Source organism: Clostridium disporicum (assembly GCF_001405015.1).
In the GTDB taxonomy this organism is placed as follows: Bacteria; Bacillota; Clostridia; order Clostridiales; family Clostridiaceae; genus Clostridium; species Clostridium disporicum_B.
Genome location: NZ_CYZX01000019.1, coordinates 1 through 57671 on the forward strand (window position 1 = coordinate 1; position 57671 = coordinate 57671).

Consider the following 57671-nt stretch of genomic DNA (forward strand, 5'->3'; position numbering starts at 1 on the left):
ACTCCTGATGTACCAAGTACTCCTGATGCTCCAGTAGAAAAACCTGATGGAACTCCTGATGTACCAAGTACTCCTGATGCTCCAGTAGAAAAACCTGATGGAACTCCTGATGTACCAAGTACTCCTGATGCTCCAGCAGAAAAACCTGAATTAACCACAGTAATATCTGAAGTGCCAGAAACTACTGTGAAAAATCCTGAAGAAATACTTGATGCTCTGGTATTAGTGGAATCTTCCGAAGAAATCTCTGAAGTTAATCCAGAAATTCTAGTAACTTCTGAAGATACAAATAGTAATAATGAATCATATAATGATGAGACTAATAAAACTCTAGGAAAGTCCTTTGCAATAAGAAATGTATCATCAAACTATATAGTTATTTTATGGTCATTACTATTAGTAGCATTAGTATTAATTTTTAAAAAAATAAAATTTAAAGGTTCTAAATAAAGTATAAAAAGGAATTGGACACATAATCCAATTCCTTTTTCATACTTACGACAAACTACCATAAGTCTAAAGATTGTAGTTTAAACTCCAATAAAATTAGAATATAGGCTTGCTAGCTTTTTATATTTTTTATTTTAGCATATAATATAATAAATATGTTTTCATAACTTTTAAGGAGGAAAGTAAATGTTCAAATTTTTAACTATTTTAATTCACCTTATAAACTTTTTTACTATAGTTTATATGGTATTTAAAGAAAAACGTCCTGCTAATAGTATTATTGCCTGGACTCTAATTTTATATTTAGCACCTTTTATTGGCTTTATTGCATTTTTACTAGTAGGTAGACGATTAAATAATGCTAATATGTTTGGAGTAAAAGATTCAGAACTTAAAATATTTAACATATATAATGACTATATTAAAGAAAGAGAGTTATTTAAAAGCACTAATAAAAACTTAAAAAATTTAGATATGATTATGTCTCTAGAAGCTATTGAATTTTCTCCTTATAGAGATGATAACAATATAGAACTATTCTCAGACGGAAAAATATTTTTTGAAGAATTATTAGAAAGTTTAAAAAAGGCAAAAAAAAGTATAAATATTGAATTTTACATATTTAAAAGTGATGATATAGGTTCTAAAATTTTAAATATTTTAGAAGAAAAAGCTCGTGCTGGTGTAGAAGTGAGATTTCTTTATGATTCTGTAGGAAGTAGGTCTCTTAATAAAACTCGACTTAAACCATTAATTGATGCCGGATGTAAAATTGGTGAATTTTTCCCTTCTTGGTTAAAAATCATTAATCTAAATATGAACTTTAGAAATCACAGAAAAATAGTAGTTATAGATAACACTATCGGCTTTGTTGGCGGATTTAATGTTGGTGATGAGTATTTAGGAAAAGATAAAAAGTTTGGCTACTGGAGAGATACTCATATAAAATTTGAAGGCTCTGCAGTAAAAGATTTAAATTTAAGATTTCTAGCAGACTGGAGATATGCAACTAAAGAAGTAGTTGATTTAGAAAAGATACTTGTTTTTGATGAATCCAACTTAAAACCTGCTAATGATGGTATGCAAATACTATCAAGCGGACCTAACTTAAGTGATAATTATGAAATCAAATTAGGTTATTTAAAAATGATTCAAAAAGCAAAAGACTATATTTATATTCAATCTCCTTATTTAATCATAGATAAAAGTATTTCAGATAGTTTAAAACTTGCTGCTTTATCTGGTGTTGATGTAAGAATAATGATTCCTGGAAAAGGAGATCACCCTTTTGTTTACTGGGCAAATCTTTTTTATGCTGGTGAATTATTAGATTCTAATGTAAAAATATATCATTACGATAAAAATGCCTTTCTTCATGCAAAGACAGTGGTAATTGATGATGAGATATGCTCAGTTGGAACTGCTAACATGGATACAAGAAGCTTTGAGTTAAACTTTGAAGTTAATGCATTTATTTACTCCGAAAAAATTGCTAAAGAGCAAAAACAAGAATTTAAAAAGGACATATTAAAATCAACTCAACTAACTTTAGAAGCTTATAATAATAGAGGTAGATCTGCAAAAATTAAAGAATCTTTTTCAAAATTATTTTCATCTGTATTATAAATTTCTCTTAATATAAAAATACACTTTATTCTCTAATTACTTTTATATAAAAAACTACAATTATTATATGGACTAATTATTAATATTTAATGATTAGTCCATATTCTTATAATCTATATTTATTTGAACTATACTATATTATTAAAATTAACAGAAATTTTCTCTACTATTTCTTTACTATTATCATTCATTCCTACTATATTAACTTTAATATCGTTCTTTGTAAATTTCATTATAACTTTATCTATTGCATCTACCGCTGATTCATCATAAATATTGGCATTAGAAAAATCTATATTTACTTCTTCTACTTTTTCATGATAATCAAATTTATCTATAAAATCTGTAGTTACAGCAAAAAATAGCGGCCCTTTTACGCTATATTTAATCTTATTACATTCTACAACCTTCTCAACTTGAACGTTTGATGTTTTTGAAGTAAAAAATACAGAGCTTAATATTATTCCTACAATAACTCCATAAGCTAAATTATTTGTAAGCAAAACTATTATAACTGTAGTTATCATTACAATAGTGTCAGGTATTGGTACCTTTCCTAAGGTTCTTAATGAATTCCAATCAAACGTTGTTATAGCTACAACTACCATAACTGATGCTAATGCAACTACAGGCATTCTTATAAATAATTTATTAAACAAAATTACAAATATAAGCATAACTGTTCCGGGTGTTAAGGTAGATAGTCTTCCTCTCCCTCCATACTCTTGATTTATTATAGTTTGACCAATCATTCCACACCCTGCTATTCCGCCAAAAAATCCTGTAACTATATTCGCTACTCCTTGGCCAACACACTCCCTATTTTTATTACTTCTAGTATCAGTCATATCATCAACTAACTGAGCTGTTAATAATGATTCAACTAATCCAACTATTGATAGTGAAAATGAATATGGTAATATTATTCTTAATGTTTCTAAATTTAAAGGTACATTAGGTATAAAAAATCTAGGCAATTCTGTTGTTATCTTTCCCATATCTCCTAAAGTAGGTACATCAATTTTACTTATAAAAACGATAAGAGTTATAATGACTATTGATACTATTGGAGCTGGAATTATTTTAGTTATCCTAGGTAATAAATATATTATAGCTACCCCTATTACACCCAGTAAAACTAAAATATATGACCCTTTAAAATGTGGTAACTGAGCTTTAAGCATCATTATTCCTAAAGCATTTACAAATCCTATCATAACAGGTTTTGGAATAAATTTAAGAAGTTTTCCTATCTTTAAAAATCCAAAAACTACTTGAAATATACCTGCCAATATAGTTGCTAATAACATATATTCTACCCCATGCTCTCTAACTAAACTTGCAAGCACAAAAGCCATAGAGCCTGCCGCAGCAGATATCATTCCAGGCCTGCCTCCAAATATAGCAGTAACAATAGACATAGTAAAACATGAATATACTCCAACCATAGGATCAACCCCTGCTACAATTGTAAACCCTATTGCTTCTGGTATAAGTGCCATACAAGTTACGATCCCTGCAACTAAATCAGTCCTCAAATTACCAATCCACTCTCTCTTGTACTCCTCCATAAAAATCATCCTTTAATAATTATTTATTTGCTAATATTAGCTTTCCATCGTTACCTTAAGATATTCAAAGAATTTATTAACAAACAAAAAAAGTATAGTAATGACTTTATCACTACCATACCTTAATCAGATTCTATGCTTCTCTTGGAATTTCTATATTAAATTCAATATAGTCATCTTCTACATTTAAATATAGTTTTCCTTTATGTTTATCTAATATATTCTTAATATTTAATAATCCATATCCTCTATTGCTTCCTTTAGTTGAATATCTTTCTTTAAACATTTTTTCTACTAACTTTTTATCTATAGATTCTATTGAATTTTTCACATATATTATGTATTCTTTATCTTCTTCATATATATCAAGTTCTACATACTTTTCTTTGCATACTACACTACTCTCAATTGCATTATTTAACAAATTTGATAATAACACTGTTAACTCTGAATTATCTAGTGATATATTTTCTAAACTGCTTTCAATATTATAATCAAATTCTACCTCATAGTTTTCTGCTAATTGCACCTTACTAAAAATAATAGCCTTTATAATAGTATTTTCTATTCTTGATATTTTATTTAATTCATCCTCGCTAGAAGTTATACTTCCAACATAATCCTTTACCTTTTCCTTTAATTCACTTTCATTACATACCTGAACCATACAATAAAGCATATTCAAGTGATTTTTATACTCATGCTCTCTAGCTCTCATTTTATTCATTAGGTCATCTATTAATGGATATATATTTTTTTCTATTTCTTCCTTTTTATCTTTACGATTCTTTTTTAATACACTAATAAAATAGAAAAAATTTATCACTATTAATAAAGATATAATTATTACAATTTGAATCATTATATTAAATTCTATAATAAAATTTACTGAAAATAATTTCACTATCAAAATAACAAGAATAATATTTATTGCTAATATATTTATTTGAGGTTGCTTATTTATAATTTCTTCTAGATTTATTTTAAATGATTTTATCACTCTTCCAAATACTATTATAAAACCAAATATTATTATCATTCCTGGAATAAAAATAATATTATTATGTACATTAGTTCCCAAAATAACATATATAGCTGTTGATGATATAAACTGCAATATAATAAGTATTAAATTCGCAATACATACCTCAAAAAAAATCTTAAATTTATTTTTTTTATCAATCCAACTAACTATTATTGATAAAAAAAATATTATCAATAATATTAGTACTCCTCCATTAAAATTTGTTTCTAATATAGGGGTTACTATAAGTGATAAACTAAGAGAAATTAGTAAATACTGTTTAAAATGATAAAATATTCTCTCGTTAATTAATATATTATATATTATCAAAATGCACAGAGATTCTAGTGCTGAAATCATTGTTATCAAATCCCCTTACCCCATATAGTTTACATAATTTTACCACAAAATATCTTTTTATTCAATTTATTTCTACAATTTTTGCTATTTTTTAAATATTTTTTCAATACCAATAGTTGCATCTATATTTAATCCATTTTCCTCTATAGAAAGTTGATTTAAGTTTACTCCATTAAAATTTTCTTTATATACAACTACATTACCATTATTGAACTCTAGACTTAATCCACTATCACTTGGAAACCAATCCTTAACAAAACTATTTAATGCCAAATTAACTATCCAATCAGCAACCTTTATATCTAGAAACTTTACTTCATCAATATTAATTACAAGATCTTTATTTTCATTTAATACTGGATTAATTCTCACCTCTATCGGTGTCTTAATTACTTTATTTACTTTGTAATTAACATATACACTTATAAAATTTTCCCCTATATCTACTTTTAAATCTTCCATTTTTTCGTTATTTGTATGTTGTAGATAATAGTCTACTCCATTTGCTATAGACTCTTTTGGTACAAATAACTTTCCTTTAAATCCTACAGGATTATTTATTATTTCAATATCTATTGCTTTAACTCCTGAAATAGCACTTAAAAATTCTATAACTCCTTCTATATCATCAGTATTTGAATTATCTACTTCTTCATTTTTAATATTCTCATTTTTACTTTCTACAGACTTATTAAAATATGAACATCCAAATATACTTATAATAATTATTACTAAAATTACTATAATAATTGATACTCTTGTATTTTTCATATAACTCCTACCTTTCTAATCTATTTTATAATTAATGTTTATTTTATTAGTTACTCATAGTATCACACATAATAATAAATAATACTATTAATATATAAAAATAAAGGTATTAGAATCATCTACATACTGACTCTAATACCTTTGCTTTATCTTTTTGCCATGAAATGCAATCCTTCCGCCTTGACTCTTATCAATCTTTCATCATTGCCCCAAATTTAATTAAACTCATCTTTAAGTAAGTTATATTTCAAATTTGGCATAGCTAAAATTTTTAAATTTACAATAGTTAAATTCTAATATCCTTGAAATACAGCCATCGCTCTGACTAAACTTCCTTCAGCCTTTATTTTTAATGGTTGCGCAAAAACCGAAAAATTTTCTTCGTATATTAACTTTTCTAAGTTTGTTAAATTTTCTAATATAAAAATATTATTGTTTAAAAGTATGCTATGAACTTCATATGGACTTCTATCAGGTGAAGGCATATCAACTCCTACCATTTTCACTTTCTTTCTAACTAAAAATTCTGCCATCTCTTTAGTTATTATAGGATGATTTTCATAATATTCTTTTTGTCCATACTTTTTATCAAATCCAGTATAGAATAATACTATATGATTTTCTTTTATTAACTTAAAATATTCATCTTTTAAATTAATTTCTTGTTGCCCTCTAACATCCAGTAATACACCCTTACCAATAAAATTATCTAGTGGATAATCACAAATATACTTATCACTCTCTATCATATGCATCGGTGCGTCTATATGAGTTCCAGCATGCATAGTACCTGAATAAGTAATAGATTCATATCCATCCTTATTTAAATCTGATATTTTCTCTAAGTTTACCTCTTCGTCACCTGGATAAACTGGCATACCATTGTCAATTTCATAAGATAAATCTAAAAACTTCATATACCCTTTCCTCTCCTTTGATTTTAAACCCCACATAGTTTTTAGGACTATTTCTCTAAGTTATTATTGTTTCATTAATTTTAAATTTATAAACATACATACTATTTTAATTTCCATAATCTTTTTTAAGTTACTGATTCATAAACTATTATTAAACTACACTTTATAGGTAGTCCTATAATTACTTTATGATAAGTCCTTAAACCATATATATGTTCCTATATTCATTATTATGTCTTCATCCTATATCCCACTTAACTACTTATATTTAATATATGAAGTTATCCTTCGTGCCGCATACTCATTATATCCTATTTTTTTCTATTTTGTAATATAATTTTATATTCAAATTAATACATAAAATAACATTCATTTGTTGAATTTTGTCTTAATTTTTACTTATTTTTTTATTATTTCTGTAGCTATAGAATACTCAACAACAGTTTCACCTTCTAAAACTCTATGTTGAACACAACCTAATCCTTCTGAGTAATAATATACCTTCACATATTCAATATCGTTAATAGTCTCCTTCTCCCAAGTTTTCACATAAGCTCCTTCTAAGCTTAATTCTCCTAATTTCAAATTTTCACCAACTTCAACAATTTCTTTATCTTCCCATCTAGTTCCTACAGCTATAGGTTCATTTAATAAAAGTATCTCTTCAGTATTATCTCTCTTATCAAGATAATTTATAGTTTCTATATTAGCCATCTCATCTTCTGTTAAATCTCCAGTAAATACTCTATAAAGACCATTTTCTTTAACTTCATATACATTTACATAAGGTCCCTTTCCATTAGTTCCTACAACTTGATATGCCGAACCATTTCCTATTATATAATCATTATTTGAAACTAAATCACTAGCTTCATATTTAATCTCATATTCTCCATTTGGGATAAACATTCCTATAGTTAATTTATTACTAGCTTCATTATTTTCAAGTTCTGTTTTATTTTCATCATTAGAATCACTTTGAATATCTATTGTTAAATATTCAATATTAGGATTTCCATCTTTTAAATTTTCAGTTAAGTAATATTCTAATTCTCCTTTACTATTACTAAACTTAATTTTATAGGTAGGAGTACCTTCTGAACGACTTGCTTGTACTTCTACAACTGTATTTTTCTTAATAGCCGTCATCTCACACTCTAGCTCTTTTTCTACAAACTTATCATTTTCATAGTCTACAGACCATATTTCAACATTAGTATTATCTTCAGCTGATACTATTAAAAACTTTTCATTACTTTCATCTTGAAGTACTACCTTAGTAGTTTCCCCTAATGATTTATATTGCTCTTCTGTATACCTATTTACAATAATAGCAATAGTATCATCTGTCATACCATTTTCCCAAAAGAAATTAGAACTTGTCCCATTTTGCTGATTTAATGCATCAGCTATACTAGATGATAGATCTTTATCATCATTATCTCTACTTGAACATCCAACAGATAAAACAGCTATTGCTGCTATAATAAAACATAATATACTTCTTTTAATCTTCATAAAAACACTTCCCTCTTAACTTATAATTTAATTATGTCTATCAAATATTTTACCATATTTTGTAATTATTTTCTCATTTATTGTTCTAATTTTTTCACTCTTATCATATACTATTCGATATATTTTTCATTATTACAACATTCTTACAATAGTAGTAATTAAAATACTTATTTTACAATCTACTTAGGAACATTTACCACATATTTTTAGTCTTAATATATAAATGGATAAAATATCAAAATTAATGAGGTGATTATTATAAAAAAATGTTTCTTATTTTTTGCATATATAATATCTTTTCTTCTCATAACAGGTTGTTTCTCTTCAGAAAGCTCAACTATAACTGGCAGATATTTAAAAGTTAAAAATAATTCTATGATAATAGATGAGTATGGGTGTCCTATAGTAATGAGTAATGATTCTAAAAAAGAAGATTTATTTAAAGATTTAGAAAACGGTGATAGAATCAATATAAATTGTATTGCAGTTCTAGAAAGCTATCCTGGTCAATGTTCTGTTTATAAAATTAAATTTATTGAAAAAGGTACTATTGATGATATTCCTAAAGAAACCCTAGATACGTTAAAAGAAATGGGCTAGATTGATGATTATTAATAAAAAAAAAGGTTGACATAATGACAACCTTTTCATCACTACTCCAGTAGCTCAACTATTTCTTTTATTATTTCGTCTATACTTTTTCCAGTAGTATCAAGCTTAATTGTATCCATAGCTTTATACATATCGTATCTTTCTAGGCTTCTCTCTATATTTTTACTATCTCTTAAGCCTAACTTTACATCATTTTCAATTCTTTTAATAAGCTCTTCTTTAGTACACATTAAAGTTATTTTATAGATTTCTATATTTTCAGTATTAATTCTTTTTAATACCTCATTCATAATGTCATCACTTTGAATAACCCAATTAAATACTACATACTTAGAAGTTGAATTTGATAAATAGCTATTTAATATAAAGCCTATGTTATTTAAAACCATCTCTTTATTTTCATCATTAACTATGAATGGATTCATAGCCCAACAATTATCTCCATCAAGCCAAAAAGAATTCTCAAGTTCCTTATATAATTTTTTACTGACAGTAGTTTTACCTACTCCCATAACTCCATTAATAATAATCAATTTCTTCATATGTTCTAATCCCCTCTAAATATCTATCTTGCAAAGTATCAATTCTTAAACTTTTTTTGCAAATATTCCTGTAACCCTTGTAATTAAAACAACAACTTTCTCAAATTCTTCTTCATCTTTGCATTTAATTCTTATAGTATTTGTATAACTAAGGATATCATCCTTTATAGTTATTTCTATTAATTTTTTCTTTCTTATTAGAGTCTCTCTAAAAGCAATATCTACAAAGTCACTTGAGCTTATAAACTTATTATTAGCAAGTACTATACCTTCAGCATATATAACTTGTTTTGATGTAAAATAAAAATATCCATATGCAATTAATAGTATTACTAATCCAATTATAATTATTGGATTATCACTTAAATTAATACTTACAAACATACCTGAACTACTTTTTATAAACGCACATATAACAATATATACAGTTACAATCGCTAAGCATACAAATATCCCCAAATAATAATCGCCATTTCTACTTTCAGCAATAATATTCTTATTTCTAATTTCTACACCCTTTTTATTTCTCAGTCTTTCTACTATCTCTCCACCAATAAAAGAAACTATCATAGCACAATAAATAACTATACCTATAATAGAATTTACACCATTTGCAAAAACCTCCATTAAGAATAAAGCAAGTAATACAGTTGGTAGCAAACTTTTTTTACCTTTCATATTAAACATTTGTTTTTCACTCCTATTTATCTCGTTATATTTTTTCCTTATAGCTATACAATTTTCCACAGCTAATCTTTTTCAGTTCTCACCTAAACCTACTTTTACATTATTTACTATTATTTTACACAATTCATCTATTCAATTCCATAAAAACTTATAAAAAAAGTACACCACTCCATTAAATAGCAAATGATGTACTTTAAAATTTTTTAAAATCCTTTATATAGCCATTGGGTTGGAATTAAATATGTCCACGGCATTGTAACAATAGCTATTGTTATCGCTACCCTCATTCTTATCTTAGAATCATCTATTAATCTGTTAAATACAATATAATAATTAAATGTCCAAATTAATAATACTGCTAATACTACTGCGGCTACTACTATTATAAGTCCTATAATATTACTAAATGGGTTATAGCATATAGCTGAAATTATGTCATTTGCTCCTTCGCCTGTTTCTAAAATCAGCATTGTTACAAACAACATTATCGCTCCTACTATATCACCTAAAAATCCAAATATCCAAACCTTAAATATGCTCTTTTTATATAACTGTCCCATAGAAAGCCCTGTACTCTTAACCACCTTAAATATTGCAAAAGCTACTAAAATCACTAAGCTATCTATAACAAAATTACCTATAAGAGCAAGCAGTGCTAATGGTGGAAATATCCACATCATCCATATAGGAAATATTACATTATTTAACTTAACCCCTTTTTTCATTCTCAAATCCTCCCTATATTATTACATCAACAATAAAATTATTTTTATCTACATTTATCTTAAGCTCACCATTCTGAAGTTTCATCAAACTATTTGCTATATCTAAGCCCAATCCTGAACCTTCTGTATTTATTGAAGATTCACCTCTTTTAAATCTTTCCAAAAGTTCTTCTCCATTCATTTTTATTTCATCTTCAGTAGTATTTTTAAATATTATTCTTGTGTAATAACCTCTGCTAAAATCTACTGATTCTTCTTGTTCAAGCTTTATATATACATCGGAATCCTTTGCAGAGTATTTTAGTATATTGGAAATTAAATTATGAAATACTCTTGTCATCTTCTTATAATCTGCATAACTTCTCTTAATTTCTTTATCTTCTATAGATATATTAAATCTCAAGGAAGAGTCTTCTATTCTCTCTTTAAATTCAAAAAGGGCCTTTTCTAATAACTTATCTACTCTCATTTCAATAAATTCTAGCTTTACTTCACCTGTATTTGTTCCTAAAGAATCCTTTAAATCATCAACCAAATTTTTCAAACTCAATGCCTTCCTCTCTAATATATCTATATATTCATCCCTTTTAACCTCAGTTAAATCTTCATTATTTAAGAAATTAACATAATTAATTACTGATGTTAATGGAGTTTTTAAATCATGAGATACATTAGTTATAAGCTCAGTCTTACTTATAAAAGAGCTTTTTTCTATAATTCCTGTATTTTCTGCAATATTCATTAAATCTTCTATAGCATTAAATGTTATACTTAAATCACTAGAGTTAATTTCATTTATTTTACTTCTTTTTTCTTCAATCTTTTTCTTTAATGAGGACAAATCATAATTTTCATCTCCCACTATCTCTTCTAAAGTAGATGAAAGTACAACTCCTTTAAAATAGTTCTTTGCTACTATAAAGCCCAAATAAATAAGTATTACTATATTAACTACAATAATCCACCAAAGTATTGTTCTCTTTATGTCAATTTCCTCCATAGTAACCTGAAATAATATCTGATATAAAGTCATATAAAATAAAACCAATATAAATACTCTGATTAAACTATTAATAATTCTATATTTATAGTAGGTTATCTTTTCATAACTAATCTTTGAATCAGTTGTATATACCTTATTTTTTATTACAAGCTGAACTATTGATATAAAAGTTATTATTGCAAATACTACCCATGTTAAAAGAACTATATACTTGCTAGCCTCTGTATCATATCTTGGAAAAAATCTATCTCCAGTAGTATGTACAAGTTTTCTTACCACAAAGTAATTTATTATTAACAGAACTCTTCCAAGCCAAGTTTCTATAAGTACTCTTTCATTTATAATCTTAAATTTATTAGCCTCCTCATTACTTACCCATCTTCTACAGAACTTCTTTGCTTCAATATACTTGCTTATCATCATTTTCACTCTCCTCTTTATAGATTTCGAATGATATTATGACGCTGAATAAATCTGCTTTAATATCTAAGTCAAAGTCTCCACTTTGAAGAAGAACTAAATTTTTAGCAATCTCAAGAGCAAGTCCTGATCTATCCTCTTCATTATTTTTATTAATAATGTTAACTAAGTCGTCCGGTTCAATATTTAATTCTTCCTTAGATACATTTCTAATCGTTATATAAGCCCTATTATCCTTAGTAAATAAATCAACATATACCCTGCTTCCATCTAAAGAATGCTTTAAAGTATTCTGAATCAAAATATCAAATACCCTCCACATTTTTTCTCCATTACACTTAATATATATTTTCTCCTTTGGAATACTAATTTTATAAACAAGCCTTGAACTATCTATTTTATCTTTGTATTCAATTAAAGCCTGCTTAAGTAATGAAGATATTTCAATTTTTTCAGTATATATATTTATATCACCACTTGATACTTTTGCAGCCTCAAATAATTCATCAATTAATAACTTTATATTATTAGACCTATATTTGAGATTATAGATTGCCTCTTCGTCATTCTTATCTTCTTTCAGCTTTTCTATATTTTCTAAAATGCTTTCTAGTGGCTTGTCCAATTTATTTGTAACATTATTAACTAACTCTATATTCATCTTTTCATTTCTATTTATATTATCTATAGATTTCACTACCCTATCTAATATGTTTTTAATTTCTTCAGCTACCTTCCCATACTGCTTACCAAGAAAATATCTATAATCCTCATCTCCTATAAGCTTGCTTTGGATATTCTCTATACTTACTTTACCTAATTCTATTCCTTCAATAAACTCTTCAATATTTCTCCAGGTTAATCCTACTCTTAAAGTATTAAATAAAATTCTTATAAACAAATTTATATTAACATGAACTAGTAGTATAATTGATAAAACTAACAGTCTATTATCTTTTATATAACTAAGTATAAATATAGAGATTAAAATGAATATAATATTGAATATAAATTTTGATATCTTTAAACTTCTTCTTATAAGAATTTTATCCTTTTTAATTTGTGTCAATCTTATATCCAATACCCCATACCACCTTTAAATACCTTGGATTCTTAGAATCTATCTCGATTTTTTCTCTTATTCTTCTAATATGAACCATAACAGTATCTGTTGAGAAGCAAGGTTCACCCCATGCACTTTCATATATAGCCTCTGCTGAATAAACTCTTCCAGCATTACTCATAAGAAGCTCTAATATCTTATATTCTATAGGAGTAATCTTTACATTTTCCCCATTAACCTGAAATGATTTACTTCTTTTATCAAGTTCTAAATCACCAACCTTAATCTTTTCTAAGTCTTCCTCTTCTTTATAATGACCAAAAGCCATATATCTTCTTAATTGAGATTTTACTCTTGCTATAAGCTCTAAAGGGTTAAAAGGCTTAGTTATATAATCATCTGCCCCTACGTTTAATCCTAAAATCTTATCTGTATCCTGTGATTTTGCAGAAAGGATTATTATAGGTATATTTCTATCCTCTCTTATTTTCATAGTTGCTCTCATTCCATCCATTTTAGGCATCATTACATCAATTATTACTAAATGAACTTCTTCTTTTTCTAAAATCTCTAAAGCTTCTAGTCCATCATAAGCCTTTAAAATCCTTATATCTTCATTCTGTAAATATATCTCTATTGCATCTATTATTTCTTTTTCATCATCTACTACCAAAACAGTATACTTACACATATCTTCTACCACCTTAAATTTCATCACATCAATTATAGCATTATTTCCTTTAACTTAATATTACAGTATAAATCTTACAACCTAATATCGTATTTCTAAAATTTTTCTAACAAAAAAATTCTGAACCCAACATTTTAACTATGTTGACTTCAGAATCATCCATTAATCTCTAAACTTTATACAATTAAACAACTTTAACAAAAATAAATATATCATCAATACAACAAATAAAACCATAGCTGTAACAACACCAATAGCTAGATTATATTCACCTAATACACTGTTTATAACTCTTCCAATAATTATTGATACAAAAGAAAAAATCAAAGGCTTAATAATCCAGTTATTAAAATTAATTTTTAAATTTGTTACCTTAATTACTCGTAAAAAACTTAATGTAAAGCTAAAAACTGTAGTAATTAACATCGTAATAATTAATCCATTTACTCCTTTTAAAGGTACTATAGTATATATAAGAACAATCTTTAGAACTGACTCCAACATCTGATATTCTAAAGATTTTACCTGTTGATTTAATCCATTTAATATTCCGCCTACAATCATATCTATATACATAAAAGGAATAGCTATAGAAATCATTTTAAAGAATATTCCTAAATCATCTCTATTATATATAGAAATTGATAGTTCATTATAAAAATTAGAGAATATAAAAAAAGACATAATACCTATAATACACGTAAATCCTATACTTCTAGTAATTAAACTATTTACTCTTTCATTGTTATTTATAGCTTTTGCTCTTGAAATCTCTGGTATTAAGACTCTTCCTAATGACATTAATAATACTGCTGGAAATGATATTATAGGAAAAACCATTCCCATTACGCCTCCTAAAACACTGACTGCTTCTTTTGTAGACATACCAAACTTTACAAGGCTTGCAGGTATTAATATCATCTCTACTGATCTAAAGGCTGACATAATATAAGAACTTCCTGCTACAGGTAATGCTATATTAAATAATCTTTTTAATAAATCTCCGCTTTTCTCTTTTATAACATTAAAGTTTTTATTTTCTTTCTTTTCTAATTTATAAGATATAAAAACGTAAATACAAGAAAAAATATCACTAATAGCTGTTCCTAGTACAAGTACTGCACATCCATACTCTAACCCACGTGGCATAACTAAACTTAATAATCCAACAACTACAGTTATTTTTATAAACTGTTCTGCAAATTGTGAAGTAATAGGTATAAAAATATCTCTTACCGCGAAGAAATATCCTTTTATACATGATGATATTGAAATAAAGGGAATACTTATAGCTACTATCTTAAGGGATATCACAACTCTCTCGTCTTTTAAAAATAATAAAGCTATATTTTCAGAAAATAAAAATAATACTACAGAGGCAACTATACTTAACCCTCCACATATAGCACACGCTTTAAATACTATTGCTTTAATATTACTGTAATTTTTTCTAGAAACTTCTTCTGAAACTATTCTAGTAACACCTGTACTTATTCCTGAAACCGCAATTGTTATAGCCACAGAACTAACAGTTCCTATAAGTTTATATAATCCCATTCCTTCTGTTCCAACTTCATTAGATATGTATACCTTATATATAATTCCTATTACTCGCATTATAAGAGCTGTAATTGTTAAAATAATTGTATTTACAAAAAGATTCTCTGCTTTTTTATTCATATAGTACCTCTCATTTATTTATATAGCTACTATATGTTAAGCAATTATGATTAATTACTCTTAGTAATAACTTAATAATTACATATAAAAATACGTTAAAAATATAAAATGACAAGTTAGTAAATCTGATCTGTACTGTATAGTTTAAGATAATTTTCAAGTAACCTCTTGAAAATATTATTACTAACTTATCATTTCTTATATCATTTAATAAATATCTTTATATTTTATTTATTTTCTTTTTCTATAGTAATACATTACTCCTGCAAGTACTCCACCAAGAATAATAATTCCACCAGCAATTACTATAAAAATTATTTTATTATTAAAGTTGTTCTCTTTAACTGTTTCTTCATTTTCAACTTCTACTATCTTTTCAGTAACTTTTACTTTCCTAGTTGTAGTAGATTCATTTTTTGAACTATCCACAGTCTTATAAGTTATTATATACTCTCCAGCCTTGTTTACATCTACATCTCCAGTAATTGTTACAGGTAAAATTCCATCTACCTTATCTTTTGCTACTGCTCCAAGCTCTTCATATTTATTTCCTACTTCTAAGCTTAGTATACTATCACCATTTAACGTTATAATTGGAGCTACTGTATCTACAACTTTTATTTTCCTTACTGCACTAGCTTTATTCCCTGCTTTATCACTTGTTGTATAATTAATTTTATATTCACCTACTTTACTACTATCTATAACTCCACTTATCTTTACTTCAACTGCACCGTCTACTCCATCTTTTCCTCTAGCCCCTGGTTCTACATATTGTGTACCAGCTTCTATAGTTATTTCCTTATCTCCATTAAATATTATTATTGGTGCTGTTGTATCTACTACTTTTACTTTTCTTATAACTACTGCTTTATTTCCAGAGCTATCTTCAGAAACATAAGTTAGAGTATACTCTCCTGGTTCACTTATATTTACTTTTCCACTAATCTTTACTTCCTTTTCCCCTTCAAATAAATCCTTTGCAGTAGCACCTAACTCTTCATATTTTGTTCCTGCTTCTATAGTTATTTCATTTTTCCCATTTAATATTATTTCAGGTGCTTTTGTATCTTTTACATTTACTTTTCTCATTGTAGTTACTGAATTACCAGAACTATCAGTAACAATGTAAGTTAATTTATATTCTCCTACCTTACTTGTGTTTACTTCACCTGATATAGTCGCTTTAAGTTCTCCATCAACTATATCTTTTCCTATAGCTCCTAATTCTTCATATTTTGTTCCTGCTTCTATTGTCATTTCACTTTTCCCATTTAATATTATTTCAGGTGCTGTTGTATCTATTACTTTCACTTTTCTTGTAAGAGTTGATGAATTTCCTGAATTATCAGTAGCTGTATAAGTTAAAATATACTCTCCTGGAATATTTGTATTAACGTCTCCAGATACAGTTGCTTTAAAATTTCCATCAACCTTATCTATTCCTATAGCTCCTAGCTCTTCATACTTTTGACCTGCCTCAATTACTACTTCTGTATCTCCATTAAGAATAATTTCTGGTGGTACTTTATCCACTACATTTACCTTTCTTATAGCAGTTGTAATATTTCTTGAACTATCTATAGCTTTATAAGTTATTATATATTGTCCTAATTTAGATGTATCTACTGCGCTATCTGATGTTACTATAGTATCTACTTTTTCAAATTCATCATAAGCAATAGCACCTAAGTCTACAAACTGTGATCCTATCTCTATATTTATTTCAGCTTCACCATTTAAAGTTATAACTGGTCCCACAGTATCATCTAAGTTTTTAGTATAATCCTTATTCTTTATAAATTTTCCAGGTACATTTTCTAAATTAATTCCGTCTATCTTCTTAACAAAATCTTTCCAATCAACTATAGTTTTATCAGCTATATCTTCTTCTCCATAATCAATCGTAATTGTATTAATATTTGTCCCTTTAAAAGCATCTAAATTTATTTTCACTTTATTTGATACTTCTATTTTTTCTAAAGTACTTGCATCTAAAAACGCTCCTTCTCCAATATCTTTTATGAATGGCATTTTTATTTCTTTTATCTTACTGCCCTTAAATGCATTAACATCAATACTAGTTACTTCAGTATCTTCTATTTTCTCTGGTAAACTTAACTTTTCTTCATTTCCACTATATCCTGTTATCCATATATTATTTTCTTTTTTTTCATACTGTAACTCTGAAACATTAGTAAACTCTTGTTTTGTTATTTCATCTGAAGAATATACCGTAATTCCAGTAAAATATGAATATACTAAAGTTGCAATAATGGATAGTGCTATTATTTTTTTGTAGCCTTTCATCACCTAACCACCTTTAGATTATTATAAAATTACTTTTACTACAGTATATGAAAGTGTTTTTTTTAGTTCCTTATTGTAATCTATTTGTAAACATTGAATTACAATATAAATAAAAGGTATAGCAAATTAATTACTATACCTAAAAAACTATTTATAAACTTATTTTTAATCCCTTATCTTCATTTATATTTTGCTAAAACCAACCTTTGTTATAATTTAACAATTTTATAAGTTTATGGTATAATTCTTTTAAGATTGGAGAGATTGGACATGGAAAATTTAAAAAGTAAAGCTATTATAAAAAAAGAAAAAATCATAGATGCTGCAGTAAAAGTATTTTTACAAAAAGGTTTTGAGAAAGCCACTGTTAGAGAAATTGCAAGAGAAGCTGGAATTACTACAGGAGCAATTTATCATCATTATAGAAATAAAGATGAATTAATTCACGATGCTGTCACAAAGCATATTCACTTTATTGACAGCCTAAATGCCTATAAAGGAAATTCTCTAAAACCTTCTTCTGAAATTATTGATGAAATAAAAGTAGCAGCTTCAAAAAGACTTAGCAATCTTACGGCTCAACGTCTTCATATATTGCTTACAGCAAATGTTTTACTTGATGAGAATACATTATTAGATGAATATAAAGAAACCTACGAATCAATAATATCGAAAACTTCTGATATGTTTGTATATACCTACGGAATTGAAAATGAGAAATACAAAAAAATAGTTGCTTCTATTTTAGTAGCTGCCTTAGATGGATTTGCAATACAAGCTTCTTTAGGAATTCTTGATACTAATGATAAAGAATATATTAATACTATTACAGATTTTTTTGCTAAACTCGGAGAGCATCTAATTATTAGTCATAAGTAAAGTGCGAGCGAAGCTCACAGGTGAAAGGTCGACTTCGTCGAAGTGAAAAGGCTACTAGCGTAGCGGGGAAAAGTTAACTACGTTAAGGGGAAAATGATACTATAAGTATCCGAGAAAAGCATTTTATCTCATTAGAGATCTTTTCCCTATTGCCATAGGCAATATTTTCTCCTCAGCTTCAGCTGACTTTTCCCCTTTGACGAAGTCAAACTTTTCACCAAAGTGCTTCGCACTTTATTTCAAGTATTCATTATTAACCATTTATAGATTCAATTAAGTTTATAAAATCTCCTTCGTTCATCTTACTTAAATATATATCAATTAACGTTTTTGTAGGCATATCTTTATATCCTTTTTTCCCATTTACAAATATATTTTCAACTTTTTCTTTAAACCCGTCTATATCTTCTTTTAACTCTTTAATAAACTCATTAATTTCATGTTCAACTAACTCAGCCATTATCTTTTCTCTTAAATCATAGTTAAAACCTTCTGCAAAAGCTTTCTCTTCATCAGTTAATCCAGTAGTGTCATTATTTAATATTTTAAATATATCCATTCCTTTTATATACTCCTCTATATGTTAATATTTATTATTATACCTCTCTAAATTAAAATATGTAAAATATAAAAAGTAGGCAGTCAACTAAAACTACCTACTTTTTATATAGAGTATATTATTTTTGTTTTGAAAAATTTGTACTTAGGTATGTTAAATTTTAAAAGCGATTTTACTCCTTATTAATCACTACTTTATAGCAGCATCAACTTCCTCTACCATTCTTAAAGTTGAAGTGAACCCACCTACTGATGTATACCAGATTGTTGGATCTAAGTATACAATGTTATCATTCTTATAAGCATCTGTTCTTGCAACTAATTCATTATCAAATAATTCCTTAGCTGAAGTATTTCCACCTGTAACTGCAGCTCTGTCTACAACAAATAAGTATTGAGGATTCTTTTCTGCTACGTATTCAAATGTAGCTTTTTGTCCATGAGTCCCTGCATCAATTGTTGTATCTACTGGAGTTACACCAAACTCTTTATGGATTATACCAAATCTTGATTCTTGTCCATATACGCTGAATGCACCATCATTAGCTAAAGTTATTAATCCGTTTATGTTCTTTTCTGTAACTTTTGCATTTAATTCGGCTATAGTTTTTTCAATTTCTTCTACTTTAGAAGAAACTTCTTTTTCTTTTCCGAAGATTTGACCTAAGATATCCATGTTGTTTTTGAATGATCCTAAGTAATCTGCATTATCAATTCCTAAATGTATTGTTGGAGCTATTTTGTTTAACTCTTCATAATAATCAGCTTGTCTACCTGAAATTATGATTAAATCTGGAGTTAATGCAAATATTGCTTCCATATCTGGTTCTTTTAAAGTACCAATGCTTGAATATTCTTCACCAGCATATTTAGTTAAGTAATCAGGAAGTCCACTTTGAACTACACCTGTAACATTTACTCCTAAGCTATCTAATGCATCTAATATACCGTAGTCAAATACTACTACCTTTTGTGGATTTGTTGTTACTGGTGTTTCACCTAATTCATGTGTTATTGTAATAGTTTCGCTTACAGGTTCAGAGTTACCTCCTACAAACTTAGGTATAGTGATACCTGCTGCAATTAATAATACTAAAATTATCCCGATAATCATTGATTTGTTTTTCATTTTTTGTTCCCCCTTATTTTTTATTTAAAAATACACACATATATTTCTGTTATTTATATTTTCTATATGGAAATCAATCTCATATATTTTTTCTAATTCTTCTTTTTGGATTGTATCTGTAGCGGGTCCATTCTTAACTAGCTGACCATTCTTTAAAGCTACTATATTATCTGAGTAGCATGATGCAAAGTTAATATCATGGATAACTATTACTACAGTTTTTCCAAGTTCATCCGTTAGAGTTCTAAGTATCTTCATTATCTCTACAGAATGCTTCATATCTAAGTTGTTAAGTGGTTCATCTAAGAATATATAGTCACTATTTTGAGCAATAACCATAGCTATATAAGCTCTTTGTCTTTGTCCTCCACTTAATTCATCTAAATATTTATCTTGAATATCTTCAAGCTGCATATATCTTAAAGCTTGGTCAACATTTTCTATATCTTCCTTCTTTAAGTTACCTCCACAGTGTGGAAATCTACCGAACTCTACAAGTTCTCTAATAGTTAATCTTATGTTTATATTATTTGTCTGTCTTAAGATAGACACTTTTTTAGCTAATTCCTTGTTGTCCCATTCTAAAACATCCTTACCATCTATAAGAACTTCTCCGCTATCTCTTTTGATAAGTCTGCTTATTATTGATAATAATGTACTCTTACCTGCTCCGTTAGGACCTATAAAAGATGTAATCTTACCTTCTTCTATTTTAAGAGAGACATTATCAACTACTTTTTTATTACCATAAGCTTTGGTTATATTCTTAACTTCTATCATCTATTTCTCTCCTTCATAACTAAGTAAATAAAGTATATTCCTCCAATAAAGTTTATAATTACACTTACTGAAGTTCCAAAATCTAATAATTGTTCTACTATAAGTTGTCCACCTACCAAAGCTATAACACTTATAATTATCGTTGCTAATCCAAGCACTTCATGCTTATAGGTATTTATCATCTGTCTTGCTATGTTTACTACTAAAAGTCCTAAGAATGTTATAGGTCCAACTAAAGCCGTTGATACTGATGTAAGTATTACCACTATAACAAGTATCTTCTTAGACATCTTATCGTAATCAACACCTAAGCTTATAGCCTCATCTCTTCCAAGAGACATTACGTCTAACACCTTGACGATATCATAACAGTAAGCAATTGAAAGAATAATCACTATACTTGCAAGAAGCATTATATCTGTATTTACATTATTAAAGCTCGCCATCATCTTATCTTGAACTGTTAAAAACTCTGTTGGATCGATAAGAACCTGCATAAAGTTTGTTAAGCTTTCAAAAAGCGTTCCGCAGATAACTCCTATTAAAAGTATTGTAAATATATTTTTTGTTCCTTTTCTAAATACAAACTTATAAAGTACTGCTGAAAAAGCTATCATAACTACTATTGTAATAATGAAGTTTATATTTCCATTAGTTATAAGCACTGATGATGATCCAAGTAAAAATACTACTGTAGTTTGAAGCAGTACATATAATGAATCTAATCCTAGAATACTAGGTGTTAATATCCTGTTATTAGTAACTGTCTGGAATATTAATGATGAAAATCCTATTGCAGCTCCAGTTAAAACCATTGCTATTACCTTAGGTATTCTTCTATACATCGCATATTGATAGTTTGCACTATTTACACCTATCGTTAAAAACAATCCTATAAGTGCTACAGCTACTATCGATAATATTATTAATTTTTTATTATTCTTCATCTTTAGTCCCCCTTATAATCATATAAAGGAATATTGCACTACCAATTACTCCAACCATCATCCCTATTGATATTTCAAATGGGAAAATTATTATTCTTCCTAAAATATCACAGATTAATAAAAATACTGGTCCAAGTAATGCTGTGTGATATAAAGTCTTCTTTAAGTTATCTCCACTATAAAGACTTACTATATTAGGTATTATTAACCCTAGAAACGGAATGTTTCCTACTGTTATAATTGTAACTGCTGATATTAAAGCAACTATTACAAGCCCTACATTAACTACAAAGTTATAATTAAGTCCAAGGTTTATTGAGAACTCTTCTCCCATCCCAACAATTGTAAACTTATTTGCATAAAGAAATGCTAATATTACCATTGGAATACTTAAATAAATCAGCTCGTATCCACCTTTCATAATTAATGACATGTCACCTTCCATCCAAGAGGTTACATTTTGTACTAAGTCGTACTTTAGAGATATAAATGTGGTAATTGAACCAACTACCTTACCAAGCATCATCCCAACTAGTGGTACAAATATTATATTTTTAAGCTTAATAGCTTTTATCATCTTCATAAATATCATCGTTCCGACTACTGCAAATATAAATGCTGTAATCATCTTCTGCATAGTAGTTGCTGATGTTAACACCACCATTGAGAATAGAATCCCAAGCTTTGCAAAATCTACTGTTGCTGCCGTTGTTGGCGATACAAACTTATTTTTACTAATCTGCTGCATTATAAGACCACTTATACTAAGTCCTACCCCTGCAACTATTATTGCAATAAGTCTTGGTAGTCTACTTATAAAAATAACTTCTAATTTATCTATATTTAATTCAAATATATCTTTTATACTTATGCTACTTACACCTATGAATATAGATGCTATCGATAATACAATAAGTATTAAGAACAAATATCTCTTCTTCATGTATTTCCCCCACTTATCAGATGTAGACTTTTTAAATGTCAATATGTTATAATAAAATTCACTCAATCTTCATTGAGAATACATTTTAAATTCATCTACTATATATTATAACAATTTTATTGATAATAATTATCAATTTCATATTTGTATATTATCATCTATTTCCAAAGATGTCTTACACAATATTTGTTTTTATTAAAATATATTTAGATTATTTTACGAGGTACAAAATGAATGCATTAACACTTAAATTTAATATGGAATCATTCTATTTCTCTACTCATTTACCCATTAAAGCCTTCTCAACTGAAGGACAAGAGTACCACTCTGTGGGCTATGATAAAACATCAGACTTATCTCTAAAGGAACTAGATTTTAATGATTTGATTTCAAGAATATATTCAGATAAAAAAATAAACTCCCCTATAGATATTTCACCTATAGAGGATGTTAATTTTACTGTATGTCCTATTATTTCTAAAAATTATGAACATGGATTTTATTTAATTGGTCCATATACAACTAATGATGCTTCTTCTAAAGCCATATTTAAGCCTAAACATTGTATAATCTATCTATTAAATATTCTATACATCAAATTAGAAAATATAGATGATAATACTTCTAGTAAGACAAGCTATAATTTCAATGTTAATAAAGCTATAAAATATATTGAAGAAAATTATAAAAAAACAATTACTCTTGATGAAGTCTGCTCTAATATAAATATTAATAAAAGCTATTTCTGTACTATATTTAAAGAGCATACTGGCAAGACCTTCTCCCATTACTTAAGTCACTATAGAGTTGACAAATCTAAGGAACTCCTTAAAGATACAGATTTATCAATTACAGAAGTTGCTTTAACAGTAGGTTATAACTCTGTAAATTACTTTAATAATAATTTTAAAAGACTTAATAATATTACTCCCGTTCAATATAGAAATGAGATAAATAATTTAAAATAACTTTATTTAATTAAAAGAAACTGCTACAAAGCAGTTTCTTTTAATTAACCATTATTAATTTGTAATTTTTCATTAAACATAATATATTTTTAGCGAAATAAATATTTCCTAGTTGCGAACAATATAACAATTGATAATATTCCTATCAAATTTTCAAAATTAGACATATGCCCAACAATTAATCCTCTTGCAAGTGCAAAAAGCAATACTTCTACTACCGTTTCTGGTGTATGCTTACATAACATTTTTATAAATTCTATCCCTATAACAAAATTAAAAGCTATATCTAGGTAACTGCTAAATGCTTCTAATTTATCACTTTCTGTAAAGATAGATATCAAATCACCAGCTAAATAAATAACTGCTATACTAATAAAAATAGCTAAAAGAATTCCTATTATTATTTCTAAAAAATCTACTACCACAAGTACTTTTTCATTTAAAAACTTCTTCATTTGAATCCCTCTTTTTATAAAATAGTAATTTGACCTCTTTTTATAATTTACCCTAAATATCTATAAATATTTATCAACTATGAACTCCAAAGCATCTTCTTTTTTGCTTTTTAGCCGTTTTATATAATTCAAATTATTTACACCCATAAACTTAATCTCCTAAACTTAATGTCTTGTAAAAGCCTTACATACTATATAGCGAAAATAAATATAATTATTCTCAACCCAATATAATTAATTTAAAATTATAAATCATCTTGCTTTGAACTATATCAAAAAAACTTAAATAAGAATACATATGATAGTAAAATTATCACAGGTATTCTTACTTAAGTTTATTTATCATTTTTCTCTCTAAATAAATCCTCCCTTTTCTTTATGAAGCTTTAGATATTTTTCTAATATTATTAGTATCTAATGTTTCAACAAAATCTATTTTATATTTTCCTCTGGAATCCTTATTAAATTTAGCAATTCCAGTTAACTTATCATTCCTAAAAAAAACTACTTTATCAGTATCGTAATTAAATTCATCAATTATATTTATCTCTTCTGATTTATCTATATAATCTTTATGTAGATAGCTTATGCTCCTCTTTATTCCATCCTCGTTGTTTCCATTAATACTCCTTTGAACAAAATAACAATTTAAATAAAAACTACAAATAATAAGTATTATACCAATAAGCCCCACTGCTAAAACCACCTTTTTCTTTTTCAAAACTAAAGACCTCCTACAATATTTGCTACAAGTTAAACAATGTTAATTGACTTACACTTGTATTTTATTATAGAAGGTCACAAAATATTATTATTTACTTTATATATCTACTTATTAAAATATGAATAATTTACCAATTCAAATCCATTATCATCTAAGAATTTTTTAACTTTTTCAGAAGTTAAAACCTTATGCTCCTTAGCTCTTTGAACATTGTATGAGCTTGATCCTAAAAGAAATGCATCAACGAAAGCTGGATGACACATTAAATCTACAACTTCACTTCCTCTTAAGTCCTCTAAATGCTCTTCAAAGTACTCTTCTTTAGCATTATCCATATAAAAAGTTCCTAAGCATTGAGCATAGTCTATTCCTTCAATAGGCATCATATCTACTGATTTTCTAATAGGTAGCTTGTACTCATTTGCAAGTCTTTCTATTACAGGTCTTAAAAATTCTCTTCCATGTACATGGTGATGTGAATCTAAGTGAGTAATTTCAACTCTTTCACGTACTCTTTCAATTTGAGCCTTAAACTCTCTATATACTTCTTCTAAATCTATATTTTTTATTACTTCTTCACTTGGTTTTCTAATGAAATCTCCATTTTGATCAACTATAGTTTTATGATCTTTTAAAAGTGGTTTATAACAAGTTAATGTCATATGAACACCACATTTTAAAGTAGGATTTTCTTTTATTAATTCCATTCCATGTTCAAAACCTGGCATATTAGCCATAACTGTACATGATGTTACTATTCCATTTTTATGAGCTGATATTATTCCGTGATTTACGCCTTCTGAATATCCAAAATCATCAGCGTTTACTATAATTTTTGCCATTTTTATTTCCCCCTCACGCTTTCCTATGTAAACATTTTCTCGAATGGTAAAAAAATATACTTTTTTATATTAGTAATTATATATTTTCTAAAATATTTTCTCAATAAATATCAATATATTTTCAAAATTTGAAAATTACTAGTTTTACTTTTTATTTATATTTATTGAAATTACACCCCAATTTAAATTTTATTGCAAAACATCCTAAAATCTATTTAATTATACTATTCCCTATCTTATTATGATAAAAGTAAATTTTCATTAGTCTAATTTACTATAATTATATAAATTCTCAATATTTACAAACTTTAAAAGTCTGAATTTTAACATTGTTTTAACTTACTATTTAGTATATTATGTTTACATAACTTTTTAGATAATAGTTACTAGGAGGTAGTCAAAAATGGCAAAATACAAAATTGGGCAGCTTTCTAAAACAATGGGCGTTTCTACTCATTCAATAAAACATTATGAAAAATTTAGACTAGTTCATCCTCATAAAGATGATACTACAAACTATAGATATTATGACCTATCTCAATATGCAAGAATTATAGAGTGTAGAAAATTTAGAAATATCGGTGTACCTATTAAAGATATTTCACTTCTTTTGAATGACTCGAATAATAATGAATTCAATGAAATATTAGAAGATCATATTTCTGACTTAGATTCTCAAATTAAAACTCTCTTACATCAAAAAAAGCTTGCTGAGACTTTATATAATAAAAGTAAATACTGTGATAAATACCTTAATGAATGGTTTATTGATATTATGCCTTCCATATACTTTTTAAAGCAAAGCAAAAATACAGATATAATAGAAGATAATCATTCTTTTATTGATGATATAAATCTCATAGATTATGTACCTATAGTTGAATCTATTCTATGTATAAATAAAGATAGCTTTATAAATAACAATATAACTTATTCTTGGGGGCTTGGTTTTACAGAAGAAAACTCTTATTTAATAAACAGTACTATAACTAAAAATAACAAGTTTACTAGAATTGAAAGTAGAAAATGTTTTATAACTTATATAAAAATTCAACTTCCATACATAGCAAATGGCTCACTCATAAATACTATAAAAAATATTTTAATCAAATTTCCTATTAAAATTTCCTCTGATATTCTTGCTTTTTCAATAAAAAAGAGTAATGATAATGGAGTTGTATATGAATATCTTAAAATATGTATACCTATAAACTAGTTATTCTGCTGTATTTAACAAGTTTAGCTAAAACTTAAGTACTATATTCAAGTTTTAATAAAATAATATAAATTTCCCTCGCTTATACTCTATATCTTTAAAAATATAGAGTATTTTTATGTCTTTTTTTATAAAAACTAATGAAATCTATTTTTTATTCTATATTGACTTCAGTACTACACTCATATTTAAAATGTGCTTGTTAATTATCAAACAGCAAATGAGGGGGAAAACACATGAAAAGATCTTTAATTAAAAGACTTTCTGCAGTTGTTGCACTTACTTTAAGTCTTTCTTTAGTAAGTTGTACAACTAACAATAATGCTAATAACGATAAAAATTTATCTTTTACAGCTGGAACTTACACAGCAACAGGAAAAGGTAATAATGGCGACATTAAAATTGAAGTTACTGTAAGCGATTCAAAAATCGAAGATATAAAAGTAACTGAATCTTCAGAAACTCCAGGACTAGGAGATGTTGCTTTAGACTCTATGATTGAAAGTATTCTTTCTACTCAAAGCATAGGTGTTGACACAGTAACTGGAGCAACTAACAGTTCTAACGGTTTATTAGAAGCTTTAGAAGCTTGTTTAACTGAAGCTGGTGGAGATTTAGATTCTTTAAAAGTATCAGTTGAAAAGAACGGTGAAGATGAAGTTATGGAAACTGAAGTTGTAGTTATCGGTGGGGGTGCTTCTGGTACTGCTGCTGCTCTACAAGCTACTGATGATGGTGGTAAAGTTATATTAGTTGAAATGACAGCTTCTCCAGCAGGTCAAGGAACTATGGCTGGTGGAATGTTTGCTACTTCTTCAACTGAGCAAAAAGAAAAAGGTGAATTAGTAGATAATAAATGGGTTTATGATCAATTTATAAATACTAGTAACTACACTGCTAACGGTGGATTACTTACAAAAATAATTCAAAATTCTGGTGATACAGTAGATTGGCTAGAAGAAAATGGTTGTGACCTTGTTTTAGCTCACCCTGCTACAGGAGGATACTATGAACATAGATCAACTCACCAAGCTGATACTTTACATGGTTATGCTGAAGGTGGAACAGTTGCATTAACTAAGCTTCACAAATCAATTGAAGAAAAAGGTGGTACAGTATTATACTCTACTAAAGCAACTGAACTTATAATTGAAGACGGTGTTGTTAAGGGTATCATCGCAGAAAAAGCTGATGGTGGTAAATTAACTATAAATGCTCAATCTGTAATATTAGCTACTGGTGGATTTGGTGGTAACGAAGAAAAAGTTGCTGAAACTTTCGGTGAAGGTTTTGGTGTTTCAAGAGTTGCAACTAACATCGGTACTGGTATAGAATTAGCTAAATCAGCTGGTGCAGCTGCAAGCTATGAAGATGCAATCACAATGCACTATGGAGTTTCTAGAGGTGGTACAAAGTGGAATACAACTTTAAATGCTGCACTTCTTAACCCATACCTACATGTTGATGTAGACGGAAATAGATTTATGAACGAAGAAGCTTTCATATTTGAACCAATCAAATCTTCTAACGTAATTAAATCTCTTCCTCAAAGAACTGCTTACGAAATATTTGATAGCACTATGATTGAAACAGTTAAAGAAAAAGGATTTGCTGGAATCACTGATGTATTCAGTGGTGAATTAGCTACTGACCCAACAGTATTTATAGAAGTTGGACATCCTGTTAATACAGCTGAAAGATATGAAGCTAGTATAACTCCTGAAGATTTAACTGAAGAAATTGAAGCATTAGTTGCTGAAGGAAAAATCATAAAGGCTGAGAGTCCAGAAGAATTAGCTGAAAAGTTAGGAATGTCTAACTTAGTAGATACAATAAACAGATATAACGAATTATGTGCTGCTGGTGAAGATACAGACCACTTCAAATCAGCTAAGTACTTAGATAACTTAGAAGGAACTCTATATGCAGTAAAAATAACTCCATCTGTATTCTTAGGAACTCTTGGTGGAATAGATATAAATGCTGACTGTGAAGTTTTAGATGCTAACGGTAAAGCTATATCTGGTCTTTATGCTGCTGGTTCAGAAACTAACGGTGCATATGGTAATTCTTACGTATACTTCGAAGGTGGTACTTTAGGTTACGCTTATGGTACTGGTAGAATAGCTGGTTCTTCAGCAGTTAAAAATTTAAGCAAATAATAATAAATAGCCCCTAAAAAATTTTAATATCTTTAACATATTAAAATAATTAAATATAAAAAATGGATATCACCAAAAGGTGGTATCCATTTTTACTTAGTTCATATTTATCAGTTAAAATTTATCTGGAATTGTTCCTTACCAAATTATAGTGCTTTTAATGCTACTGAGTTTAGTAAGCTCCATGGCTTGTTGAAGTGTGGTTGGAAGAAGAAATCTGTCATAGCTAATTCTTCAATAGTCATATTATTTTGAATAACTACTGATAAAGTATTCATAAATTGAGTTAAGTCAATCTTAGATGCTATTTGTCCTCCTAATACTCTTCTTGTATCTTTATCATAAACAAGCTTAATTAAAGCTTTTTCGTAAGTTGGCATAAATTCTGGTCTGTAGTTATCTTCTAAGATTACTGATGCTACATTATAGTTTGTAGTAGCCTTAGCAACACCTTCAGTTAATCCTGTTGATGATATGCATTGATCGTAAATCTTAATTCCTGATGTTCCTTGAGTTCCCATGTACTTAAGAGTTGGTTCATTAATATTTCTAGCAACTAAAGTACCCATTCTTACTGCATTTGTAGCTAGTGGTATGTATCTTGTATCATTAGCTGGGTTGTATTTAACTACACAGCAATCTCCTGCTGCAAATACATCTTCTCTGCTTGTTCTCATGTATTCATCAATGATTATAGCTCCATTTGGTAGAGTTTCTAATTTACCTTGAACTAATTTAGTGTTTGGTGCAAATCCGATACAAAGAACTACTAAATCTCCTTCATAGCTTCCTTTTTCAGTAACAACTCTTGTTACTTTACCATTTTCACCTTCAAACTTTTGAACCTTTTGTCCTAAAGCGAAGTTTACACCTTTAGCTTTAAATTCTGCTTCTGCTAAGTCAGTAAATTCTTTATCTAAATACTTAGGCATTATTCTATCTTCAGCATCTATTAAAGTTACATTTTTACCTTTCATTTCAAAAGCTTCAACTAATTCAACACCAATGTATCCAGCTCCGATTATAACAACATTTTTAGCATCTTCAGCCTTTTCAATTATTGTTAAAGCATGGTCATGGTTTTTACATAAAAGGATATTTTCTAAGTCTCCACCTTCAAATCTTGGAACTATTGGCCATGATCCTAAAGTAAGAACTAATTTATCATAATTATCTTCAAATTCTTCATTTGTAACTAGGTTTTTAACTTTTACCTTTTTATTATCAAAATCTATATCTAACACTTCATGTTTCATGTTAGTAATTACGCCTTGTTTAGCTAAATTTTCTGGAGAATTATAGAAAAGATCCTTAGTTTCTTTAATTACTCCTCCAACATTTAATGCTATTCCACAAGATAAAAATGATATATTATCATTTTTTTCATATATTGTAATTTCACTTTCTGGGTGAAGTGCTTTTAAATTAACTACTGCTGCTGTTCCAGCATGTGTACATCCAACAACTACTATTTTCATTTCATTTCCTCCTGGATATTGTTTATTTTTTAATTAACATTACTTATTAATAATTATTATTTATAAGTAAATAATACTCCTATTTCTTATAGAAGTAAATACTTTTTTTATTAAATTCATTCTGTATATTATTCCCTTAATTTATTTTTTATAATAAAAAAATCAGCCTAAGCTGATTTTCTTTCTTTTTAATTAATATGCTTCATAACATACGGCCCTTTGCAATTTACTTATTAAGCTCTTTATAACTTACAAATCCATATTCTGAATTAGCAGACTTAATAGCTCTCATTATAGCTTCTTCCATTACTTTAGTAGCTAAAAGACCTGCTACGTTAACATCACATTTAACCTTTCCTGTAGCCATAGTAAATATAGTATCTCCATCAAACATAGTATGTGCTGGTCTCATAGTTCTACCATAAGCATTATGTGTCATTGATGCAACTTTATTAGCTTCTGCCTTTGTTAAGTCCGCATTAGTTACAACAACTCCTATAGTAGTGTTTCCATTAAATGCATCCTTTTTAACATCATACATTCCAATCATCATCTTTTCAGTATTAGCAAAAGTCTTCATATCTTCATTTAAAGCTCCTGCTATTATTTCTCCATTTTCATAATTAATTACATCACCTAAACAATTAACAGAAACTACTGCTCCAATTTTTAAATCGCCGACTTGAACTGCATACATTCCAAGTCCACCTTTCATGGCAAATTGTGGTCCTTTAAACTTCCCTACTACAGCTCCTGTTCCTGCCCCTATATTACCATTAACATTTTCATTATATTTTTCTGAATCTATGCAAGCTTTTAATCCCATCTCTTTATTAGGTCTACATTTCATATCTCCACATATAAGATCAAATATTACTGCCTGACATACTATAGGTACCTTTGTAATACTAACATCATGACCTACATTTCTCTCCTCAAGATACTCCATAACACCAGCTGCTGCATCTAATCCAAAGGCACTTCCTCCTGATAAAACTACAGCGTGAGCCTTTTGAACCATTTGAACTGGATCTAGAAGATCAGTTTCTCTAGTTCCTGGTGCACCACCTCTTACATCTACACCTGCTGAAGCTCCCTCTTCACATATTAATACCGTACATCCAGTTGCTCCTATCTTATCTTCTGCATGCCCAATTCTAATTCCATCAATATCTGCAATATTTATTTCCTTCATAATACTTTACACCTCATCTCAAAATAACATATATACATATTTTAAATTATGGAAATATTATCTTCAACTTATTTGCCTATTTTCATATATAAAAAGCCCTGTTTACATTTCAATTAATATAAAGTAATTACTTTATATTAATATCCTTGCCAAACAGAGCAAAATCATTATATTAATCTATATTTTTTAAAGCTATTATATATTCCATCTTCATCATGAGTTCCCGTTATATCACAAGCTATTTCCTTTAAGGCTTCATTAGCATTCCCCATTGCTATCCCATAATTAACATACTGTAGCATTTCCATATCATTAATTCCATCACCATATGCAAAAGTAGTCTCCTTTGATAAACCTAGATGTTCTATTAGATACTCAATAGCCAATGCTTTATGTACGCCAGGTACAGATAACTCTCCACTATTTTCTCCAAACATTGGAACAGTACAATGTATAACATTAAACTTGTCCTTAAATTCATCTCTAATTGTTTCTATAGAAGTTTCAGAATCTAAAAACGATATCTTATTTATATCATCTCTAATTAAATCTTCTCCTTCAATTAAAGCTTCTATAAACTGTCCTATCCCTTTTTCTAACTCTTTATATAGTTTACTATCTTTGTCTACTCCTTCAAAGACTAATTTATTTAAAGTCTTTTTACAATTCTTACTTGCAAATAAACCTCCATTTGACTCTAAATAGAAATCTATATTATTTTTATCAAAATAATTTACCAAATGTTCAACATCTTCTCTATTTACCTTTTTATGAAGAATAATTTCATTATTTACTTCAATATACCCACCTGCAGCACCTATAACTCCATCAAAACCTATTTCCATAATTTCATCATATATCTCTGCTTTAGAACGACCTGTACATAAAAACACATAATGTCCATTATTTCTAGCTTGTCTCACTGCATCTTTTGCAGATTCAGGTACCACTCCATTATCATTAACCAATGTTCCATCTACATCTAAAAAAATTACTTTTTTACTCATATAAATATCCTCTTTGTCTTATTATTATGTCTATATTATTACATTAGATATATAGTTATAGTTTTCAAATTATGAAAATATTCTCTCTCTAACTTTATAAAAACCATAAGATAAACATCATTATAATATGAACTACAATATTATAATTCCTCTTTAATCATTTAATTAAATTCACTTATACTTAACAGCATTTATTACGCTCCTATTATTACCATTTTTTATGTTATAATAGTTATATAAATTTTCATTATTCAGTTATAGGAGAAAGCTATGAATATTAATTTTAGATATAGTAAAGATAATCATATTAGTAATATCCACTGTTCAAAGATAAATACTTCTGAGTCATTTAATCTCAGTAGTTATATAAATTCTCTAGGTGAATTTTTAGCAACTAGAGATATAGATAATTTATCAGTAGAATCTTTATATAATAAATATAGTATATTAAATGTAGATATTTTAGTATTACTTGGCAATGCTATTCCCTACACTATTGGCGTTGCTTATGAAGCCTACAAGAAGGGACTCTGCAATAAAATTTTAGTTTCTGGTGGCATTGGTCATTCTACCCACTTCTTAATAAGTGCTATTCAAACTAATTTCAAATTTAATGACGTTAAAATCGATAATAATTCCGAAGCTGATATTTTCAAAGATATTTTAGTTAACTATTATAATGTTCCTGAAAAAGATATAATAGTAGAAAATCAATCTACCAACTGTGGTGATAATGCTTTAAAATCTGTTCAATTGCTTGATAAGTTAAAAATAAGCTATAATTCTATATTGCTAATTCAAGATCCAACTATGCAACTTAGAAGCTATGCATCTTTTGCAAAATACTTAGAAGACAAAGATGTTAAAATTATCAATTATGCTCCATTTATTCCTACTCTAGATAATAATATGCTATTCATTAATAAAGACATAGATGGTATTTGGGATATTGATAGGTATTTAAATCTTATAGTAGGCGAAATACCTAGATTAAAAGATAACGAAAAAGGATACGGTCCTAATGGTAAAAACTTCATAGTTCATGTTGATATTCCAGACTATATAACTGATAATTATAATAAAATTACGTCTTTTATTGATAATTCAAGATAAAAGGAGTTGCTAAAAAAAGCAACTCCTTTATATATTACATTAATACCGATGATATTAAATTCCATACTACTGCAATAAAAGCTACTAACCCTGCTACCTTTAATAAATCTACAGCTTCAATCTTAACTATTTGAAGTACTGAATCCTTGCTTTGTAATATCCTACTCTTCCTTCCAACTCTTTTAGCCTTAATCTCAAAGCTTAAAAAACCATACATTCTAACTATTAAAGCTATAGCTATTATAATAGTTCCCCAAATATGACAATTCTCTTCATCAGCAAAATTACCACCAAATAAATATAAAATTACACCTAATGCTATTACTAAAACTGCTTGTATATTAGCTATAAGTCCACTATTTATAAATCTCCATGTAACAAATCTTTTCATAAGTGTTTTTTTCTTTTCTTCTTTTAGTTCTTTTTCATAGCAGTTATAATGGTAAGGTTTACCATTCAAAATAACTAAATCCTCTTTCTCCTCAATAACTTCTAAACATTTTTCACAATATACTTGTCGGTTCATTCTAAAACCTCCATAATAATTTTTTCCCACCCACTAATATATTATGCTGTATTTTCTTTAAATCTACATAGTCAAAACGGCTTAACAATGCTATTTTTAACAGTTTTTCACTTTAAATTACAAACCTCTTTAAAAATTATATCTAATCAATCCTCTAAGTATAAATATTTTAATAACTTGGATTGAAATTTAGTAAATTTTTTATTTTATTTACTTTTAAGTTATAATATTATCGTACTTGTCAATAATTTCAAATAGAACACGGAGGTATTTTATGATTGGCATAAGTTATATTTATTTTTTAATTTTAGCTTTAATAATTTGGATTATATATAGAGTTATTGTTTGTAAGAAATCATTTAAAGTTAATATATTTAGAGAAGTATTTATTAATCTTTTCTTTCTTTATTTCCTTATTGTAATTTATCTTACATTCTTTAAATATGGTATGCTTCACCTTGATTTACATATGAGAAGTTATGCTAACTTAATCCCACTAATTGAGACTATTAAGATGTTTAAAGATAATTTCATGGGACTTGGTAATTCGCTTTATAATGTTTTAGGTAATATATTACTTTTTGTTCCTTTGGGCTTCGGAATCCCTTTATTCTTTAAAAATCATAATAGATTAAGAAAAGTAGCTTTTTATGGTTTTGTAGCATCATTTTCAATTGAATTACTTCAATATTTAACTTGTACTAATTTCACTGATATAGATGATATAATTTTTAATACCTTAGGAGCTATAATTGGATTTGTTATTTTTAATATCTTTATATTAATTATTGAAAGAACTAAACTTATCAACTTAGTAGAAAAATTACAGGTTAATTACAAAGGCAGTTTAATAACCCTTAGTTCAAAATTCTTATTACCTATAACTATAACTACAATTGCTGTTTTCTTTGGAATACTTTATAGCTTTACTGTTTCTGGTAATCAATCTGATGAAGATATTGCAGAAGCTGTATTTACGTATAGTACTGGAAATGAATACGTAGAATCTGCTCAATTCTTTAATCATAAATTATTCTTACAAGATAATGCTGATTATTTTGAACTTAAAATAGCTGATGAAGTTTTACAAAATCGCTATGTACAAGGTTTTTCTACTCAAGTTCAATGGGATGGTAATGACTATGGATATTCAATTGCCCTTATAAATGATGATAGTAAAATCGGTGTAATTGTATTTGGTAAAAATAACGATGCTAAAACTATCACTATAAACTTTGCTGGTGATGTATATTCTCAATTTATCTTTGAAGATGAATACTTTATAACAACATTTCCAATACTAAAGGAACTACCTGAAAATACAACAATATATGATATTTACTCTACAGGTGAATCTAATGATTTAAAAGTATATTTTAATGAAAGTGACGGCACTACCTGTAGACACATGAAATATCTCAAATAATTTTTGTAAAAATAATAAGGCAATATATATAATATTACTTTATCTCTTATAAATTACTAGTATATCTCTTTTTATAGATTTCTTTATAATTACTTTAAAATTTCTCATAAAAACAAGCAATCTTTTTAGAGGATTGCTTGTTTTATATAATATCTACTTAAAATAATCTCAATTTATATCATTTTTCATCTTCGCCTTAAATACAAATACTGAAATTATATATATAACTACAGCATATATAGTAACTACTATTAGTGGTATTATAATCTTATCAAACTCTCCTACAATTGCCATTCTAGCAGCTTCTACTCCATGATAAAAAGGTAAAATATTGCATATAGTTTTCATTCCTGAATTTAAACTTTCTATATCCATCCATATCCCACCTAATATAGATGAAATAGTTATTATAATAGATGTTAAAGGTGGTGCTGATTTCTCCCCAAATAATGTTCCAAATAACATTCCAAATCCAATAAATAAAATCACTGATGGTATTAATGTTATAATAGATACTACTACATTTAAAATATTAAAAGTATATCCAGAAAAAACACCTATAATTGCAGCTACTAAAAACGTAATAACACTTTGAGCTAATGCAATAATAAAGAATGGCATCATATATCCGCCAATAAAATCTCTTGATTTCATTGGAGATGCATACAGTCTAATTAAAAATGCACTTGCTCTATCCTTTGATACCTGTAAACATGTAAATAGCATAATAAATGTTAATCCAAATACAGCTATTCCTGGTGCTAAATACTCTATATTAAAAATCTTCATATTAGCTTCTTTAGGAATACTATTATTTACAAAAGTCATTATAATAAGCATAATTATTGGAAAGCCTAAACAAAATATATAACTTAAAGGATCTCTTAATACCTCTTTAATATTCCTCTTTGCAAAAGTCTTACTTCTCATATTTCATTTCTCCTTCTGCTATCTTCACAAAAGCCTCTTCAAGACTAGTAGTATTAGTTAACTCTTTTAGTTCTATAGCTGTTCCTAAAGCTTTAATTTCTCCTTTTACCATAATAGCAATTCTATCTGACAAGGCTTCAGCTTCCTCTAAGTAATGAGTAGTTAAGATAATTGTGGTTTTACCTTTTAGATTATTTATAATTCCCCATAATTCTCTTCTAGCTAATACATCAAGCCCAAGAGTAGGTTCGTCCAAAAATAATATTTTAGGTTCACTTATTAATGCCATAGCTATACTTAATCGCCTTTGCCATCCACCGGATAATGTTTTTGCTTTTTGATTCTCAATTTCTTCTAATGAAAATTTATTTATAATTTCCGTTGTCCGTTCTTTAAAGTTATCTTTTTTAAAACCATATATTTCAGCCATAAACTCTAAATTTTCTTTTACTGTAAGATTAGGTGCTATAGATGTTTCTTGTGGTGAAACACCTATTATTTCTTTTATTTTATCTATATCTTCTAAAATACTTTTATTAAAAATTAAAGCATCTCCACTTGTTGGTTTCGAAAGTCCTGAAAGCATTTTTATAGTAGTAGTTTTACCTGCCCCGTTAACTCCAAGAAGCGCAAAAAGTTCTCCTTCTTCAATATTTAAATTTATTGAGTTAACAACAATCTTATTTTTAAATTTCTTCTGTAAATTTTTAATTTCAATTGCCTTCATTTTAATCCTCCTCAATAACTTGTGAACTAATCATTTGATTAAAAAACTCCTCCACATCTTCACATCTTTTAATTCCTATACCAAAATCAATATCTCCTAGTATTAAAAGTCTATCACCAGCTTTAATATTAAATACTTCTCTTGCTTTTTTAGGAATTATTATTTGTCCTCTTTCTCCAACCTTTACTACTCCAAACATGAACTTTCCTTTTGGAGTAACTAACTTACTTTCCTTATTTATAATTGTAGCAACTAAGTCATCTAAAGTTACATCATATAATTTTGCTAGTTCCATACATTTATTTATATCAGGAATACTTTCTCCATTCTCCCACTTTGCGACAGATTGTCTAGATACCCCTAGTTTTTCTGCTATATCCTCTTGTGTATATTTATTATAAATTCTTAACTTTCTCAAATTTTCATTAATCATACTTTTCATACCTCCTACTACTATTCTATTACTATTTTACCCACCTCTGAACCAACTATAATTAACATTTGATGTTAAACTTAGTTGCGTATTTAATAATAAAAAAACAAAGCAGTCATTTCTAACTGCTTTGTTTTTAATATTCCATCATTATATGAGTAGCTGTAGTTTCTATTGACTTCTGATTATCTATATTATATAAATACATCGCTTTTGAAATATCAGCAATTTTATCTGGTCCATCATATACATTATCAGTCATCATAATTATTATATAGGGCTCGTCTGTAAATACTATTCCAATATCGTGTGTATAACCTTCATTACTTCCTATTTTATGAGCTACAATATCTTGAGGTAAATATTTATCTAATCTATCGTGAAAATCTGTATTTTTAAGATAATCTATTAAAGTAGCATAATTAGAGTTATTTCTATTTTCGTATATATATCTTAATATCTCTAACTCAACCCTTGCAGAAGTTATATTGTCATAATCTCCATAATCAATGTCTAAAATTTCAAAAAGCATCCACTTAAAATTTGACCATCCTCCAATATAGCTATAAATCATAGTAGCTGCTATATTATCTGAATATTTGATTGAGTACTCAATTAAAGTTCTTAATGGTAATGCTCCAAAACTTAAATCATATTGTAAAATCCCAGTTCCACCTTGATATTGCCATGGACTATAATAAACTAAATCATCTAATGTTATTTCTCCATTATCAACCATATTATAAGCTACAAGACTTAATCCTAACTTATAAAGACTTGCAGCGTCCATATATAAATCTTCATTAAAAGATAATGTTTCTTCATTTACTAAATTATAATATATAAAGCTTGTACGACATTTATCATCACCTAAATAATTATCTATTCTCTCTATTATATCTATATCTTTATTAAAAAGAGGATTACTTAAATCTCCTTCTATATCTATCTCTTCATTTTCTTTTCCTATTACTTTTTCTGGTTCTTCTTCCTCAATAATCTCTTCTTCATTAAGCCCCTCATCGGTATTTTCTATATCACTATCAATATTTTCTGAGTCCAATGACATATGCTCTTCATTTTCATCTAATGTATACGCATATACATCTTTAATCTCTATATCAGAACTTGTCCTAATTCTATTATTTATTGCTGCACTCCCTAAAATAATAAATATACATAAAATCATAAAATTTCTAACAACATTTTTCAATTACTACACATCCTTAAGATATTTTAACTATGACAATAATTTCTATTAGTATTCTATGATATAGTTCGTTATTTATTATGAATTTATTATGAAAATAATATAGAAAATGCAACTCAAAAGTATAGCTATTCTTTTACCCAATATTCACTACAATCATTAGATCTATCTAAGAATCCATATTCAATTAATGCTCTTCTTAATGTTACATAATCATCGAATATTCTCTGTAATATTCGATTTATTTCTTTCTCTGAATACTTTTTCCCACACTTAAAGTTCTTACATATTTCTTCTAGAATAATAACTTTTTTCTTTTCTCTGGCTGGATAACTTTTAAGTCTCTTATTTTCATCCATATAATTTTCTATGACTTTAACTTTTTCTTCATCGGTTATATTAAATCTATCATCTAAGGTAGTTGCAGTTTTGTGAGGATCACATATCACCGTATTTTCTAAAATATTAATATTTCTACTAGTATTATTCTCCAATAAATCCATCATAGCTAAAAATACCTTAGCTTGCTTTTCTTTTTCTCTTAACTTATAACGATGATTTCTTATAGTTGAATTAGCAACTTTTAACCTCTGTGCTATTTCCTTATCAGATAAACCCATAGCCATTAACTCTAAAACATTCTTTTGAACTTCTGATATTCCAGTAAATGTAGGATTCATATTTAATAAATAATTAAGCATTGAGTTATGCTTTTCTTCCATATGAATTTCAGCAGTTTTTCTTGCATCGTAAAACTTACCATCAATTTCATAAATCCTACCAATAGTAAATACTTCTCCACATACTAGACATTTAATACTTCCTGCCTCTTCAATATACCCATTTTTTATTTCATCAATTGATGAGTTCCAAAAACTTTGACTTATCTCCATTTCACCATACCTCTTTTTTCTTTTTTTCTATAATATAATTATATGAAACGTTATTATATTTTGTCTATATATAAATAAACATTTTTATAATTAGTTTTATATTTGTATAAATAAAAAAGATAGCTTCAAATTCAAGCTATCTCTTTAGATTATAAAACTTTTAGTTTTGATGAATATTTAACTTTAATTTATTCCACTTTTTTATAGTTATTATTGAAGTTACAATTAATGTTATAATTATAAATACCGTATTATATATTGAATTACTAAAACTATCTCCTAAAAAACTATAAAGCGAAACCGCTGGAATGTTTGCTATTATAAAAGTAATAATAAATCTCCTATATCCTAACCCTAAATATGAAGATAAATAACAAATAACATCCGTAGGTGCTACTGGACATAAAACTCCTATAGCTAAAATTTTATGATTTTCTTCTTCTACAAGTTTATATATGTCTTTATATTTTTTCTTAATTTTATTTTTTATTCCTTCAAACAAATCCATTTTTCCTAATATAAATACTAATGTATCACTTAAAACTAATCCTAATAATGATAATATCAATGCTTCAATTGGTGAAAATATAAGTCCACCTAGCAACATAAGGCTAACCCCTGGAATAAATGCTATTAATCTTATAATCCATATTCCTAAAAAAATTAAATATGCAATATTGCTTCCTTTTATAATCATCTTTAAATTTTCTATACTTAAATCTATAGGATTAAATAAACAAAATGCTATACTTCCTAAAATAATCATAGATAATATAAGCACATTGTATATCTTTCTTTTTTTCATGTACTTCCTCAAAAAAAATATTGTCTATTACTATCATATACCTAAAAGCTTAATATGAACTAAATAAAAATATTAACATTTTTTTAACTTCTATCAATAATAAAAGCACTAACTAAAAAAGTTAGTGCTTCTTAAGTTAATTTCTATTCTTTTATTTCTCCAGCTAGTATCTTATTTAATTTATTTTGTACTAGCCATAATTTTTTTTGCTTTCTATTATAAGCCACCATTTGATTTTTATTATTTTTACTTAATTCCATAGCTTTCTTATAATGATCATCTGCTATATTTAATGCATCCTTTATAACTGCAAGTTCTTCATTAGTAAACATTTAATTTCCTCCTAAAATTTTTCTTGAATTATTATATCACATAATCCTCTACTATAGAATCCTAGGCTAATTTTTCATTTTCTTCTTCGCCTTCTACAGTTAAAAACCTTTTTGATGTAAGTTTTATTCCTATAGCTCCTATAGGTGCTGTAATAAGTACACTAAGTATTGCCACAGCTTGCATTATATCCCCAGATTCAACTCCCATTTTTAATGGTATTCCTGCTTTAGCAGATTGCACCGTTGCCTTTGGTAGATATGCAATTACACAAAATAGTCTTTCTTTTAAAGTTAAGTTCGTACCTATTAAAGAAATTAACACTCCTAGTGACCTCATGGTTAAAGATATTAAAAGCATAAATACTCCAATAAAGAAATACTCTCCAACGAGCTTTGGATTTATAGCCATACCAACGAAAGCAAATAAGTATAGTTTGCCATACTTCCATATAATATTTATTCCATCTTGAATACCTTTTGCCATATCTCCTAAATAAGTTCTTAAGAAAAAACCATAAATCATAATTATAAGTAACGAATTAAACAATTTAAAATGTGTAATATTTTCTATTACCCTTATAGTTAAACATATTATCATAACCATAACTATTTTTAATATATTTTCTTTTATCTTTTTAAAAAGTGGATTAGTTATTATGGCTAATATCCAAGCTATTGCTATACTAAACACTATAGTCATAGGTATATTTACTATTTCACTTATTACAGAAATTTTTTCACCACCGCTTCCTGACATATATACCGCTAAAAATGTTGTAAATAACGTTATTGCTACTGTATCATCAGCAGAAGCTCCTACTAATAACATTTGAGGAATAGCCTTATCTTGCCCTATCTTTTTGTTTATTAGCTCAACCATTGATGGAACTAATACCGCCGGACTTACTGCTGCTATTATAAATCCTAATATTCCACCTTGAACAAATGTAAATCCTAAAAATTTAGTTGATAAAAAAGCTATTGTCAATCCTTCAATCAGTGCTGGTATCGCACTTAATAATATCGCTGGCCTTCCTATGCTTTTCATTTGATTTAAACTTATTCCAAGACCTCCGATAAATAATACAGTTACTAATGCAATGTCCTTTATCTGTGGAGCTATATTCAATGTAACCTCTGGAACTAGATTTAAAAATGTAGGCCCTATTATCATTCCTACAATTATCATTCCAACAAGAGATGGTAATTTGATAAACTCAACTATTCTTCCACTCCAATATGCAATTATTCCTATTCCTATTAATGATATTATCACCTTTACTATGTCCATTTTTTCTCCCATCCTCTATATTTATTTTTTTAAATTATTATTTAGTTTGGTTAATTACACTATTAATGATTCTAAAAAAAAATTAGACCCCTACCCTAAAAAGAGTAGGAGTCATTAGCTTTACGCGATTATGGCGAACTCCATCGCCTTATTTATTCATTTTAACCATTTGTATGATATCATATTAAGTTAAATTTGTCCATTATAATAAAGTCTATAATGCATAACTTAATCTATTAATTATTCTTGTATACTATTTAGTACCTGTGCTTCCAAAGCCTCCACGATCAGCATTACCAAAGGACTCAACTTCTTCAAACTCTATCTCAGGCATAACTTCCATTATTCTAAATTGCCCTACTTTATCACCTTTTTTTATCCATGTACCTTTTTCTTCAATACCATCAATAATCTCTATTGATTTATATTGCAAACAAAATACTGGCATATGCCATTGATCATTATCTCCTATATATGTATCATCAACTACTCCAACACCATTTGTTTGTATTATTCCCCATGTCTTGAATGTTGAACTTCTAGGTGCTAAATGCCCCTCCCATCCTTGAGGCAACTCTAAAGCAAAACCTAAGGGAATCATGGCTCTTTCATTTAATGGTACAAACATATCTTTATTTGCATAAACGTCAATCCAATTACCTTTACTTATTTTTTGTAATTTAGTTGCACCTTCAAAATATTTAATCTTCATTTTCATACGTAAATCATCCTTTCTTATGTTTAAACTTTACGCCTCTAAAACATTTTATATTGTATCATATCATAAAATTAAAATCCAAAGATATAATAACTAAAAAACTAATACAAAAATAAAGAATGACAATATAATATAGTCTATTTGTCATTCTTACTAAAACATTTATTTAATTTAACGTATCTTTATACCTATATTCTCTATACAGATTTTATTTTATTCATTACTTCGATAGTTGTTTCTATTGTACTCTTATCTATAGTTACTTCGTTCCAAGGAGAATATGTTGGCTTTTCAAAATACTTTCTATCCACAATAGCTATAACTCTATAGCTACCTCTTTTTAAATTTTCAAAAACAACTTGTCCATTCTTATCTGTGTACTTAGTTTCAACTAACTTGGGAGATACGCCATTAAGTACATATAAATTTATCTTTGCTGATGATATTAATGTTCTATTTTTATTTGCCAACCTAGAGATTACTGTTATCTTTCCCAATCCCTCTTCATCTTCATCATTATTTTCTCTCTCTTCGTAATTCATATAGTAATTTTCATAATCTTTGTAATACTCTTTAGAATAATCTTTTGAGCAGTCTTTATTATCCATCTCTACCTCTTGGAAAGTTGCCTCAATAACATTACCTTTTAAAATATCATCTTGCTGTTCATCATTTCTATTTTTATAATCATTAGCAATGATATTAAATTTTTCTAAATCATCCTTATCATAATCATCATCTATTCTTATTTTCATAAAAAACCTCCAAAATGCCGTATATTGACATAATACGCATTTAGAGGTTTTTTTGTGCACTTTTTATTATATTAAAAGCATATCTTTTATTTCATCAAATTCTGTTGGTTTACTAAAATAATATCCTTGAATTATGTCACAATTAATATAATTTAAATAATTAAACTGTTCCTTATTTTCTACGCCTTCTGCTACCACTTTTAAGTTTAAACTATGCGCTAACTCTATTATACTTTTGGCAATCTTATCACTCTTTTTATCTAATCCTATTCCATCAATGAAACTTTTATCAATTTTTAAAACATCAATAGGAAGTCTTCTCAAATAATTTAAAGATGAATATCCTGTCCCAAAATCATCAAGAGCTATAGTTATCCCAAGCTCCTTTAACTTTAAAATAGTATCTATATTCTTAGATACTGATTGCATTATAACACTTTCAGTAATCTCAAATTCTATATACTCTGGTGAGATATCATACTCATTTAACTTCTCACTAACAAAATCAATAAAGTTTTCATCTCTCAATTGTATGTCTGATATATTTATTGCAAAATTAAATCTTTCCTTAACTATTAAACTTAATTCCTTACACTTTTTAAAACTTCTATCAATTATAACTCTTCCAATATCAATAATCATTCCATTACTTTCTGCAATAGGTATAAATTGATTTGGTGGAACTACTCCTAATTTTTTGTTCTTCCATCTTACTAATATTTCAAATCCATCAACATTATCATTAACTAAAGATACTTTAGGTTGAAAGTTTAAATAAATTTCATCTTTATCTATTGCTGTTCTTAAAAATTTCTCAATTTCAAATTCTCTATTCATTAAACTTAAAATATTTTCGTGGAAAAACTCATATCTATTCTTTCCATTCTCCTTCGCTATATACATAGCTATATCTGCATACTTCAATAATGAATCTATAGAATTAGCATTATCAGGATAAATACTTACCCCTATACTAAAAGCACAGTAAATATCTTTATTATCGATTTTAAGGGGTTTCTTAAATTCATTTAATACATTGTCTAAAATTGTTTTTACTTTAGATAAATCACTAATGTTTTCTATTATAAGTATAAACTCATCTCCACCAAATCTAGCTAAAATATTATCTGTTTCCAATACACTATAAAGTTTTTCGCACACACCTTTAAGTGCTAAATCACCTATATAATGTCCATATGTATCATTTATAATTTTAAAGTTATCCAAATCTATAAAAACTAAAGCTAATTTATCATTTTCAGTACATCTATCTAAAGCTATCTCTAATTCTTTCATAAAATATCTTCTATTAGGTATACCTGTAACATCATCATAATAGCTCATAAAGTGTATTTCAATTTCACTTTGTTTTCTTTGAGTTATATCTGATAAAGATCCATAAATATATATCTCACCATTATCTAGCTTTACTTTTTTGCCTTTGCTATTTAACCATATTATATTATTATCTTTAGTCAATATCCTATATTCCATCTCATAAAATTCACTTTTCGAATCAAGAATCACCTTATTTACAGCTCTCGAATAATTATCCTTATCCCCAGAATAAATACAATTTAACCATTCATTATAAAAAATTATAACTTCTCCATTTTCATCTTCTGCCTTTATGTACTTTTTTATCTTACTATCAAAACTTATTAATCCTTTTTTAAAATTAATACAAAAAACTATATCTTTGGAACCTTCTATAACCTGTTTATATTTTTCATACTTATCTCTCATTACTATATCTGTAATTCTTTTCTTTGTTATATCAGTTAAAACTCCTGTTAAGTAAAAAACTCCACCTTTTAACTTTCCTTTAGCCTTATAAGAAAGATATTTAACATCTCCCTCAATATCCTTAACTCTATATGAAAGCATTAAATCACTTTTTAATCTATTAATACAAATATTATCTATTTCTTGTTTTACTCTTTCTCTATCTTCTTCGACTATATACTTGTACCACTCTTCTCGATCTAAATAATTACTATCTAAACTTAATAAAGAAGTCATCATATTAGAAATATATATTTTTTCTGACTTTTCATCCCATTCCCATACAGCTCCATCCATAGCTTCGATAGCCATAATATATCTCTCTGTATTAATTTTAAGCTCGTTTTCCTTTTGTCTTATTTCACTTTTTCTTCTTTGATTAATATAGATTATAATTGCAATAGCAAGTATTCCAAATAATTTTAAATAATAAACTTCATTACTAAATAAAATAAATACACTTATAATAAAAACAATAGCTCCATCTAAAATATTTTTCACCCCTTAAAATCTATATTTTTTATCCATATTTTTTAATATTTTACAAATTAATTGTACCATATTTATAGATAATAAGACAAATAATATCAATGATATACTAAAAAACAAAAAAGCGAAGAACAAACTCTTCGCTTTTTTATCTATTATATATATCATTTATTCAAATCTAGAAACTATAACATTTAGTAGTACACCTACTATACTTGCTAAACTTAATCCTGATATGCTCACTGCTTCTGTTATTTGTATTCCTATAGCTTTACCAAATATATTTCCTGAAAGTCCTATTAAAAGAATAGTTCCCATTATAATTAAATTTACTATGTTTAATTTAACTTTTTCTCTCTTTATAGTTTGTACCCCAACTATAGCTATCATTGAGAATAACATTAAACTAATTCCACCCATTACTGAGCTTGGTATAGTTCTTATAGCTGCACCAACTTTATCAACAAAACTTAATATTATTGCGAATACTGCTGCTAATCTTAATATTGCTGGGTTATAATTTTTAGTTATAGCTAATACACCTGTATTTTCACCATAAGTTGTATTTGCAGGTCCCCCAACAAATGATGCTGCTAAAGTAGCTAATCCATCACCTAATAATGTTCTATTTAATCCTGGATCTTCAACAAAGTTCTTTCCTACAACTTCTCCATTTGTAGTTATATCTCCAACGTGCTCCATTACTACTGCTAATACTACTGGTACTACTATTAATATTGCTGCCATATCAAACTTTGGTAATGTGAAGTTTGGTACTGCTATAATGCTAGCATTTTGAATCGCTGCTACATCTACAAGATTTAATACTAAACTTATGCAATATCCAACAGCTACACCTATTAAAATTGCTACCTGTTTTAAGAATCCTTTTCCAAATGTCTTTATTATTAATGTTACTGCTAAAGTTACTATTGCTACCATTACTGTTGTTACAGCACCTGCTTGTCCAGCAGCTAAGCTATTAACACCTGCCATATCTAAAGCTGTTGGTATTAAATTTAATCCAATAACCATAATCATTGGTCCTACAACTCTAGCTGGTAAAACTTTTCTTATTTTATCTAATCCCACTTTTTTTATTAAGAATGAAAGTGCTATATATATTAATCCTACTATAACCATTCCACCTTGTGCATATCTTAAATCTCCATTAAATTGTGCTCCTACAGCAACGATTACTGGTATAAATGCAAATGATGAACCAAGAAATACTGGAACCTTTCCTTTAGTACATGCATGGAATATAAGTGTTCCTATACCTGCTGAGAATAGTGCTACTGATGGATCTAATCCTGTTAAAATTGGTACTAAAACAGTTGCACCAAACATCGCTATAAGATGTTGAATTGCTAAAACCCCATTCATTAATCCTTCTGTTACTTTTCTTACACTACTTTTTTCTGTTGTTAATTTTTCAGTTATTTGTGCCATAATCGCACCCTCCTTACATTTTTTAAGGAGAAATTAAACTTTCTCCCTTTTCAGCCTCTCTGGACTGCTTTTAAAGGCAATATAAAAAGCTCCTTACCATCGGTAAGAAGCTATAATAATCCCGTAAAATTATATGCTCACTTTTATTTCTTACCGATCTCTCTGGATCAATTTAAAGACTATTTTCTTACTCATTATATTAAACGTACATTATTTTTGCAACATTTTTTTATTTGTATTTTAATTTTATTTTTTTAATAGTACATACTAAGCTTATAATTATTTTGAAAGGAGCTATAAATAATATGAAAAATTCTTATTTTTACAAATATCTTACCATTTTATTTATCTCTATATTATTGCTTAGCATTCCTAGTTCTGTTTTTTGTGATGATGAACCTAGAGAGGCAAAGGAAAAAGAGATATACCTTACCTTTGATGATGGTCCTAGTGGAAAAGTTACTACCGAGGTTTTAGACATACTTAAAGCAGAAGGCGTACCTGCTACTTTCTTTATTATAGGTAATCAAATAGATAATCAAGAAGATCTTATCCTAAGAATGAGAGATGAAGGACATAGCATCGGATTACATAGCTATACCCATGAAAGAAATAACCTATATTCAAGTAACGATGGATTTATAAACGAAATGCTAAAAGTGCAAAAAAGATTATATGATGTAACTGGTGAAACTTATACTATCTTGAGGTTTCCATTTGGATCTACAAATAATACTTATAAGCTAACATCATCAATGGTTGATCTTGTTCATAATCATGGCTTTAAAATCTATGATTGGACTCAAGATACATTAGATGGCGCTAATCCAAAATCATCACCAGACTCAATATACTCTCATGCAATATCAGATAAAGATTCAATAATTTTATTAATGCATTGTGCAAATGTTAATAAAACATCACCACAAGCATTACCTCAAATAATCAAATATTATAAAGATAAAGGATATACTTTTAAAAAGATAACAGAAGAAACACCAGAACTTTATAGACTAAAGAAATAAAGTGCGTACTAAGTGCGTAGTCCAAAAGTCGACTGCGTCGAGTCCAAAAGTGCCTATGGCAGTCCAAATGATTTACTTTGTAAACGTCCAAAAGCTTTTTTAACTCTAAGTTATTACTCTTGGTTATTGTAAATCTTTTGGCCGTCACAAAGTGACCTTTTGGACTTTGACGAAGTCAAACTTTTGCCCAAAGTGCTTCGCACTTTATTTCAATTATGAATTTATCTTCTTTATACCATCTTGTTACTACGCAACTTCCATCCTTCTTTGCTTGATAGGCTTAAGAACCATAAATATAAATAATGTAACTAATATTACACCTTTAAAGATACTAGTTAAACTTATAGCCCACCAAACTCCATTTATTCCAAGTAGACTTGCTTGTGATAAATATATCGCTAGTGGTATTCTTAGCCCTGTGAAAACTATCCCGATTACTGAAGGAGGTATTGTCTTCCCAACTCCAAAGAATGCTCCTGCTGTAGTTATTTCTATACACATAAACAATTGTGAATATCCTAATATTTTCAGGTAGTCAGCACCTTGTATTATTGCATCTTGCTCTTGAATAAATATAGAGAATATTTGTTTTCCAAATACTATTAGAAGAAAAGAAGTCAATACTCCAAGTGCTAATGATAATATTAATGTATACTTATATCCATCTTCAACTCTCTTATACTTTTGAGCTCCATAATTTTGACCTGTAAAAGCTGTTAATGCAGATGCAAATCCTCCTGCTGTCATCCAAGAAATAGATTCAATTTGAGATCCAACCTTTTGAACAGCTATCGGTACTGGTCCCCATGTTGCAACTATTCTTCCTATTAACATCCCAAAGAATGAAAATAAACAATTTTGTAATGCATTAGGAGTTCCCCATTTAGTTATTTCTTTAATACATCTAAAGTCTAAATACTTCTTGTCCCAAACCTTTAACTTATATCCTTCTTTTATAAATACATATATAAATATTGCTGTTACTATAAACTGTGCAAATACAGTTGCAACAGCTGCTCCTACTACTCCTAAAGGCTTTATAGGACCAAGTCCAAATATTAGTATTGGATCTAAAATTATATTTATAACTAATCCTATGGTATTTGCTATAAACGGTGTTTTACTATTCCCTTCTGCAGTAATTATTCCAGTAAATTGTGGATTTAAAAAAGAGAATATCATTCCTACACTTATTATTATTAGATAGTTGATAGCCATAGATATTATGTCAGGATCATTTAGATTAAAAAATCCTATCAATCCATTTCTAAAAATTAAAAGTATTAAAGTATATATAATTGCAATAATAATAGCCATTGTCAAACTATTATAAACATACTTTTCTCTTAAGGTATTATCTTTCTTTCCAACAGCTTGTGATACACCTACCTCTGCTCCTGTTCTAGTTACTAAAACTAAAGAACTACCAAACCAAGTGAAAAAACCTGCAGTTCCAATAGCAGCAACTGCTGCACTTCCAACTCTACCTATCCAAATCATATCTACCATACTATAAGCCATTTGAATAAATGACGTTCCTAGTATTGGTAAAGATAATGTAAATAAAGTTCTGAATATATTTCCAGAGACTAAATCTATTTTTTTCTTCATCTTCTCCCACCTCTTAACTTAATACAAAAAATAAAAAGACGAAAATCGTCTTTTTTATTTAATCACATTGCCAAATAATAAACTAATTTAAATTAATTAATTTTCATTTTGCTTTTCTTTTTGCTTTTTATCATTAACTAAACTAGCAACTAATGCAGCACTTGCAGCTAGTAATATTGCTATTTTTCCTGTTTTTTTAATTCCCATATCTAAATCTCAATCCTTTCAATTGATATTTTAAAATATAATATATTTCATTATACATTAAGGATAATTTAAAATCTATTAAAGTTTATTTAAATTACTACTATTTTTACCTCTACTTAAATTGATTTATACCACTTTGATAAAAATAACCTGATTTATTTAATTTATCTTCCAATTCACTTTTATCAATATTCATATCATCACAAAACATATCTAAAGATGAGTAAAAATCTCTAAGCTTTAGATTTAATATACTAACCAACATATGTGGATCCATATTTAAAATAGTTTCTCTATCCATCTCTACCTCTCCCCTATATCTTATAAAGTTTACATGTAAAATCATCATTATCTATTTCAATTATAGCAAAATTAACCTTTCCTTCAATAGCTAATCCTAAAGAACCTGGATTTAATATTTTTTTACCATAAAAGTTCTCTATAAATAGCTGTATATGAGTATGTCCAAAACATACTAGGTCCATTCCATCTGGATAATCATCCATAAACTCATTGAATGTTCCACCATTATACATTAAAGGCGCACACTTATTTGAAGTTGGTCTGCTATGTACCATAAGAATTTTTTTACCTTCAATCTCAACAACTCGCTCACCTGGTTGAGTCTTTATCCATTCGATATATTTTTTATCTATTTCTGTTGCACTTTTTTCTATCTCCAAACAGTATGCTTCATCATGATTTCCTGTTATACTTTCAAATCTTGAATCATTCATTATATAATCCATTATTTTATCTGGATCTTTTCCTCTAACAAAATCACCTAAATTTAAAACTTTCTTTATCCCTTCAGCATTTATTACTTCTAAAAATCTATTAAAAGCTTCAATATTTCCATGAATATCGGAGCAAATAGCTATCTTCATAACATCACCCTTTTTATATCAACTCACTATATATTATACAAATTAAGCTAAAGTATATCTATACTTTAGCTTAATTTATAATTATTAATCATGTTTTTTTTGATTACTTATTGCTGGAACTGGTGGCACACCATTTTTCTTTGGCGCTTGAAAATTATCATTTTCCCAAGTTGCTCTTTGACCTTTCTTTGCCATAGAATCACCTCCTACTTCATTCTTAGTATGAGGATAATTCAAATAAATTATTATGCCATAATTTACTTACCTGAAAATTAACAATTATAATTTAATTGTTAATTATAATAAATGTTTATACTAAAACAAATTTCAACACAAAAATTATAGCAACTATCACCGTTGTAAGTGAAATATCTCTATATTTCCCTGAAAATAATTTTAATGCTATGTATGAAATTACTCCAAATACTATACCATCTGATATTGAATATGCAAATGGCATCATTATGATTGTTAAGAATGCTGGCACAGCTTCTGTATAATCTTCTAAATTAATCTCTTTTATAGTCTCAATCATAAATAATCCAACTATTACTAAAGCCGATGCTGTTACTGCTGGTGTAATCATTCCAAATAATGGTGCAAAGAATAATGATATTCCAAACATAACAGCTGTTGAAACTGCTGTTAATCCAGTTCTCCCACCTTCTGCTACCCCAGCTGCACTCTCAACGAAAGTACTTACTGTACTAGTTCCTAAACAAGCTCCAACTGTTGTCCCTATAGCATCTGCAAAAAGAGCTTTTTTAATGTTTGGAACCTTACCATCTTCATCTAACATCTTAGCCTTTGTAGCAACACCTACTAAAGTACCTATAGTATCAAACATATCCATAAATAATAATGTAAATAACACTATCACCATATCAAAACTAAATATATTATGCCACTCAAATTGCATAAATGTACTTGATATTGAAGGTGGCATGCTTACTATAGCACTTGGCATTTGAGTTACTCCCATAGGAATACCTATTATTGTAGTTATAACCATTCCTAAGAATAATGCTCCTTTAACTTTTCTAGCTACTAATATTCCTGTTATTACTATTCCTATTATAGCTAAAAGCCCTGGGCCTGATGTTATATTTCCTAAAGCTACTATAGTACCTCCATCTGCAGGATGAACTACTACTCCTGCACCTTCTAATCCTATTAAAGCTATAAATAAACCTATCCCTACTGAAATCGCTTTTTTTATATTAGCTGGAATTGAATCTACTATTGCTTCTCTTACATTAAATATTGTTAAAACAATAAAAATTAATCCTTCTAATAAAACTGCTGTTAAAGCAAATTGATATGAATATCCCATTCCTAAAACTACTGTAAATGCAAAGAATGCATTTAAGCCCATACCTGGTGCTTGAGCAAATGGAAGTTTAGCATAAAGCCCCATTATTAATGTTCCTATTATCGCTGAAACCGCTGTAGCTGTAAATACTGCACCTTGATCCATACCTGCTGCTGACAATATACTTGGATTTACTATTAATATATAAGCCATTGTCATAAATGTTGTAATACCTGCAACTACTTCTGTCCTTACATTAGTATTGTTTTCTTTAAGTTTAAAAAACTTATCCATAGTTCTCCACCTTTATAATTTTTTTGTGCACATACTATAATACTATAAATTCGACATTTTTCAACCTTTTTAACGAACGTTTTTTTATTTTTTTTAATTATAATTCAGAAATTTGGCGTTATATTTTATCTTTACCTTTTCCTAAAAAAGTGTATAATATACTTATAAATGCAAACTATTCTCATTTGAATTTAGGAGGACAAGTATGAAAAAAAAGTATACAAAAATATTATCCTTATTAATTATTACATTAGTAGCACTTATGGGGTGTAGCTCTAAAAATACCGAATCCATAAATGATTCTAACGAAATAACTATAGTTACATCTTTTTATCCAATATATATATCAACCCTTAATATTATTAAAGATGTTCCTAACGTAAAATTAATTAATATGACAAAAGCACAAACTGGTTGTCTACATGATTATCAATTATCTCCAGAAGATTTAAAAACTTTATCTTCAGCAGATATCTTCGTAGTAAATGGTGCTGGAATGGAAGGTTTCCTTGATAAAGTTATATCTAATGAAAAAGATTTAGATATAGTTGATTCTAGCGAAGGAATTAAGTTATTAACTGCTGATGGTGAAGAACATAGTCATGATGATGAAAATCATAACCACGATGAAGAAGAAACTCATGCTGATGATCATGATCACGAAGATAATCCTCATGTTTGGGTCAGCATAAGTAACAATATAAAGCAAGTACAAAATATAGCAAATGGATTAGCTAAATATGATCCTGATAATGCTGATAAATACGAAGCTAATGCAAAAGAATACATATCAAAGCTTGAAGCTTTAAAAACTGAAATGCACGAAGTAATAGATACTCTTCCAAATCGTAATATAATAACTTTCCATGAAGCATTTCCTTACTTTGCTGAAGAGTTTAACTTAAATATAGTTGGTGTCGTTGAAGTTGAGCCAGGAACAGAACCATCACCAAAACAATTAGAGGAAACTATTGAAATTGCAAAAAATAATAATGTAAAAGCTTTATTTACAGAACCACAATATGCTGCTAAAGCTGCCACTACAATTTCAAATGAAACAGGTATTCCACTTTATACCCTAGACCCTATTGTAACAGGTGATTCAACATCTGATGCTTACGACGATTATATAACTAAAATGGAACAAAATCTTGAAACTTTAAAAGAGGCGTTAAAATAATGGAAAATTCAAATTATACTAATAACAACAAATGCTCTGATTTTTGCTGTACAAAAGTTGAAAACTTATCTGTTACTATAGGTACAAATGAAATTTTAAAAAATATAAATCTACACTTTCATTGTGGAGAGTTAACTTCTATTATAGGGCCTAACGGTGCTGGTAAGAGTACACTTTTTAAAGCTTTATTAGGAGAAATTAAGCACACTGGAAAATTAACTTATGTTGGTACTTCATCTAAAGGAGTATCAAGCCCTATTATTGGTTATGTACCTCAATATTTAAATTTTGATTTAAGTACTCCTGCAAGTGTTCTTGATTTATTCATAGCTTGCAACTCAAAAGTCCCTGTTTGGTTATACTCATCAAAAAAATATAGAGAAAAAGTCTCTGAAAGTCTTTCTAGAGTAAAAGCAGAATACTTAATAGATAGAAAACTAGGAGCTTTATCCGGTGGTGAACTTCAAAGAGTTTTATTAGCATTAGCTTTAGATCCAATGCCTAATATTCTACTTCTCGATGAACCTGTATCTGGAATAGATCAAAACGGTCTTGAGTTATTCTATGATATATTAATGGACGTAAAATCTAAGTATGATTTATCTATTATACTAGTGTCTCATGATTTAGACTTAGTTGCTAAATATGCAGATAAGGTTGTTTTATTAAAAGGTTCTGTTCTTTGTAGTGGAACTCCTAAGGAAGTATTTACAAATAAAACTACAAGTAAAATTTTCGGATTGTCTTGGTATGAGGAAGATGATTCTAAGAGTAAAGGAGGTAAAAAATAATGCTAGAATCTTTATATGGATTTATAGACTTTATACTCCCATTTCAATGGGTACATTATGATTTTATGAAAAATGCATTAATCGCAGTTTTATTAGTTACTCCTTTATTTGGAATACTTGGTACTATGGTAGTAAATAATAAAATGGCTTTCTTTGCCGATTCTTTAGGGCACGGTGCTTTTACTGGAATAGCAATAGGAATTCTAGTAGGTGGAATAAGCCCAACATGGGGAGCTACTATATTTTCCATCTTTTTTGCGATTGCTATTACTTTAATAAAAAATAAAGGTAATTCATCAACAGATACTATAATAGGAGTATTTTCATCAATTGCTATTGCTTTAGGTTTGGTTCTTATGAGTTTAGGTGGTAATATGAATAAATTCTCATCTTATTTAGTTGGTGATTTATTAAGTATTACACCTAAGGAAATACTTATGTTAGTAGTATTATTTATAATAATTTTATTAGTTTGGTCATTTATATTTAATAAACTTCTTTTAGTTAGTATAAATAGTTCACTAGCTAAAAGTCGTGGTACTAACACATTGCTAATTGAATTATTATTTACTATAACTATTGCAGTTGTTGTAACTATAACTGTTAACTGGGTAGGACTTTTAATAATTAATTCACTTTTAGTTTTACCAGCAGCTGCAGCACGTAATGTTTCAAAGAATATACGTCAATATCACTTGATATCAATTATAATTTCTTTATTGTCAGGAATTATAGGTTTAATACTATCTTACTACTTAAACACTGTTACTGGTGCAACTATAGTATTGATTTCAGCAATTATGTTCTTTATTACTTTAGGTTATAAGCAAAAATTTATATAATTTTATTAAAGCACTTTATCCTAAAGCCTATAAGATGTTATTATAATGCTATGATACTTTGAAAGGATGGGGATTTTGAATAATAAACCTAATTTTAGCAATTTACTAAAATGTAAAGGCCTTAAGGTTACTAAGCATAGAAATTCAGTATTAGAGGTTATTGAAAGCAGTAAAAGACCAGTTACTGCTGAAGATATTTATATTATTCTTAAACAAAGAAATATCTCTATAAATTTATCATCCATTTATAGAATTTTAGATACATTAGTTGCTAATTCTTTAATAAATAAGTTTATTTTCGAAGAAACTAATAAGACTTGTTATGAAATGAACGATATGCAACATAAACATTATCTTATATGTAATGGATGCAAAAAAGTATTTCCTATATCTGGTTGCCCTCTACATACTTATGAATCAGAATTAGAAGATACTTTAGGTTTTACAATTACAAGTCACAAACTTGAAATTTATGGATTTTGCAAAGAATGTAAAAACAATCCTAAAACCAAATAAACTACTTATCCATTTATAATAAAAAGTAATTAAATAAATCCAGCATATGCTGGATTTATTTAATTTCTAGTTTAGAAATCTACCTATTAAGTTTTAATCTAAATTATTAACTCCTAATTTTAACTAACTCTAATTCCTTCTTCATGTAAAAATTCTTTAAGATCATCAACGATATCATCCATATTTTTCAATATCTCTTTATTACATTTACATGAATTCTCTATTAATGTATTCACACCCTCAGTCAGGAATCTAGGTATCTTTTTACACCTTGAATTAATTATTGATACCAACCTCTTATCTCCAGGATGTGGCATCTCATTAACAGCAAACACTACATCAAAGTAACTATCTAAAAACTTACATACCTTATAACTTACGCTTATTAAATCTCCTGTATGTATAGCTTTATCTATCTGATTATAATAAGATGATATACTATCTCTTAATAAATAATAATTTTTATCTACTATATTTAGTTTTAGCTTCTGAGGATAAGCTACTCTATATTTTTTTTGAAGATTCTTAAAAGTATTTTCCTTATCGTAAGCTATAAAAGCTCCTGAAACCACCTTCCATAAACATGTTGTATAGCCTACAGAGGCTTTACAATTGTCAATTACATCGAATAAATTATCCTTTAAAGTATCTAGCGTATAATAACTTACATCTATTTCTGTTGTAGAATTTCTTAATATAAAAATATCTTTTTCTCCATATTTTCCGCTAATAGTTTCTATAGTATCTGAAAACTTTTTTAACGCTTTACTCCGCCTATTAGCATCAATTTCAGCCTTTAATATCACCTCTATATCTATATCATAAAAAAAATCATTTTTCCCACTAGCCCCTGACCCTGTTAAAGTTA

55 protein-coding genes, 1 pseudogene and 1 riboswitch (1 of these 57 running past the window's edge) are annotated in these 57671 nt (G+C 27.8%); of the genes and pseudogenes, 14 read left to right on the forward strand and 42 right to left on the reverse strand.

The window, feature by feature from the left end; genetic code table 11:
• Window positions 1–450 (forward strand): annotated as a pseudogene (locus tag ARA56_RS16825) (hypothetical protein); the annotation flags it as partial.
• A gap of 186 nt (window positions 451–636) precedes the next feature.
• A complete protein-coding gene (gene cls / locus ARA56_RS12350; protein WP_055267115.1) occupies window positions 637–2076 on the forward strand; it encodes a cardiolipin synthase in 1440 nt (479 codons plus the stop codon).
• A gap of 128 nt (window positions 2077–2204) precedes the next feature.
• Here cls and ARA56_RS12355 read toward each other — a convergent pair whose 3' ends face one another.
• From ARA56_RS12355 to ARA56_RS12375, 5 genes are all read right to left on the reverse strand, one after another.
• A complete protein-coding gene (locus ARA56_RS12355; protein WP_055267117.1) occupies window positions 2205–3647 on the reverse strand; it encodes a SulP family inorganic anion transporter in 1443 nt (480 codons plus the stop codon).
• A 133-nt stretch (window positions 3648–3780) separates the two neighbouring features.
• Window positions 3781–4866, reverse strand: coding sequence for a sensor histidine kinase (locus ARA56_RS12360; RefSeq protein WP_172675768.1), 1086 nt, complete (start codon window positions 4864–4866; stop codon window positions 3781–3783).
• A gap of 249 nt (window positions 4867–5115) precedes the next feature.
• Window positions 5116–5802: a hypothetical protein gene (locus ARA56_RS12365; protein ID WP_055267120.1), complete on the reverse strand. Its 687-nt coding sequence runs from the start codon at window positions 5800–5802 to the stop codon at window positions 5116–5118.
• 293 nt (window positions 5803–6095) lie between these two features.
• A complete protein-coding gene (locus ARA56_RS12370) occupies window positions 6096–6719 on the reverse strand; it encodes a cyclase family protein (RefSeq protein ID WP_055267122.1) in 624 nt (207 codons plus the stop codon).
• A 399-nt stretch (window positions 6720–7118) separates the two neighbouring features.
• Complete coding sequence (locus tag ARA56_RS12375; protein ID WP_055267124.1) at window positions 7119–8237, reverse strand: hypothetical protein; 1119 nt, start codon at window positions 8235–8237, stop codon at window positions 7119–7121.
• Between the two features lie 249 nt (window positions 8238–8486).
• Here ARA56_RS12375 and ARA56_RS16975 point away from each other — a divergent pair, with 249 nt between their 5' ends.
• Window positions 8487–8837, forward strand: a complete 351-nt coding sequence (locus ARA56_RS16975) for a DUF3221 domain-containing protein (protein WP_055267127.1) — start codon at window positions 8487–8489, stop codon at window positions 8835–8837.
• Window positions 8838–8890: 53 nt separating this feature from the next.
• Here the strand turns inward: ARA56_RS16975 and ARA56_RS12385 are convergent, their stop codons facing one another.
• The 8 genes from ARA56_RS12385 to ARA56_RS12420 form a co-directional block, all read right to left on the reverse strand.
• Window positions 8891–9391, reverse strand: coding sequence for an AAA family ATPase (locus tag ARA56_RS12385; RefSeq protein WP_055267129.1), 501 nt, complete (start codon window positions 9389–9391; stop codon window positions 8891–8893).
• A 45-nt stretch (window positions 9392–9436) separates the two neighbouring features.
• On the reverse strand, window positions 9437–10078 hold the full coding sequence (locus ARA56_RS12390; RefSeq protein ID WP_055267131.1) for a hypothetical protein: 642 nt from the start codon (window positions 10076–10078) through the stop codon (window positions 9437–9439).
• 203 nt (window positions 10079–10281) lie between these two features.
• A complete protein-coding gene (locus tag ARA56_RS12395) occupies window positions 10282–10803 on the reverse strand; it encodes a hypothetical protein (protein WP_055267133.1) in 522 nt (173 codons plus the stop codon).
• Between the two features lie 13 nt (window positions 10804–10816).
• Entirely contained in the window at window positions 10817–12229 is a 1413-nt protein-coding gene (locus tag ARA56_RS12400; protein ID WP_055267135.1) for a sensor histidine kinase, read from the reverse strand.
• Window positions 12207–13307 carry a sensor histidine kinase gene (locus ARA56_RS12405; RefSeq protein ID WP_055267137.1) on the reverse strand — a complete coding sequence of 367 codons (1101 nt, stop codon included), beginning with the start codon at window positions 13305–13307 and terminating at the stop codon, window positions 12207–12209. The genes ARA56_RS12400 and ARA56_RS12405 overlap by 23 nt, the downstream gene beginning before the upstream one ends.
• Window positions 13282–13980 (reverse strand): response regulator transcription factor, encoded by a 699-nt coding sequence (locus ARA56_RS12410; RefSeq protein WP_055267139.1) that lies wholly within the window; start codon window positions 13978–13980, stop codon window positions 13282–13284. Before ARA56_RS12410 ends, ARA56_RS12405 begins: the two co-directional genes overlap by 26 nt.
• Before the next feature lie 162 nt (window positions 13981–14142).
• Window positions 14143–15660: an oligosaccharide flippase family protein gene (locus ARA56_RS12415; RefSeq protein ID WP_055267141.1), complete on the reverse strand. Its 1518-nt coding sequence runs from the start codon at window positions 15658–15660 to the stop codon at window positions 14143–14145.
• A 231-nt stretch (window positions 15661–15891) separates the two neighbouring features.
• Window positions 15892–17970, reverse strand: a complete 2079-nt coding sequence (locus ARA56_RS12420) for an immunoglobulin-like domain-containing protein (protein ID WP_055267143.1) — start codon at window positions 17968–17970, stop codon at window positions 15892–15894.
• 270 nt (window positions 17971–18240) lie between these two features.
• Here ARA56_RS12420 and ARA56_RS12425 point away from each other — a divergent pair, with 270 nt between their 5' ends.
• Entirely contained in the window at window positions 18241–18849 is a 609-nt protein-coding gene (locus ARA56_RS12425) for a TetR/AcrR family transcriptional regulator (protein ID WP_055267145.1), read from the forward strand.
• Between the two features lie 253 nt (window positions 18850–19102).
• On the opposite strand, the gene ARA56_RS12430 is transcribed toward ARA56_RS12425, so the two are convergent.
• From ARA56_RS12430 to ARA56_RS12450, 5 genes are all read right to left on the reverse strand, one after another.
• Complete coding sequence (locus ARA56_RS12430) at window positions 19103–19408, reverse strand: hypothetical protein (protein ID WP_055267147.1); 306 nt, start codon at window positions 19406–19408, stop codon at window positions 19103–19105.
• A gap of 189 nt (window positions 19409–19597) precedes the next feature.
• On the reverse strand, window positions 19598–20536 hold the full coding sequence (locus ARA56_RS12435) for a siderophore ABC transporter substrate-binding protein (protein ID WP_055267149.1): 939 nt from the start codon (window positions 20534–20536) through the stop codon (window positions 19598–19600).
• A gap of 24 nt (window positions 20537–20560) precedes the next feature.
• Entirely contained in the window at window positions 20561–21316 is a 756-nt protein-coding gene (locus tag ARA56_RS12440) for an iron ABC transporter ATP-binding protein (protein WP_055267151.1), read from the reverse strand.
• Window positions 21313–22263 (reverse strand): iron chelate uptake ABC transporter family permease subunit, encoded by a 951-nt coding sequence (locus ARA56_RS12445; protein WP_055267153.1) that lies wholly within the window; start codon window positions 22261–22263, stop codon window positions 21313–21315. Before ARA56_RS12445 ends, ARA56_RS12440 begins: the two co-directional genes overlap by 4 nt.
• Entirely contained in the window at window positions 22253–23206 is a 954-nt protein-coding gene (locus ARA56_RS12450) for an ABC transporter permease (RefSeq protein WP_055267155.1), read from the reverse strand. Before ARA56_RS12450 ends, ARA56_RS12445 begins: the two co-directional genes overlap by 11 nt.
• Before the next feature lie 230 nt (window positions 23207–23436).
• Here ARA56_RS12450 and ARA56_RS12455 point away from each other — a divergent pair, with 230 nt between their 5' ends.
• Window positions 23437–24174 (forward strand): helix-turn-helix domain-containing protein, encoded by a 738-nt coding sequence (locus ARA56_RS12455; RefSeq protein ID WP_055267156.1) that lies wholly within the window; start codon window positions 23437–23439, stop codon window positions 24172–24174.
• A gap of 89 nt (window positions 24175–24263) precedes the next feature.
• On the opposite strand, the gene ARA56_RS12460 is transcribed toward ARA56_RS12455, so the two are convergent.
• The 3 genes from ARA56_RS12460 to chbG all read right to left on the reverse strand — a co-directional run bounded on the left by ARA56_RS12460 (window position 24264) and on the right by chbG (window position 26195).
• Window positions 24264–24629: a hypothetical protein gene (locus ARA56_RS12460; RefSeq protein WP_055267158.1), complete on the reverse strand. Its 366-nt coding sequence runs from the start codon at window positions 24627–24629 to the stop codon at window positions 24264–24266.
• Window positions 24630–25005: 376 nt separating this feature from the next.
• Entirely contained in the window at window positions 25006–25350 is a 345-nt protein-coding gene (locus ARA56_RS12465) for a hypothetical protein (protein ID WP_055267160.1), read from the reverse strand.
• Between the two features lie 107 nt (window positions 25351–25457).
• Entirely contained in the window at window positions 25458–26195 is a 738-nt protein-coding gene (chbG, locus tag ARA56_RS12470) for a chitin disaccharide deacetylase (protein ID WP_055267162.1), read from the reverse strand.
• Window positions 26196–26598: 403 nt separating this feature from the next.
• On the opposite strand from chbG, the gene ARA56_RS12475 reads away from it, so the two are divergent.
• Window positions 26599–27411 (forward strand): helix-turn-helix domain-containing protein, encoded by an 813-nt coding sequence (locus tag ARA56_RS12475; protein ID WP_055267164.1) that lies wholly within the window; start codon window positions 26599–26601, stop codon window positions 27409–27411.
• A gap of 236 nt (window positions 27412–27647) precedes the next feature.
• A complete protein-coding gene (locus tag ARA56_RS12480) occupies window positions 27648–29573 on the forward strand; it encodes an FAD-dependent oxidoreductase (protein WP_084759035.1) in 1926 nt (641 codons plus the stop codon).
• 146 nt (window positions 29574–29719) lie between these two features.
• Here ARA56_RS12480 and ARA56_RS12485 read toward each other — a convergent pair whose 3' ends face one another.
• The 3 genes from ARA56_RS12485 to ARA56_RS12495 all read right to left on the reverse strand — a co-directional run bounded on the left by ARA56_RS12485 (window position 29720) and on the right by ARA56_RS12495 (window position 33253).
• On the reverse strand, window positions 29720–31051 hold the full coding sequence (locus ARA56_RS12485; RefSeq protein ID WP_055267166.1) for an FAD-dependent oxidoreductase: 1332 nt from the start codon (window positions 31049–31051) through the stop codon (window positions 29720–29722).
• A 226-nt stretch (window positions 31052–31277) separates the two neighbouring features.
• Window positions 31278–32246: a P1 family peptidase gene (locus tag ARA56_RS12490; RefSeq protein ID WP_055267168.1), complete on the reverse strand. Its 969-nt coding sequence runs from the start codon at window positions 32244–32246 to the stop codon at window positions 31278–31280.
• Window positions 32247–32413: 167 nt separating this feature from the next.
• Window positions 32414–33253, reverse strand: a complete 840-nt coding sequence (locus tag ARA56_RS12495; RefSeq protein ID WP_055267170.1) for a Cof-type HAD-IIB family hydrolase — start codon at window positions 33251–33253, stop codon at window positions 32414–32416.
• Window positions 33254–33523: 270 nt separating this feature from the next.
• Here ARA56_RS12495 and ARA56_RS12500 point away from each other — a divergent pair, with 270 nt between their 5' ends.
• Complete coding sequence (locus ARA56_RS12500) at window positions 33524–34366, forward strand: YdcF family protein (protein ID WP_084759036.1); 843 nt, start codon at window positions 33524–33526, stop codon at window positions 34364–34366.
• A gap of 34 nt (window positions 34367–34400) precedes the next feature.
• Here the strand turns inward: ARA56_RS12500 and ARA56_RS12505 are convergent, their stop codons facing one another.
• Window positions 34401–34892, reverse strand: coding sequence for a hypothetical protein (locus ARA56_RS12505; RefSeq protein WP_055267172.1), 492 nt, complete (start codon window positions 34890–34892; stop codon window positions 34401–34403).
• Between the two features lie 274 nt (window positions 34893–35166).
• Between ARA56_RS12505 and ARA56_RS12510 the strand changes: the two genes are divergently transcribed.
• Complete coding sequence (locus tag ARA56_RS12510) at window positions 35167–36318, forward strand: VanZ family protein (protein WP_055267174.1); 1152 nt, start codon at window positions 35167–35169, stop codon at window positions 36316–36318.
• Between the two features lie 168 nt (window positions 36319–36486).
• Here the strand turns inward: ARA56_RS12510 and ARA56_RS12515 are convergent, their stop codons facing one another.
• From ARA56_RS12515 to ARA56_RS12570, 12 genes are all read right to left on the reverse strand, one after another.
• Entirely contained in the window at window positions 36487–37248 is a 762-nt protein-coding gene (locus ARA56_RS12515) for an ABC transporter permease (RefSeq protein ID WP_055267176.1), read from the reverse strand.
• Window positions 37238–37975, reverse strand: coding sequence for an ABC transporter ATP-binding protein (locus ARA56_RS12520; protein ID WP_055267178.1), 738 nt, complete (start codon window positions 37973–37975; stop codon window positions 37238–37240). Before ARA56_RS12520 ends, ARA56_RS12515 begins: the two co-directional genes overlap by 11 nt.
• Window position 37976: 1 nt before the next feature.
• Entirely contained in the window at window positions 37977–38417 is a 441-nt protein-coding gene (locus tag ARA56_RS12525) for a helix-turn-helix domain-containing protein (RefSeq protein WP_341380554.1), read from the reverse strand.
• A 127-nt stretch (window positions 38418–38544) separates the two neighbouring features.
• Window positions 38545–39621 (reverse strand): serine hydrolase, encoded by a 1077-nt coding sequence (locus ARA56_RS12530; RefSeq protein ID WP_055267181.1) that lies wholly within the window; start codon window positions 39619–39621, stop codon window positions 38545–38547.
• Window positions 39622–39746: 125 nt separating this feature from the next.
• Window positions 39747–40511: a DUF2087 domain-containing protein gene (locus ARA56_RS12535; protein WP_055267183.1), complete on the reverse strand. Its 765-nt coding sequence runs from the start codon at window positions 40509–40511 to the stop codon at window positions 39747–39749.
• Window positions 40512–40671: 160 nt separating this feature from the next.
• Window positions 40672–41316, reverse strand: coding sequence for a VTT domain-containing protein (locus tag ARA56_RS12540; protein ID WP_055267186.1), 645 nt, complete (start codon window positions 41314–41316; stop codon window positions 40672–40674).
• Window positions 41317–41459: 143 nt separating this feature from the next.
• Complete coding sequence (locus ARA56_RS12545; RefSeq protein ID WP_055267188.1) at window positions 41460–41648, reverse strand: hypothetical protein; 189 nt, start codon at window positions 41646–41648, stop codon at window positions 41460–41462.
• A gap of 61 nt (window positions 41649–41709) precedes the next feature.
• Complete coding sequence (locus tag ARA56_RS12550) at window positions 41710–42939, reverse strand: cation:proton antiporter domain-containing protein (RefSeq protein WP_055267190.1); 1230 nt, start codon at window positions 42937–42939, stop codon at window positions 41710–41712.
• 98 nt (window positions 42940–43037) lie between these two features.
• A riboswitch (Fluoride riboswitch) is annotated at window positions 43038–43096 on the reverse strand.
• A 96-nt stretch (window positions 43097–43192) separates the two neighbouring features.
• Window positions 43193–43657, reverse strand: a complete 465-nt coding sequence (locus tag ARA56_RS12555; protein WP_055267192.1) for a dUTP diphosphatase — start codon at window positions 43655–43657, stop codon at window positions 43193–43195.
• Window positions 43658–43854: 197 nt separating this feature from the next.
• Entirely contained in the window at window positions 43855–44412 is a 558-nt protein-coding gene (locus ARA56_RS16485; protein WP_055267195.1) for a SpaA isopeptide-forming pilin-related protein, read from the reverse strand.
• A 66-nt stretch (window positions 44413–44478) separates the two neighbouring features.
• On the reverse strand, window positions 44479–46698 hold the full coding sequence (locus ARA56_RS12565) for a sensor domain-containing protein (protein WP_242855953.1): 2220 nt from the start codon (window positions 46696–46698) through the stop codon (window positions 44479–44481).
• 156 nt (window positions 46699–46854) lie between these two features.
• Window positions 46855–48138, reverse strand: coding sequence for a uracil-xanthine permease family protein (locus ARA56_RS12570; protein ID WP_055267197.1), 1284 nt, complete (start codon window positions 48136–48138; stop codon window positions 46855–46857).
• Window positions 48139–48443: 305 nt separating this feature from the next.
• On the opposite strand from ARA56_RS12570, the gene ARA56_RS12575 reads away from it, so the two are divergent.
• The gene (locus ARA56_RS12575; RefSeq protein WP_055267199.1) at window positions 48444–49163 is read left to right on the forward strand and encodes a polysaccharide deacetylase family protein; all 720 of its coding nucleotides are present in this window, start codon (window positions 48444–48446) and stop codon (window positions 49161–49163) included.
• A gap of 246 nt (window positions 49164–49409) precedes the next feature.
• Here ARA56_RS12575 and ARA56_RS12580 read toward each other — a convergent pair whose 3' ends face one another.
• From ARA56_RS12580 to ARA56_RS12595, 4 genes are all read right to left on the reverse strand, one after another.
• Window positions 49410–50774 (reverse strand): MATE family efflux transporter, encoded by a 1365-nt coding sequence (locus ARA56_RS12580; RefSeq protein ID WP_055267201.1) that lies wholly within the window; start codon window positions 50772–50774, stop codon window positions 49410–49412.
• Window positions 50775–51093: 319 nt separating this feature from the next.
• Entirely contained in the window at window positions 51094–51282 is a 189-nt protein-coding gene (locus tag ARA56_RS12585) for a DUF4250 domain-containing protein (RefSeq protein WP_055267203.1), read from the reverse strand.
• Window positions 51283–51295: 13 nt separating this feature from the next.
• Window positions 51296–51868, reverse strand: coding sequence for a metallophosphoesterase family protein (locus tag ARA56_RS12590; protein ID WP_055267205.1), 573 nt, complete (start codon window positions 51866–51868; stop codon window positions 51296–51298).
• A gap of 310 nt (window positions 51869–52178) precedes the next feature.
• A complete protein-coding gene (locus tag ARA56_RS12595; RefSeq protein WP_055267207.1) occupies window positions 52179–53474 on the reverse strand; it encodes an NCS2 family permease in 1296 nt (431 codons plus the stop codon).
• A gap of 205 nt (window positions 53475–53679) precedes the next feature.
• On the opposite strand from ARA56_RS12595, the gene ARA56_RS12600 reads away from it, so the two are divergent.
• The 4 genes from ARA56_RS12600 to ARA56_RS12615 all read left to right on the forward strand — a co-directional run bounded on the left by ARA56_RS12600 (window position 53680) and on the right by ARA56_RS12615 (window position 56803).
• A complete protein-coding gene (locus ARA56_RS12600; RefSeq protein ID WP_055267209.1) occupies window positions 53680–54654 on the forward strand; it encodes a metal ABC transporter substrate-binding protein in 975 nt (324 codons plus the stop codon).
• Window positions 54654–55445 carry a metal ABC transporter ATP-binding protein gene (locus ARA56_RS12605; RefSeq protein ID WP_055267211.1) on the forward strand — a complete coding sequence of 264 codons (792 nt, stop codon included), beginning with the start codon at window positions 54654–54656 and terminating at the stop codon, window positions 55443–55445. Before ARA56_RS12600 ends, ARA56_RS12605 begins: the two co-directional genes overlap by 1 nt.
• Window positions 55445–56287: a metal ABC transporter permease gene (locus tag ARA56_RS12610; protein WP_055267213.1), complete on the forward strand. Its 843-nt coding sequence runs from the start codon at window positions 55445–55447 to the stop codon at window positions 56285–56287. The genes ARA56_RS12605 and ARA56_RS12610 overlap by 1 nt, the downstream gene beginning before the upstream one ends.
• Before the next feature lie 75 nt (window positions 56288–56362).
• Entirely contained in the window at window positions 56363–56803 is a 441-nt protein-coding gene (locus ARA56_RS12615; RefSeq protein WP_055267215.1) for a Fur family transcriptional regulator, read from the forward strand.
• Between the two features lie 119 nt (window positions 56804–56922).
• Here ARA56_RS12615 and ARA56_RS12620 read toward each other — a convergent pair whose 3' ends face one another.
• Window positions 56923–57671, reverse strand: the 3' portion of a protein-coding gene (locus ARA56_RS12620) for a DUF4037 domain-containing protein (RefSeq protein WP_055267217.1). Its footprint extends 67 nt past the window's final position; only the last 749 of its 816 coding nucleotides appear in the window; its start codon lies beyond the right edge, outside the window — the gene reads right to left on this strand; its stop codon occupies window positions 56923–56925.

Coding starts and splice junctions, on each gene's coding strand:
- cls (WP_055267115.1), top strand. CDS start 637: ATGTTCAAATTTTTAACTATTTTAATTCACCTTATAAACTTTTTTACT.
- ARA56_RS12355 (WP_055267117.1), bottom strand. CDS start 3,647: ATGGAGGAGTACAAGAGAGAGTGGATTGGTAATTTGAGGACTGATTTA.
- ARA56_RS12365 (WP_055267120.1), bottom strand. CDS start 5,802: ATGAAAAATACAAGAGTATCAATTATTATAGTAATTTTAGTAATAATT.
- ARA56_RS12370 (WP_055267122.1), bottom strand. CDS start 6,719: ATGAAGTTTTTAGATTTATCTTATGAAATTGACAATGGTATGCCAGTT.
- ARA56_RS12375 (WP_055267124.1), bottom strand. CDS start 8,237: ATGAAGATTAAAAGAAGTATATTATGTTTTATTATAGCAGCAATAGCT.
- ARA56_RS12385 (WP_055267129.1), bottom strand. CDS start 9,391: ATGAAGAAATTGATTATTATTAATGGAGTTATGGGAGTAGGTAAAACT.
- ARA56_RS12390 (WP_055267131.1), bottom strand. CDS start 10,078: ATGTTTAATATGAAAGGTAAAAAAAGTTTGCTACCAACTGTATTACTT.
- ARA56_RS12395 (WP_055267133.1), bottom strand. CDS start 10,803: ATGAAAAAAGGGGTTAAGTTAAATAATGTAATATTTCCTATATGGATG.
- ARA56_RS12400 (WP_055267135.1), bottom strand. CDS start 12,229: ATGATGATAAGCAAGTATATTGAAGCAAAGAAGTTCTGTAGAAGATGG.
- ARA56_RS12410 (WP_055267139.1), bottom strand. CDS start 13,980: ATGTGTAAGTATACTGTTTTGGTAGTAGATGATGAAAAAGAAATAATA.
- ARA56_RS12415 (WP_055267141.1), bottom strand. CDS start 15,660: ATGAATAAAAAAGCAGAGAATCTTTTTGTAAATACAATTATTTTAACA.
- ARA56_RS12420 (WP_055267143.1), bottom strand. CDS start 17,970: ATGAAAGGCTACAAAAAAATAATAGCACTATCCATTATTGCAACTTTA.
- ARA56_RS12425 (WP_055267145.1), top strand. CDS start 18,241: ATGGAAAATTTAAAAAGTAAAGCTATTATAAAAAAAGAAAAAATCATA.
- ARA56_RS12430 (WP_055267147.1), bottom strand. CDS start 19,408: ATGGATATATTTAAAATATTAAATAATGACACTACTGGATTAACTGAT.
- ARA56_RS12435 (WP_055267149.1), bottom strand. CDS start 20,536: ATGAAAAACAAATCAATGATTATCGGGATAATTTTAGTATTATTAATT.
- ARA56_RS12440 (WP_055267151.1), bottom strand. CDS start 21,316: ATGATAGAAGTTAAGAATATAACCAAAGCTTATGGTAATAAAAAAGTA.
- ARA56_RS12445 (WP_055267153.1), bottom strand. CDS start 22,263: ATGAAGAATAATAAAAAATTAATAATATTATCGATAGTAGCTGTAGCA.
- ARA56_RS12450 (WP_055267155.1), bottom strand. CDS start 23,206: ATGAAGAAGAGATATTTGTTCTTAATACTTATTGTATTATCGATAGCA.
- ARA56_RS12455 (WP_055267156.1), top strand. CDS start 23,437: ATGAATGCATTAACACTTAAATTTAATATGGAATCATTCTATTTCTCT.
- ARA56_RS12460 (WP_055267158.1), bottom strand. CDS start 24,629: ATGAAGAAGTTTTTAAATGAAAAAGTACTTGTGGTAGTAGATTTTTTA.
- chbG (WP_055267162.1), bottom strand. CDS start 26,195: ATGGCAAAAATTATAGTAAACGCTGATGATTTTGGATATTCAGAAGGC.
- ARA56_RS12475 (WP_055267164.1), top strand. CDS start 26,599: ATGGCAAAATACAAAATTGGGCAGCTTTCTAAAACAATGGGCGTTTCT.
- ARA56_RS12480 (WP_084759035.1), top strand. CDS start 27,648: ATGAAAAGATCTTTAATTAAAAGACTTTCTGCAGTTGTTGCACTTACT.
- ARA56_RS12485 (WP_055267166.1), bottom strand. CDS start 31,051: ATGAAAATAGTAGTTGTTGGATGTACACATGCTGGAACAGCAGCAGTA.
- ARA56_RS12490 (WP_055267168.1), bottom strand. CDS start 32,246: ATGAAGGAAATAAATATTGCAGATATTGATGGAATTAGAATTGGGCAT.
- ARA56_RS12495 (WP_055267170.1), bottom strand. CDS start 33,253: ATGAGTAAAAAAGTAATTTTTTTAGATGTAGATGGAACATTGGTTAAT.
- ARA56_RS12500 (WP_084759036.1), top strand. CDS start 33,524: ATGAATATTAATTTTAGATATAGTAAAGATAATCATATTAGTAATATC.
- ARA56_RS12505 (WP_055267172.1), bottom strand. CDS start 34,892: ATGAACCGACAAGTATATTGTGAAAAATGTTTAGAAGTTATTGAGGAG.
- ARA56_RS12510 (WP_055267174.1), top strand. CDS start 35,167: ATGATTGGCATAAGTTATATTTATTTTTTAATTTTAGCTTTAATAATT.
- ARA56_RS12515 (WP_055267176.1), bottom strand. CDS start 37,248: ATGAGAAGTAAGACTTTTGCAAAGAGGAATATTAAAGAGGTATTAAGA.
- ARA56_RS12520 (WP_055267178.1), bottom strand. CDS start 37,975: ATGAAGGCAATTGAAATTAAAAATTTACAGAAGAAATTTAAAAATAAG.
- ARA56_RS12525 (WP_341380554.1), bottom strand. CDS start 38,417: ATGAAAAGTATGATTAATGAAAATTTGAGAAAGTTAAGAATTTATAAT.
- ARA56_RS12535 (WP_055267183.1), bottom strand. CDS start 40,511: ATGGAGATAAGTCAAAGTTTTTGGAACTCATCAATTGATGAAATAAAA.
- ARA56_RS12540 (WP_055267186.1), bottom strand. CDS start 41,316: ATGAAAAAAAGAAAGATATACAATGTGCTTATATTATCTATGATTATT.
- ARA56_RS12545 (WP_055267188.1), bottom strand. CDS start 41,648: ATGTTTACTAATGAAGAACTTGCAGTTATAAAGGATGCATTAAATATA.
- ARA56_RS12550 (WP_055267190.1), bottom strand. CDS start 42,939: ATGGACATAGTAAAGGTGATAATATCATTAATAGGAATAGGAATAATT.
- ARA56_RS12555 (WP_055267192.1), bottom strand. CDS start 43,657: ATGAAAATGAAGATTAAATATTTTGAAGGTGCAACTAAATTACAAAAA.
- ARA56_RS16485 (WP_055267195.1), bottom strand. CDS start 44,412: ATGAAAATAAGAATAGATGATGATTATGATAAGGATGATTTAGAAAAA.
- ARA56_RS12570 (WP_055267197.1), bottom strand. CDS start 48,138: ATGGCACAAATAACTGAAAAATTAACAACAGAAAAAAGTAGTGTAAGA.
- ARA56_RS12575 (WP_055267199.1), top strand. CDS start 48,444: ATGAAAAATTCTTATTTTTACAAATATCTTACCATTTTATTTATCTCT.
- ARA56_RS12580 (WP_055267201.1), bottom strand. CDS start 50,774: ATGAAGAAAAAAATAGATTTAGTCTCTGGAAATATATTCAGAACTTTA.
- ARA56_RS12585 (WP_055267203.1), bottom strand. CDS start 51,282: ATGGATAGAGAAACTATTTTAAATATGGATCCACATATGTTGGTTAGT.
- ARA56_RS12590 (WP_055267205.1), bottom strand. CDS start 51,868: ATGAAGATAGCTATTTGCTCCGATATTCATGGAAATATTGAAGCTTTT.
- ARA56_RS12595 (WP_055267207.1), bottom strand. CDS start 53,474: ATGGATAAGTTTTTTAAACTTAAAGAAAACAATACTAATGTAAGGACA.
- ARA56_RS12600 (WP_055267209.1), top strand. CDS start 53,680: ATGAAAAAAAAGTATACAAAAATATTATCCTTATTAATTATTACATTA.
- ARA56_RS12605 (WP_055267211.1), top strand. CDS start 54,654: ATGGAAAATTCAAATTATACTAATAACAACAAATGCTCTGATTTTTGC.
- ARA56_RS12610 (WP_055267213.1), top strand. CDS start 55,445: ATGCTAGAATCTTTATATGGATTTATAGACTTTATACTCCCATTTCAA.